At 42.8% G+C, this 57671-nt stretch carries 49 protein-coding genes (2 of these 49 only partly in view); 30 read left to right on the forward strand and 19 right to left on the reverse strand.

Annotation, left to right across the window (positions count from 1 at the left end):
* Positions 1-453, reverse strand: partial view of a SusC/RagA family TonB-linked outer membrane protein gene (locus GL182_RS00745; RefSeq protein WP_163377660.1) — the 5' portion only. Its footprint begins 2832 nt before the window's first position; 453 of the gene's 3285 nt are visible here — the first part of the coding sequence; it begins with the start codon at positions 451-453; the stop codon falls past the left edge of the window.
* Between the two features lie 566 nt (positions 454-1019).
* Positions 1020-2297: a peptidoglycan DD-metalloendopeptidase family protein gene (locus tag GL182_RS00750; RefSeq protein ID WP_163377661.1), complete on the reverse strand. Its 1278-nt coding sequence runs from the start codon at positions 2295-2297 to the stop codon at positions 1020-1022.
* A gap of 234 nt (positions 2298-2531) precedes the next feature.
* Between GL182_RS00750 and aspS the strand changes: the two genes are divergently transcribed.
* Entirely contained in the window at positions 2532-4292 is a 1761-nt protein-coding gene (aspS, locus tag GL182_RS00755; RefSeq protein WP_163377662.1) for an aspartate--tRNA ligase, read from the forward strand.
* 19 nt (positions 4293-4311) lie between these two features.
* Here aspS and GL182_RS00760 read toward each other — a convergent pair whose 3' ends face one another.
* Positions 4312-5001 carry a lysoplasmalogenase gene (locus tag GL182_RS00760; protein ID WP_163377663.1) on the reverse strand — a complete coding sequence of 230 codons (690 nt, stop codon included), beginning with the start codon at positions 4999-5001 and terminating at the stop codon, positions 4312-4314.
* A gap of 414 nt (positions 5002-5415) precedes the next feature.
* Here GL182_RS00760 and GL182_RS00765 point away from each other — a divergent pair, with 414 nt between their 5' ends.
* The 6 genes from GL182_RS00765 (at position 5416) to GL182_RS00790 (ending at position 17094) form a co-directional block, all read left to right on the forward strand.
* Complete coding sequence (locus GL182_RS00765; RefSeq protein WP_163377664.1) at positions 5416-8733, forward strand: TonB-dependent receptor; 3318 nt, start codon at positions 5416-5418, stop codon at positions 8731-8733.
* A gap of 28 nt (positions 8734-8761) precedes the next feature.
* On the forward strand, positions 8762-9742 hold the full coding sequence (locus GL182_RS00770; protein ID WP_163377665.1) for a fasciclin domain-containing protein: 981 nt from the start codon (positions 8762-8764) through the stop codon (positions 9740-9742).
* Between the two features lie 360 nt (positions 9743-10102).
* The gene (locus tag GL182_RS00775) at positions 10103-11179 is read left to right on the forward strand and encodes an efflux RND transporter periplasmic adaptor subunit (protein ID WP_163377666.1); all 1077 of its coding nucleotides are present in this window, start codon (positions 10103-10105) and stop codon (positions 11177-11179) included.
* 6 nt (positions 11180-11185) lie between these two features.
* Complete coding sequence (locus GL182_RS00780; protein WP_163377667.1) at positions 11186-14248, forward strand: efflux RND transporter permease subunit; 3063 nt, start codon at positions 11186-11188, stop codon at positions 14246-14248.
* Between the two features lies 1 nt (position 14249).
* The gene (locus GL182_RS00785) at positions 14250-15569 is read left to right on the forward strand and encodes a TolC family protein (protein ID WP_163377668.1); all 1320 of its coding nucleotides are present in this window, start codon (positions 14250-14252) and stop codon (positions 15567-15569) included.
* 124 nt (positions 15570-15693) lie between these two features.
* Positions 15694-17094 (forward strand): transglycosylase SLT domain-containing protein, encoded by a 1401-nt coding sequence (locus GL182_RS00790; protein WP_163377669.1) that lies wholly within the window; start codon positions 15694-15696, stop codon positions 17092-17094.
* Here GL182_RS00790 and crtD read toward each other — a convergent pair.
* Both crtD and GL182_RS00800 read right to left on the reverse strand, forming a co-directional pair.
* Entirely contained in the window at positions 17091-18560 is a 1470-nt protein-coding gene (crtD, locus tag GL182_RS00795; RefSeq protein WP_163377670.1) for a 1-hydroxycarotenoid 3,4-desaturase CrtD, read from the reverse strand. The genes GL182_RS00790 and crtD overlap by 4 nt on opposite strands.
* Before the next feature lie 35 nt (positions 18561-18595).
* Positions 18596-19243 carry a DsbA family oxidoreductase gene (locus GL182_RS00800; protein ID WP_240469495.1) on the reverse strand — a complete coding sequence of 216 codons (648 nt, stop codon included), beginning with the start codon at positions 19241-19243 and terminating at the stop codon, positions 18596-18598.
* 268 nt (positions 19244-19511) lie between these two features.
* On the opposite strand from GL182_RS00800, the gene GL182_RS00805 reads away from it, so the two are divergent.
* From GL182_RS00805 to GL182_RS00815, 3 genes are read left to right on the forward strand one after another with little or no spacing between them, the layout of a single operon-like run.
* The gene (locus tag GL182_RS00805) at positions 19512-19853 is read left to right on the forward strand and encodes a phage holin family protein (protein WP_163377672.1); all 342 of its coding nucleotides are present in this window, start codon (positions 19512-19514) and stop codon (positions 19851-19853) included.
* Between the two features lie 2 nt (positions 19854-19855).
* The gene (locus GL182_RS00810) at positions 19856-20188 is read left to right on the forward strand and encodes a hypothetical protein (protein ID WP_163377673.1); all 333 of its coding nucleotides are present in this window, start codon (positions 19856-19858) and stop codon (positions 20186-20188) included.
* Positions 20172-20951 carry a geranylgeranylglyceryl/heptaprenylglyceryl phosphate synthase gene (locus GL182_RS00815; RefSeq protein ID WP_163377674.1) on the forward strand — a complete coding sequence of 260 codons (780 nt, stop codon included), beginning with the start codon at positions 20172-20174 and terminating at the stop codon, positions 20949-20951. Before GL182_RS00810 ends, GL182_RS00815 begins: the two co-directional genes overlap by 17 nt.
* Here GL182_RS00815 and GL182_RS00820 read toward each other — a convergent pair.
* The 6 genes from GL182_RS00820 to panC all read right to left on the reverse strand — a co-directional run bounded on the left by GL182_RS00820 (position 20934) and on the right by panC (position 26177).
* Positions 20934-21863 carry a helix-turn-helix domain-containing protein gene (locus GL182_RS00820; protein WP_163377675.1) on the reverse strand — a complete coding sequence of 310 codons (930 nt, stop codon included), beginning with the start codon at positions 21861-21863 and terminating at the stop codon, positions 20934-20936. The genes GL182_RS00815 and GL182_RS00820 overlap by 18 nt on opposite strands.
* 140 nt (positions 21864-22003) lie before the next feature.
* Complete coding sequence (locus GL182_RS00825; RefSeq protein WP_163377676.1) at positions 22004-23143, reverse strand: acyl-CoA dehydrogenase; 1140 nt, start codon at positions 23141-23143, stop codon at positions 22004-22006.
* A gap of 97 nt (positions 23144-23240) precedes the next feature.
* On the reverse strand, positions 23241-23933 hold the full coding sequence (locus tag GL182_RS00830; protein ID WP_163377677.1) for a zinc metallopeptidase: 693 nt from the start codon (positions 23931-23933) through the stop codon (positions 23241-23243).
* A 39-nt stretch (positions 23934-23972) separates the two neighbouring features.
* Positions 23973-24968, reverse strand: a complete 996-nt coding sequence (locus GL182_RS00835) for a lysylphosphatidylglycerol synthase transmembrane domain-containing protein (protein WP_163377678.1) — start codon at positions 24966-24968, stop codon at positions 23973-23975.
* Positions 24965-25312 carry an aspartate 1-decarboxylase gene (panD, locus tag GL182_RS00840; RefSeq protein ID WP_163377679.1) on the reverse strand — a complete coding sequence of 116 codons (348 nt, stop codon included), beginning with the start codon at positions 25310-25312 and terminating at the stop codon, positions 24965-24967. Before panD ends, GL182_RS00835 begins: the two co-directional genes overlap by 4 nt.
* A 16-nt stretch (positions 25313-25328) precedes the next feature.
* On the reverse strand, positions 25329-26177 hold the full coding sequence (panC, locus tag GL182_RS00845) for a pantoate--beta-alanine ligase (RefSeq protein WP_163377680.1): 849 nt from the start codon (positions 26175-26177) through the stop codon (positions 25329-25331).
* A gap of 128 nt (positions 26178-26305) precedes the next feature.
* Between panC and GL182_RS00850 the strand changes: the two genes are divergently transcribed.
* A complete protein-coding gene (locus tag GL182_RS00850; protein WP_163377681.1) occupies positions 26306-27118 on the forward strand; it encodes a glycogen/starch synthase in 813 nt (270 codons plus the stop codon).
* A 13-nt stretch (positions 27119-27131) separates the two neighbouring features.
* Complete coding sequence (locus tag GL182_RS00855) at positions 27132-28460, forward strand: DUF4270 family protein (protein ID WP_240469497.1); 1329 nt, start codon at positions 27132-27134, stop codon at positions 28458-28460.
* Between the two features lie 17 nt (positions 28461-28477).
* Here GL182_RS00855 and prmA read toward each other — a convergent pair whose 3' ends face one another.
* Both prmA and tpiA read right to left on the reverse strand, forming a co-directional pair.
* Complete coding sequence (prmA, locus tag GL182_RS00860; RefSeq protein ID WP_163377683.1) at positions 28478-29314, reverse strand: 50S ribosomal protein L11 methyltransferase; 837 nt, start codon at positions 29312-29314, stop codon at positions 28478-28480.
* An 87-nt stretch (positions 29315-29401) separates the two neighbouring features.
* Entirely contained in the window at positions 29402-30163 is a 762-nt protein-coding gene (tpiA, locus tag GL182_RS00865; protein WP_163377684.1) for a triose-phosphate isomerase, read from the reverse strand.
* Between the two features lie 73 nt (positions 30164-30236).
* Here tpiA and GL182_RS00870 point away from each other — a divergent pair, with 73 nt between their 5' ends.
* A complete protein-coding gene (locus tag GL182_RS00870) occupies positions 30237-30743 on the forward strand; it encodes a regulatory protein RecX (protein ID WP_163377685.1) in 507 nt (168 codons plus the stop codon).
* Here GL182_RS00870 and GL182_RS00875 read toward each other — a convergent pair.
* The 4 genes from GL182_RS00875 to GL182_RS00890 are packed head-to-tail and all read right to left on the reverse strand — an operon-like array spanning position 30733 to position 35103.
* Positions 30733-31368 carry a helix-turn-helix domain-containing protein gene (locus GL182_RS00875; protein WP_163377686.1) on the reverse strand — a complete coding sequence of 212 codons (636 nt, stop codon included), beginning with the start codon at positions 31366-31368 and terminating at the stop codon, positions 30733-30735. The genes GL182_RS00870 and GL182_RS00875 overlap by 11 nt on opposite strands.
* 6 nt (positions 31369-31374) lie before the next feature.
* Entirely contained in the window at positions 31375-31815 is a 441-nt protein-coding gene (locus GL182_RS00880; RefSeq protein WP_163377687.1) for a hypothetical protein, read from the reverse strand.
* Positions 31812-33851, reverse strand: a complete 2040-nt coding sequence (gene uvrB, locus GL182_RS00885; RefSeq protein WP_163377688.1) for an excinuclease ABC subunit UvrB — start codon at positions 33849-33851, stop codon at positions 31812-31814. The genes GL182_RS00880 and uvrB overlap by 4 nt, the downstream gene beginning before the upstream one ends.
* A 55-nt stretch (positions 33852-33906) precedes the next feature.
* Positions 33907-35103 carry a DUF4105 domain-containing protein gene (locus GL182_RS00890; RefSeq protein ID WP_410266088.1) on the reverse strand — a complete coding sequence of 399 codons (1197 nt, stop codon included), beginning with the start codon at positions 35101-35103 and terminating at the stop codon, positions 33907-33909.
* A gap of 238 nt (positions 35104-35341) precedes the next feature.
* Here GL182_RS00890 and GL182_RS00895 point away from each other — a divergent pair, with 238 nt between their 5' ends.
* The 16 genes from GL182_RS00895 (at position 35342) to nagB (ending at position 52980) form a co-directional block, all read left to right on the forward strand.
* A complete protein-coding gene (locus GL182_RS00895; protein WP_163377689.1) occupies positions 35342-37687 on the forward strand; it encodes a T9SS type A sorting domain-containing protein in 2346 nt (781 codons plus the stop codon).
* A gap of 112 nt (positions 37688-37799) precedes the next feature.
* Positions 37800-39119, forward strand: a complete 1320-nt coding sequence (locus GL182_RS00900; RefSeq protein WP_163378478.1) for a gluconate:H+ symporter — start codon at positions 37800-37802, stop codon at positions 39117-39119.
* A gap of 26 nt (positions 39120-39145) precedes the next feature.
* Positions 39146-39610 carry a RidA family protein gene (locus GL182_RS00905; protein ID WP_205603577.1) on the forward strand — a complete coding sequence of 155 codons (465 nt, stop codon included), beginning with the start codon at positions 39146-39148 and terminating at the stop codon, positions 39608-39610.
* A gap of 5 nt (positions 39611-39615) precedes the next feature.
* Complete coding sequence (locus GL182_RS00910) at positions 39616-40728, forward strand: D-TA family PLP-dependent enzyme (RefSeq protein ID WP_163377691.1); 1113 nt, start codon at positions 39616-39618, stop codon at positions 40726-40728.
* Positions 40729-40756: 28 nt separating this feature from the next.
* On the forward strand, positions 40757-41830 hold the full coding sequence (locus tag GL182_RS00915; RefSeq protein WP_163377692.1) for a dipeptidase: 1074 nt from the start codon (positions 40757-40759) through the stop codon (positions 41828-41830).
* Between the two features lie 218 nt (positions 41831-42048).
* Entirely contained in the window at positions 42049-42561 is a 513-nt protein-coding gene (locus tag GL182_RS00920) for an RNA polymerase sigma factor (protein WP_163377693.1), read from the forward strand.
* 3 nt (positions 42562-42564) lie between these two features.
* A complete protein-coding gene (locus tag GL182_RS00925) occupies positions 42565-44049 on the forward strand; it encodes a phytoene desaturase family protein (RefSeq protein ID WP_163377694.1) in 1485 nt (494 codons plus the stop codon).
* 25 nt (positions 44050-44074) lie between these two features.
* Complete coding sequence (locus GL182_RS00930; RefSeq protein WP_163377695.1) at positions 44075-44920, forward strand: phytoene/squalene synthase family protein; 846 nt, start codon at positions 44075-44077, stop codon at positions 44918-44920.
* Positions 44921-45634 (forward strand): lycopene cyclase domain-containing protein, encoded by a 714-nt coding sequence (locus tag GL182_RS00935; protein WP_163377696.1) that lies wholly within the window; start codon positions 44921-44923, stop codon positions 45632-45634.
* A gap of 3 nt (positions 45635-45637) precedes the next feature.
* The gene (locus GL182_RS00940) at positions 45638-46483 is read left to right on the forward strand and encodes a 4-hydroxy-3-methylbut-2-enyl diphosphate reductase (RefSeq protein ID WP_163377697.1); all 846 of its coding nucleotides are present in this window, start codon (positions 45638-45640) and stop codon (positions 46481-46483) included.
* Between the two features lie 34 nt (positions 46484-46517).
* On the forward strand, positions 46518-47225 hold the full coding sequence (locus tag GL182_RS00945) for a fatty acid desaturase (protein ID WP_163378479.1): 708 nt from the start codon (positions 46518-46520) through the stop codon (positions 47223-47225).
* A 70-nt stretch (positions 47226-47295) separates the two neighbouring features.
* On the forward strand, positions 47296-49698 hold the full coding sequence (locus tag GL182_RS00950; protein ID WP_163377698.1) for a TonB-dependent receptor: 2403 nt from the start codon (positions 47296-47298) through the stop codon (positions 49696-49698).
* A 28-nt stretch (positions 49699-49726) separates the two neighbouring features.
* Positions 49727-50875: a BamA/TamA family outer membrane protein gene (locus GL182_RS00955; RefSeq protein WP_163377699.1), complete on the forward strand. Its 1149-nt coding sequence runs from the start codon at positions 49727-49729 to the stop codon at positions 50873-50875.
* A 31-nt stretch (positions 50876-50906) separates the two neighbouring features.
* Positions 50907-51533, forward strand: a complete 627-nt coding sequence (locus GL182_RS00960; protein ID WP_163377700.1) for a class I SAM-dependent methyltransferase — start codon at positions 50907-50909, stop codon at positions 51531-51533.
* Positions 51534-51560: 27 nt separating this feature from the next.
* Entirely contained in the window at positions 51561-52163 is a 603-nt protein-coding gene (locus tag GL182_RS00965) for a trimeric intracellular cation channel family protein (RefSeq protein WP_163378480.1), read from the forward strand.
* A gap of 91 nt (positions 52164-52254) precedes the next feature.
* Positions 52255-52980, forward strand: coding sequence for a glucosamine-6-phosphate deaminase (nagB, locus tag GL182_RS00970; RefSeq protein ID WP_163377701.1), 726 nt, complete (start codon positions 52255-52257; stop codon positions 52978-52980).
* Between the two features lie 4 nt (positions 52981-52984).
* Here the strand turns inward: nagB and GL182_RS00975 are convergent, their stop codons facing one another.
* Both GL182_RS00975 and GL182_RS00980 read right to left on the reverse strand, forming a co-directional pair.
* Positions 52985-56008 carry a PAS domain S-box protein gene (locus tag GL182_RS00975; protein ID WP_163377702.1) on the reverse strand — a complete coding sequence of 1008 codons (3024 nt, stop codon included), beginning with the start codon at positions 56006-56008 and terminating at the stop codon, positions 52985-52987.
* Between the two features lie 139 nt (positions 56009-56147).
* Positions 56148-57407 (reverse strand): aspartyl protease family protein, encoded by a 1260-nt coding sequence (locus GL182_RS00980; RefSeq protein ID WP_240469499.1) that lies wholly within the window; start codon positions 57405-57407, stop codon positions 56148-56150.
* A 205-nt stretch (positions 57408-57612) separates the two neighbouring features.
* On the opposite strand from GL182_RS00980, the gene GL182_RS00985 reads away from it, so the two are divergent.
* Positions 57613-57671, forward strand: partial view of a Fur family transcriptional regulator gene (locus GL182_RS00985; RefSeq protein ID WP_163377703.1) — the 5' end (the start) only. Its footprint extends 412 nt past the window's final position; the window shows 59 of its 471 coding nt (coding positions 1-59); the start codon lies at positions 57613-57615; its stop codon lies off the right edge, out of view.

The following is a 57671-nucleotide window of genomic DNA, read 5'->3' on the forward strand; positions in this document are numbered from 1 at the left end:
CAACACACCGGCTACTTTCCCATTCAGAGCACGGATGACATCCGGTTCGGACCTTTGGGTGATGTCGTCGGAATCCACTTCCGAAACCGCATAACCCAAGGCTTTCTTTTCCCGCTCTATTCCTATCGCGGTGACGACCACCTCATTCAGGGCGTTAACATTTGGGGACATGGATAAATCAATGACCGACCTGCCATTAATATTTATTTCACTGCTGGCCATGCCAATGAAGGAAAATACAAGGGTTTCATTTCCCTGAGGAACATCCAGTGAGTATTTCCCATCTAAATCCGAAACAGTACCGATGTTGGCACCCTTGACCAGTATGCTTACCCCGGGGATTGGGGCATCGTCTTCTGCGGAAACGACCGTTCCGCGTATCTCCTGGGTCTGTGCAAAAGAATATTGCACAAAAAGACCCAATAATAAAATTATTGGTAATTTCTTTCTCATGTTTTAGTTGTTAGTGGAAACTGAATTTTAATCAATGTTAAAAAATATCAGTCACTTTGAAACAAAATCTTAAACAAACACAGAAATAAAGGGTATAAAATACTGATAAACAGTATTTTGTAAAAAAAATCATCCATCCAAAGCCTTTGTATTTTTTATGGAATCAGTTTTGACACAAGAAAAGAGATAAAAAGTAAGTAAAATATATAAATACAGACATTAGTTTTCAATCATTGAAATATTAAAGAATAAAAAATAGGTATTCTGTGAATTTGATCACCTGTTATATAAAAAAATCATCCAATCTGGAATGAAAATTTACATCTACTTCCTTATTTCTGACAAAAAAATAAAATAGAACATAAAGTAAAATTTACAAAATAATTATAAAAAGAGGTTATTGATTTTAAAATTAGTAATAATTGAAGGTTTATTCATTAATAAAGCAATGAAACGGACGTTAGATCATCAAAATGCTAATATTGAAGCTGGTTTGAATTTAAACTGAAAAAAGCTAAGCATAGCTGAAATCGTAAGTTAAAGGCTATTTTAGGAGCCTATTGGGGTTAATTTTCGAGGCTAGTTAGTAATTCCGCCTTTTCTGAATAGGTCACACTATCTAACTTCGCTAATTTTTCCAATTTCACTGCTTCAAATGCCCTGAGGTTTTCTTCTGCTATAGGTTCAGCAGGAGGAATATCTTCCCTTAGCCAGTCTACTTGTTTGCCGTGCTTCCAAAATCTGAAACATAGGTGCGGACCTGTGGCGAGGCCTGTACTGCCTACATAGCCAATCACCTGCCCTTGTTTTACCCGGGTTCCTCTTTTGATACCTTTCCCGATTTTGGACATGTGGAGGTATTGGGTGGAGTAAGTTCCGTTATGCTTTATTTTGACATAATTGCCATTGCCTCCACTATATCCTGCTTCTAAGACAGTACCATCTCCTACAGAACGAATCTCTGTTCCTCGGGGAGCAGCATAATCTGTGCCCAGGTGCGCCTTATACCTTTTTTGTACCGGATGAAATCGGCTTAAGCTATATCTTGAACTGATCCTGGTAAATTTCAACGGATCTCTCAGAAAAGCCTTCTTCAAGCTATTGCCTTCCTGATCAAAATAGGAAATGATGCCATTCTGCTCGAAAGGGATGGCGTGGTATCCCTGCCCCATGTGTTCAAAATAAGCAGCCTCGATATCTTCAATGCCAACCGTTTCGTTTTCAACGAGTTGCTCTTTGAAAACTACCTTGAATTTGTCTCCTTTTTGTAGTCGTTGGAAATCAACCACCCAGCCGTACAAGTCGGCAAATTGGTCAATCAAATCAGGCGTCAGGCCCAGGCTGGTCATGTTGACATATAGGGAAGAAGTAATGGTGCCTCCAATTTCCCTGTTTTTGATTTCCATCGGTTTGCTTTCCTTGTATATCTCAGGTTGATCCAGTTTGAAGACCACAAACTCAGTTGGGTTGGGTTCATAAATGAAAAATTGGGCCTTTAAAGAATCCTTGGGTGTGAGCACCGTGTATTTTTTATTGAAAGCAATTTTTCTCACATCAAAAATCTCAGCTGACTTTTTGGCAATTTCGTCTATGATCTGATAGGGGACATTAAAAGGTGCCAGAATAGCAGACAGGGTCTGGTTTCTTTTCACGATGCCTTCAGTAATGTCCAGTTGATCTATGTTTATACCATAGAGTAAATTTTCTTCTATGGGAACTACCTCTTCAATGGCTACCTGCGCTACTTCTTGTTTTTCAATGGGTGAATTTTCCTCTTTGTCAATTATCCAAAAAACCATGCCGATAATCAAGGCAATTCCACCGTATGTCCAAAATTTTTTCATAAAATCAAGTTTAAATAATAATTGTTATGCAAAATAAGTCAATTATCCCGATAAATTACAATTGTGTTTCCACTTTCTTTTCAAAGATACGCTTTTTAGGTAAACAATTACGTAGTATGTGATTGTTCCAACGGATAAAAAGTACTTCCTATTGCTTTATCTTCCAGCTAAAATAGCAAACTCTCTTTTGAATGATTATCTTTGGCGATTAATTGCAAACAAACATTAAATTTTATGCATAGAACACATACTTGTGGTGAGTTGCGGTTGGAAGATTTGAATGAAAAAGTGACCCTGGCCGGCTGGGTTCAACGGGTGAGAAATAAGGGGGGCCTGGTCTGGGTTGATTTAAGGGACAGGTATGGTATCACCCAATTGATTTTTGAAGAAGGAGAAGTTGAGGCATCCATGCTAAAGGAAGCGGGTGCCCTGGGTAGGGAGTTTGTGGTACAGGCGGAAGGAACAGTTATCGAACGTACGGCGAAGAATGACAGAATTCCTACTGGTGATATCGAAATAAGAGTAAGTAGGTTGGAGGTTTTGAATAAAGCAAAGGTTCCTCCGTTTATCATTGAAGATGATACTGATGGTGGGGAGGATTTGCGTATGAAATACAGGTATTTGGATTTACGTAGAAATGTGATCCGGGAAAAATTGCATTTGAGGCATAAAATGATGCAGGAAACCCGGAAATACATGGATGCCAAGAACTTCATGGAGGTAGAAACACCTGTTTTGATCAAGTCTACTCCGGAAGGGGCCAGGGACTTTGTGGTGCCCAGCAGGATTCATTCAGGAGAGTTTTATGCCTTGCCTCAATCCCCGCAGACTTTCAAGCAGCTGTTGATGGTCAGTGGCTTCGACCGGTATTTTCAAATTGTTAAATGTTTCAGAGACGAAGATCTCCGTGCGGACCGGCAGCCAGAATTTACCCAGATTGATTGTGAAATGTCTTTTGTGGAGCAAGAAGATATTCTTGAAATTTTTGAAGGCATGATCCGGCATTTGTTTAAGGCGGTCAAAGGAGTGGACCTGGAGGAAGTGGCTCGGATGACCTATGCAGATGCCATGAGATTGTATGGCAACGATAAGCCTGATTTAAGATTTGGCATGCCTTTTATTGATTTGACGGCTGAGGCACAAGGCAAAGGGTTCAATGTTTTTGACAACGCAGAATTGGTGGTGGGTATTTGTGCCGGCGGTGCTGCTGAATACACCAGAAAACAACTCGATGAATTAACGAATTGGGTTAAAAGACCTCAAATAGGCGCCAAGGGATTGGTCTATGTGAAGTGCCATGTAGACGGAACTTTTAAATCTTCCGTGGATAAATTTTATTCTCAGGATGACCTGAAGGATTGGGCAGAGAAAGCCGGTGCCGTACCGGGAGATCTGCTTTTGGTATTGTCCGGAGAGTTGCATGCTACCAGGAAGCAACTTTCCGAACTCCGGCTCAAAATGGGGGAAGCCCTTGGATTGAGAGATAAATTCACCTACAAACCCTTGTGGGTACTGGATTTTCCCTTGCTGGAATGGGATGAAGAAACATCCAGGTTTCATGCCATGCACCATCCTTTTACCTCTCCCAAAAAGGAAGACATCCCCTTATTGGATTCGGATCCCGGAAAAGTCAGGGCAAATGCCTATGACCTGGTGATCAACGGGGTGGAAATTGGAGGTGGATCCATTCGTATCCATGATAAGGAAACCCAAAAGCTGATGTTCAAGCATTTAGGTTTCACCGAAGCCGAGGCGCAGTCTCAGTTTGGTTTTCTGATGGAAGCTTTTGAATATGGTGCACCCCCTCACGGAGGGATCGCCTTTGGATTTGACAGACTTTGCGCCATATTTGGTGGAAGTGATTCTATCCGGGATTACATTGCTTTTCCAAAAAATAATGCCGGAAGGGATGTGATGATCAATTCCCCAAGCATTATATCCGGGGAGCAACTGGAAGAATTATCTATAGCCATTCTGGAGAAAAAGGACAAGTGATTTCACGCTTGAAAGGGCACTATTTGATATGTAATAAATGGCTTCTGATCCCCATGATGATTAATAACTGGGCCAGAACATAGGTTCCCATGATCAATATTTTTCCATCAGGGATGGGATAAAAAAACTTGTCCATGGCCTGTAGTCCATTGGATACAAAAAAGAGGGAGGCACCAACAAACACCTGCCAAAAGCTGGCTGGATGGGTCCTCCCAAATCTTTCTCTGGCAAGGGTCACCATCATTACCATGGCCAATAAATAAATCACTACCGGAATTTTTAGCTCAAGGAGTTGTTTTTGGATCAGGAAATAGACAAATGCCGCCAATATGTAAATGGGTAAATTGTAAAAAAACATTTTGATAAAGTTTACCTTGAATGGGTTAAAGGTGTGATTTTGGGTAAGCTTAAAAGCCACTATATAGCAGATGTGAGTCATGAAAAAAGCTCCCAAACCATACAGGAACAGGTTTTGGTACAACAGCAAAATATCTCCCGCAATAGAGAAAAACAAGGCGGCAGAGACACTGATTCTCAATAAACTTCCTTTGATAAGTTGGGTAGAATGAAGAAAATAAGCCAGCAAGGCAGCGACTATCAATGGTTTGGTCAGGATTCGATAATAGGGTTCTGAATGAACAATCAAAGCGATATCTGCCAGGGCAACAATTAAAAATAAATACAACCAAACAATTCCTTTCTTATACATTTTATTGAATTTCGGTGGGGGATGCTATTTTAAGTCCAAAAGATAAAGACTTTAATGGTAAAAATTCAAACCCAGAGTCGCAGTCAGTACATTTTATGTTTATGTTTTTGAAATGATTTTCAGAAAGGGAAGTTTTCCTAAATCATCTGGTCCGTAAAATGTGGATTTAAACATTTATAAGGCATTTTCGAAAATTTCAGGTAAAAAACACTTAATAGTAGTAGAATAGTGGTCCTTCAAAAAATTTACTTCTTAATTCTAAAGTTAGGGAATTGTTAACTACTTTTACGGTATAAATCGAAAACATAACAATTCGCAAAAAAGATAGTCTTAATATAAGGTTACCTTTGTACCTGCCCAAATAACCAGATTTCTTAAAGAAAGTTTTCTAATTCCACCTAATCATTATTAAAAATGAGGCAACTATTACAAAAAAGTCTTTTTGCGTTATTTACCCTTGTATTGATCTCGGGTTTAGCCTATTCGCAGGGAGTTACCACCGCCAGCATGCAGGGAACTGTTTCTGACGACACTGGTGAAACCTTGCCCGGAGCGAATGTGGTCGCAATCCACGAACCTTCCGGGACACGGTATGGTGCTGTCACCAATATAGACGGCAGATTTAATCTTCCCAACATGAGGGTAGGAGGCCCGTACACGGTTACCGTCTCTTTCGTAGGTTTTGATGAAAAGGTTTTTGATGGTATTATCCTTTCCCTGGGCCAGAAATACACCATAGACGCTACCTTCACTGATGGGGTGGAGCTTGAAGCCGTAGAGATACTCGGAATAAGGGATGGGATCATGAACTCTGACAGAACAGGAGCTTCTACCTCCCTGAACAATGAAAGGATCAACTCCATGCCTACGATCAGCAGGGGCATCAATGATTTTACCAGACTCACTCCTCAAAGCAACGGTACCAGTTTCGGAGGAGCAGATCAAAGGTATAATAACTACACCATTGATGGGAATCTATACAACAACAACTTTGGCTTGGGTTCCAGCCAGTTTGCAGGTGGTAATCCCATCTCTCTGGATGCGATTGAAGAGGTTCAGGTAAACATTGCTCCTTATGATGTTACCCAAAGTGGGTTCACAGGAGCGAATGTGAATGCGATTACCAAAGCCGGTTCCAATGAATGGAGGGGCACCGCATATACCCTCTTTAGAAATGACCGGTTGCAGGGTGTCACCGTAAATGGCGGCCGGGATGTTCCTTTTTCCGAGTCGCAAACCAATATACATGGAATTGCTTTTGGTGGTCCCATTATCAAGGATAAATTATTTTTCTTCGTAAGTGCTGAAATGGAAGTCAATGACCTTCCGGGGGACAACAGATTAGCCGCCCGACCGGAACAAGGACTGCTTCCTGACAACCAGATTGTATCGAGAGTTCCTGCTGAAAGAGCGGAATTTGTCAGCCAGCAACTAGACCAGTTGTATGGATACCAGACAGGTGCTTACGAAAACATACCTTTCGCTGATGATGCGACCAGATTAAACCTTCGCCTGGATTACAATGTCAATGACAGAAATAAATTGACGGTAAGGTATAACCGTTTTCAGCAATTAAGGGATGTGACCGTAAACGGAAACAGTATCAGGGGGCTTCCCGGAAATTTACGTTATAGAAATACCAACAGGGGCGGTATTGAGGCATTGACTTTCAGAAATACACATTATACATCTGAGGACAATGTGTCATCCATAGTGGCTGAATTGAATTCAACCCTGGGCGACAACATGGCCAATTCACTGAATATTGGTTATACCAGTGCCGTTACTCAGAGAGGGGTACCGGGAGGTCAGCAATTTCCGATGATCGAAGTATTGGAGTTTGACGGGAATACGCCCCTTTACTACCTTTCTATGGGTACTGAATTGTTTACAAGGGGAAATCTCCTGGACAACAAGACCTTCAACCTGACCAATAATTTCAATTACTTTTTGGGTAACCATACGTTTACAGCAGGGGTTAATTTCGAATACATGACCTTTGATAATGCCTTTAACCCCACATGGGATTCCTGGTACAGGTACAATTCCTATGATAGTTTTGTAGAGGGTGTGATTAATCAGAATCCGGATGTCATTCCTGATGGGTTTGCCATCGGTTTTACTTATGATGCGGACAACCCATTTACTCTGCCTACCGACCAGGTCAGCTTTGGGCAAGTAGGTTTGTACATCCAGGATGAATATCAGGCCACCAGAGACTTGAAAATTACCGGAGGTTTGCGGGTAGACATGCCTTTCTATCCCATTGATGCCCCCAGAAATCCCCGTTTGGATGCATTAAACATTTCAGTGGAAAATCCCAGGGAGCCAGGTCAGATGATTAGCCCTGATGTGAGTCAGTTTCCTCCGGTAAATCCGGTTTTCTCTCCCAGGTTTGGATTCAATTGGGATGCCATGAGTGATGGCTCGCTGCAAGTAAGAGGGGGTTCGGGATTGTTTACAGCAAGGCCCATTTTCGTTCACCTTTCCAATCAGATCAATGCCAATGGTATCACCAGAGGATTTGTAGGAAGAACCGCAGATCAGTGGGCCGAAGGTGAATGGCAGGGCTTCCAGTCTGACATCAATTACTACCGACCAAATCCGGCAGAGCAGGAGCCTGATATTTCCAGCTCTGTAAACGTTACAGATGAAAATTTCAAACTGCCCCAAACCTGGAGATCCAATTTGGCCGCTGATTATCAATTTGGAGACGGATTTATTTTTACCCTGGAAGCCATGCATTCCAGCGATTACAACATGCCTTTCTCAGCCAATCTGGCCAGTACCCCAACCGGCGAATCAGTCAATATCGGAGGGAATGCTTACCCGACTTACAGCCAGGGAATCAATGGCACGGGAATCAACGAGCTGTTTTTGCTAACCAATATCGATGTAGGCACCTATAGTGCCCTGACCTTGTCTTTACAAAAGGATTGGGGATCAGGGATTTTTACCAGCCTGGCCTATACCAGAAGCCAAAAAAGAGATTTTGGCCTGATTGGTGGCTCACAGGCAGCTTCTCTGTGGCCTACAGGAGTACAGACAGATAGGAATAATCCGGAAGAAGGTTTCAACCGCTTTGACCAGCCGAATAGGGTAGTGGGTTTAATTTCCTTCAATACCAAGGGATTAAATGAATACAACAATACCCAGATTTCACTTTTTTATGAGGGTGGTGAGCAAGGCAGATACAGCTATACCTATTCTGGCAATTTTGGTGACGGTGGCGGTATACGCTTGATGTATGTTCCTGAAAGCCTTGAGGATGCCCAGTTAGTGGATCGTGTTTCAGGGGGAGTAATCACCCAAACGGCTGCAGAGCAATGGGAAATATTGGATCAATACATTGAAGGTGATCCTTATCTGAGAGCCAACAGGGGGCAGGTAACCGAAAGAAACGGTGCCCTATTGCCCTGGCTTCACCGATTTGATTTCAGGTTGATACAGGACCTTCACCTGACCAAGGATACCAATCAGCATAAACTTCAGATTTCCCTGGATATCTTAAATGTAGGGAACCTATTGAAGGATTCATGGGGAGTAGGTAGGCAGGTGATACAAAGTAACCTGCTGGATCTTAATGGAGTAGATGATAGTGGCAATGCCCAGTTTACCTTAAATAGCATACAAGGTCAGTCCGGTGTTTATCCTACGCAAATTTCCCAGTCCCTCTTTAACCTCAACCAGACCTGGAATGCCCAGGTTGGCTTAAGGTACATTTTCAAATAATCTGTGGTTTAAAGAAAACACTCCTATTATGAATCATACGTTTAATAATATCCTATTTCTTCTGGCAGCGGGCATACTGATGGCTGGCTGTATCGATGCAAATTACGAAGAGCCTGTAGCGGGTCGAACGGAAGATCAACTCCTCAGCAATGTGATTGCAGCACAATCAGAGTTGAGTATTTTCAATGAACTTCTGGATAGCGAAGGTTTGCTGCCCTTACTGGTGAGTCGCCAGACTCAGGACCAGCGGGCCGTTTTTGCGCCTACAGATGCTGCTATTGAAGCGTTTATGTCAGAAAATGGTTTTGAATCGGCGGATGATATTGAGGGCTTGGAGAACGTCCTGGCATATCATATCGCAGAGCCGAATATCATGCAATCTGATCTAAACCGTACCAATTATAATTTCATTCAAACCAATGCCGACCAGGATATCTTTGTCAACCGATCTGGAGGCCTGGTAAGGTTTAACAATCAAACCGTCAATATCCAGCGTTCTGAAAGCGGAAATGGAACGGTACACCTGATTGATGAGGTATTGCTCCCCAGGTCAAATACCATGGCAGCATACCTGGATGAAAATCCGGAGCTGAGTATATTTAAGCAAGTGGTTGAACTTTTAGGGCTGAACTCACAATTATCCGCTAATTTCAGGACCATATTTATCCCCGACAATCAGGCATTTGCGGATTTATTGGCTGCACTTGGAGCAGGGTCTCTAGAAGAGTTGGTGGAGATGGTTGGTGAAGATGCATTGGAAGAGATTGTCAGGTATCATATTGTAAACGACCTGGTCTACTCTGCCAATGTTTCCAATAGTCAGACCCTGACTCCTCAGTTTACTGGAGAGGTGATGCCCATGATTTCAGTTGATGGAGAGAATGTCCTGCTTACCTATGGTGAAGGCCATGCATCTGCTACCCTGGTCAGCGTGAATGATGATATTTTCCAAACAGGTTTTGTTCACACCATCGATAAGGTGATGCTGCCTGTTTTGGAAGACGAGTAAGTTTAGTTTCTTAATTTGAACTGAAAATACCTTTTAATCGGGCCACCTTGGTTGAAGCAGGGTGGCCTGATTTTATCGTTAAGTGGGAGAAACTCCGGAATCATCCCCTATACCGGGCATGAATTGCCTGCCATTGGTGTTCTCGATTTGCCTCTCGTGTCTATTTACTTCCTTATAATAAAAATATCAGTTAGTTTGGTATTTCCTTGGAATGTTTTCAAAAGTAAAATGTTTCTTTTGTATACAGCAAAAGACATATGAAAAATTTTAATTTCTAAAACTTAAACAAAAGCGAGAAAATTTGCTTCTTGTATAAGAAAATTTTAGCCACTAAAGAAAAATTTTATACCATCACCCGTAATGAAAAAACAGACCAAAATTATTTTGATAATTATCATCGCTTTGGTGATAAGCATCTTATTTTTTTACCCCAGATTGGATATCTTAAGTGGGGGAGAGGAAATAGCGGTCGCTCCCCAAAATGGTGACAATCAAACCAGTTTACCAGTGAACGTGGTAGAGCTTAAACAGGAAAAACTGGAAAACAATTTGAACATCACAGGCTCTTTAATTCCCAATGAAATTGTGACCTTGAGGCCCGAAGTAGCCGGACTGGTGGAGAAGATTGCCTTCAATGAGGGGCAGTTTGTAAGAAAAGGAACCCCCTTACTTTACCTCAATGATGAGGAGTTGGATGCCCAGCGGGAAAGGCTGAACTATACCAAGAAATTGTACGAAAGCCAGGAGAACAGGCAAAAAGAATTGTTGTCCAGGGAGGCAATCAGCCAGGAAGAATATGACATTGTCCTAAATCAGTATAATACCAATCTGGCTGATTTAAGGCTTATAGAAGCACAATTAAACAAAATGGTCATTCGTGCCCCTTTTGATGGTGAATTGGGATTCCGGCAGGTTTCCGAAGGTAGCGTTATCGGAACTACCGATATTATTTCCAATATTGTCAATGTAGACCCCATCAAAATTGAATTTTCTATTCCGGAGCGTTACGCCAACGAGATCAAAGCTGGCTCACTTGTTTACTTCAGGGCAAACAATAGCAGTGAGGAGGCCGAAGGAAAAGTATATGCCATTGAGCCCAATGTAGATGCGGCCACCAGAACCCTTAAAATCAGGGCGATGAGTCCCAATAAGGAGAAGAAATTTTTGCCCGGGATGTTTGTAAGGGTAAGGTTGGTGTTGAATGAAATAGACAATGCGATTATGATTCCTTCAGAATCCCTGATTCCCGAATTGGAAGGGTATAAGGTATATATAGCCAATGAGGGAAAAATTGAATCCAGAAAGGTGACAATTGGTCAACGGTCGGATACCAGGGTTCAAGTATTAGATGGTCTGGCTCCCGGAGAGCTGGTTTTAACTACGGGCGTGTTGCAAGCCCGGGAAGGTATGCCTGTCAACGTCAACCAAATTAATTGATCATTCATGTCCAGTTTATCCACTATCAGCATTCGAAGGCCTGTATTGTCCATTGTCATGTCCTTAACCATCATGATTTTTGGTATCATAGGGATATCCTTTCTGGGGATTAGGGAGTTTCCAAGTGTGGACCCTCCAGTGGTTAATGTGAGGACCACTTATGTGGGTGCCAACGCCGATGTGATAGAGGCTCAGATTACCGAACCCCTGGAAGAAGGGATCAATGGTATATCAGGCATCAAATCCCTCACTTCCATTTCCAACGACGGAGGAAGCAGCATCACGGTGGAATTTGAAGTTGGAGCCGATATGGAGGCAGCGGCGAATGATGTCAGGGACAGGGTTTCCAGGGCTCAGCGTAACCTCCCCATAGATGCAGATCCCCCCATCGTTACCAAACAGGATGCAGATACCCAGCCAATTGTTTTCCTGAATGTACAGAGCGAGCAGCGGAGCTTGCTGGAATTATCAGACATTGCAACCAACATTTTTAAAGAGCGGCTTCAGACCATTGAAGGGGTAAGTGAGATCAGGATATGGGGAGAAAAGGAGTATGCGATCAGGTTGAGGATGGATCCCCTGCGCATGGCATCCTATGGTATTACTCCCCTGGATGTGCTTACTAAGGTACAGAGCGAAAATGTGGAGCTACCGACAGGAAGCATTGAAGGCCAATCCATAGAACTTTCTGTCAGGACCAGGAGCCGGATGAGTACTCCTGACGAATTCAACAGGCTGATCATCAAAGAGGAGTCAAACAATGTGGTGAGATTTCAGGATATTGGCAATGCCGAATTGGCCCCACTCAATGAAAGAACTGTATTGAAAAGAGATGGTGTTCCCATGGTGGGTGTGGCCCTCGTTCCGCTTCCGGGCTCCAATAGCATCGAAATCATGGATGAATTTTACCGGAGATTGGATTTCATTCAAAAGGATTTGCCTGCGGACATAAAGTTGGGAATAGGTTTTGACACCACCAAATATATCAGAAGCTCTATCAGTGAAGTGCAGGAAACCATCTTTCTGGCTTTTGTGCTGGTGGTGCTGATCATTTTTATCTTTCTCCGGGATTGGAGGACCACTTTCATTCCGGTGCTGACCATTCCTATCAGTTTGATCGGCGTTTTCTTTATCATGTACTTTGCAGGTTTTTCCATCAACGTACTTACTTTGTTGGGCATAGTTCTATCCATTGGATTGGTGGTTGATGATGCCATCGTGGTATTGGAAAATATTTATACTAAAATTGAAGGTGGAGAAGATCCGGACAAAGCGGCTGAAAAGGGTGCGGAAGAGATATTTTTCGCAGTAATTGCTACCACAGTAGCATTGGCGGCAGTGTTCTTGCCGGTTATTTTCCTGACCGGTACTACCGGCAGGTTATTCAGGGAATTTGGTGTGGTGGTAGCCGGGGCGGTGATCATCTCTTCCTTTGTGGCCCTTACCATGACCCCCATGCTAAGCTCCAAATTGCTTAAAAAGAGGGAAAAGAAAAATTGGCTTTATACCAAAACAGAACCTTTCTTTTTGTGGTTAAATGACCTTTATGCAGGAGCCTTATCCGGTTTTATGAAAGTAAAATGGCTTTCCTTCGTGTTATTGGCCGTTATGGGCTTTGGAACCTACCTTCTTTTCAATGATATACCATCAGAATTAGCCCCCATAGAGGACAGGGGACAAATAAGAATCAATCTTTCCGGACCCGAAGGCGCCACTTTTGGCTACATGGACAGGGTCATTGATGAAATGACGGAGGATTTGATGAATTTGGTGCCGGATGAGGAAAGAGAGGGATTAATTTCAGTTACTTCGCCCGGATTTGGAACGGCCAGTACCAACTCAGGTTTTGTGAGGGTAATCCTTAAAGATGCTGAAGAAAGGGAAAGGTCACAACAGGTGATTTTTGATGAGGTATCCGAATACCTGAAGAGCAAAACAGCGGTGAGGGCTTTTGGGGCACAAGAACCGTCAATTGGTGACCGGAGAGCCGGGTTACCCATACAGTATGTCATTCAGGCACAGACGCTGGAAAAGTTAAAAGAGATTATTCCGGTCTTTATGGAAAGGGTAGGTCAAAATCCGACATTTAGTTTTTCTGATGTTAACCTGAAATTTACCAAGCCGGAAATTGAAGTGGAAATAGACCGGGAAAAGGCCAGGAATATTGGCGTGTCTGTTCAGGAGATAGCCAGAACGCTTCAGTTAAGTTATTCTGGTCAACGCTTTGATTATTTTATAATGAATGGAAAGCAGTACCAGGTGGTTGGAGAAATGCGATTGGAAGACAGAAATGAACCCATCAATCTTCGAATGCTTTATGTCAGGGGAGAGGATGGGCAGCTGGTGCAAATGGATAACCTGGTTACCATTTCAGAAAGAAGCACTCCACCGCAGCTTTACCGCTTCAATCGTTTTGTCAGTGCCACCGTGCAGGCGCAGTTGGCAGCAGGCGAAACAGTGGGAACAGGCCTGGAGGAAATGGATAAAATTGCTGCTGAAGTTTTAGACGAAACCTATTCTACTGATGTGGCAGGCTTGTCCAAGGAATACCGGGATAGTTCCAGTAGTCTGGTTTTCGCCTTTATTTTTGCATTGGTATTGATTTACCTGGTGCTTTCAGCCCAATTTGAAAGCTTTATGGATCCGCTGACCATAATGTTTACGGTTCCCCTGGCGATATTCGGAGCATTGTTTTCCTTGTGGTTATTTGACTTTACACTCAATGTTTTTAGCCAGATCGGAATCATTATGCTTATCGGATTGGTCACCAAAAACGGTATCCTGATCGTGGAGTTTGCCAATCAGCGGAAAGCTGCAGGAATGAGTATTCCCGAAGCCATAGAAGGGGCTGCCGCCGCCCGTTTCAGACCGATTTTGATGACCAGTTTATCCACCATTTTGGGTATTCTTCCCATCGCCCTGGCCCTGGGAGCCGGATCTGAAGGAAGGGTGCCTATGGGAGTAGCCGTCATTGGTGGATTGCTTTTGGCTACCATTCTGACACTGTTTGTAATTCCGGGCATTTATTCTTATTTAACATCTAAAAAGGGCAGATTAGCAAGAGTCTAATATGAAGAAATTTTTATTGCTAAGTGTATTGATCGTTTTTTCCTCCAGACTGCTGGCGCAGGAAGAAGAAATATTGACGTTTGAAAAAGCGGTTGAAATTGGATTGGAAAATAATTTTGATGTTAAAATAGCGACCAATCAGGTGCTGTTGACAGAAAATGATCGGAAGTTAGGTACCAGTTTGTTGATGCCAATCCTTGACGTGAACAATACCAGGGGGTACCGACGGGAGGATACAGAGCAGGCCTTTGTCAGTGATCCGGAAAATCCCAGGATCATTCCGGGAGCTCAGACAAGAACCAATAATTACAGCCTTGTAGCCATTTATGGGTTTAGTGCCGATGCCGTAGTAGCCTTGCAAAGGTTAGGAAAATTGGCAGAGGTGAGTGAGCTGGAGGCCAAAGTAGTAATTGAAAATACAGTAGCAGCAATAGCGACGGCCTATTACAGGTTGGTTCTGGAGCAACAAAGGTATGATGTGTTGAACAATACCCTGGAGCTTTCTGATGAAAGGCTGGAAATTGCCAAAGCCCAATATGAATTTGGCAGGGCATCCAAGCGGGATTTTCTTGCTGCTCAGGTAGATTATAATGCTGACCTTACTGCCCTGGTTACCCAGGAGCAGGTGATTCAAAATTCCAGAGTAAACCTCAATGAGTTACTGGCTTTGGGTTTGGACGATAACTTTGCAGTAAAGGATACAATCACCATCAAGGAAGACCTATCCATGGAGGAGTTGCGGGAAAATGCCTACAGCCAGAACAAGATGTTTTTGGTGACCCAGCGCATGGAAAATGTAGCCTACCTCCAGCTTAAGGAATTGAGGGCACAGCGTTTACCCACCATTACTTTAAATGGTTCTTACAATGATAATACCCTTAATTCAGATGCAGGGTTCCTGTTGAGCAACCAACAACAAGGATTTAACCTGGGAGCGACCATTAGTTTAAACCTTTTCAGTGGGCTTTCCCTAAACCGGCAAATTCAGGGAGCCAAAATTCAAATCAATAACCAGAGGCATTTGCTGGAGCAGTACGAGAATCAAATGCAGGCTGATTTACAGCGTACCTACAACACCTATCAAAACAGCAAGCGATTGCTGGAGATTGAACGCAAGAATTATGAAGTGGCTGTTGAGAATTCGGATATAGCTTTGGATAGGTTTCGCCTGGGTATTGCCAATTACCTGGAATTTAGGGATGCCCAGGTAAACAGGCTTCAGGCAGAAAGCAGGCTGATAGAATCCTTGTATACCATAAAGGAAAATGAAATTGAATTGATGAGAATTTCAGGGAAAATTTATTTCCCGGATGATATCTAATTGCCAATGATATTACCTAAGATATGAGTTACAAGCCGGGTGGATATTACCCGGCTTTTTTTGGTTTATTGAGGATAAAAGGCTATAATTGGACATACCAATGCCCCAAGCAGGAGCCATAACTATGCAAAAGACCTGGTTTTTTTTTCTTCTGATCCTTTTTTTTGTGCCCTTTCTGGATTCATGCAAGGCACCGGATGTAGAAGAGTCTAAACCTGATTTTTGGGAGTTTCCGGCAGAGCTGGATTTTGAGGACATTAAAAAAAGGGGATTTATCAGGGCCATAGTAGACAACTCATCTGCCAGCTATTACATCTACCGGGGCAGGACAATGGGATATGAGTTTGAACTGCTCAGAAACCTGGCCAATCACCTGGAGGTAGGTTTACGACTGATCGTGAGGCATGATATCGAGGATGCTTTCAGGCTGTTAAATAAGGGGAAGGCAGATATCGTGGCCATAAATTTTGAGGTGAATGAAAAAAGGATGAAATACGCTGCTTTTACGCAACCTGTTGGTATGATAAAGACAGTGGTCGTTCAAAGGAGGGACAGAACGCATATAGATAGCCTGCATCAATTGGACCGCAAGGAGGTTTTTATCAAGAAAGGAACCGTCTATAGGGACCGTTTGCTTTCACTTCAGGATTCCCTGCAATTGGATTTTAAGGTGGAAGAAGAAAACACAGGGCTGGAAAACCTAATCAATAAAGTGGTGCAGGAAGAGATTGACTACACCGTGGTAGACGATGATGTGGCACTGGTCAATGCCACCTATTATGACAACCTTGATGTAAGTCTCACGGTTAGTCAGGCCAATCCTGTTTCCTGGGCGGTGAGAAAAAATGCGCCCGATTTATTAAACCAGATCAATGAATGGGTTGCCCGAATAGACCGTACGGGCTATAAGGCCATACTTTACCATAAGTATTTTTTAAATAAAAAAAACAGTTATTACCGTACTTCATCTGCATTTTCCTCTGTCTCGGGAGGAAGGATCTCAAAATATGATGAAATCATAAAAGAGGGGGCAGACCTGCTTGGGTGGGATTGGCGCCTCCTTGCAGCCCTGGTGTACAAGGAAAGCCGGTTTAATAATGCAGCCATTTCCTATGCCGGTGCCGTAGGCTTGCTTCAATTGATGCCTGTGACTTTACAACGTTTTGGTGTAAATGATCCAAATAACCCCAATGAAAGTTTGAGAGGTGGGGTAAGTTATCTCAGGTACCTGGATGGATTTTGGATGGAAAGGGTACCGGACAACACCGAGCGGATAAAATTTATTCTTGCCTCCTACAATGTGGGTCACGGGCATGTACAGGATGCCTGGAGACTGGCTTATAAATACGGGAGGGATACGCGCCGATGGGAAAATGTAGCCTACTACCTGGAAAGGAAATCACAACCCGAAATATACAGGGATCCCTGGGTGAAGAGTGGCTATGCCAAGGGGCATGTTACCGTGAGGTATGTCAGGGAGGTTTATGGATTGTATGAATCTTATAAAGTATTGGTCCAGTCTTAGGCTTTAGGGATCATTTCGCTCATGATTTTGGCCGAAAGTAAACATAAGGGAATGCCTCCTCCCGGATGAACACTTCCCCCGCAAAAATAAAGTCCTTTTAAATTGGAAGAAAAATTAGCATGTCTTAAAAAAGCAGCATAGCGGTTATTTGAACTGTTACCATAAAGTGCACCATTTGCCGATGAAGTCTTGGATTCAATGCTGATGGGATCAAGGATCTCTTCTACCACAATATATGGTTCAATATCTGTTTTGAGTGTACGGTTGATCTTATTGATGATGGATGTCCTGGCACGGTTTTTTAGCAGCTCCCAATCTTGTCCCTGGTTATTGGGTACATTGATCATGGTAAACCAATTCATGGACTGCTCCGGTGCATCGTCTTTCTTGTAAACAGAGGTGATGTTGATGTACACCGTGGGATCTTCAAAAATGGTTTGTTTGTTGAAAATATGATCAAATTCCCGGGCATAGTCTCCACTGAAGAGGATATTGTGGAGGTCCAGTTCAGGGAATTCTTTGCTGATCCCCCAATAAAAAATGAGGGCAGAGCTGGATTTAGGCTGTTGCAGGAGTTTTTTTGGTTGAAGCTGGTCTTTGAGTATGGTTTTATAGGCATTCACCATGTCCATATTGTTGATTACCAGGTCGGAGGCCTGAAACCTGCCCTGCACCAACACCCCTTTGGCGACTTGTTTTTCAATGACAATTTTCTCTACAGGTTTCCCGAAAGAAAAATTTACCCCAAGTTCAGTGGCAAGCGCATACAGGCTTTGGGTAATGTCATGCATTCCTTTTTCCGGAAAATAAGCTCCCCGGTTAAACTCCAGATGGGGGATGATGTTTAAGGTTGCCGGTGTTTGAAAAGGATTGGATCCGTTGTAGGTGGCATACCGGTTAAAAAGCTGAACCAGCTTGGCATTGCCAAATAGTTTTTTGTTGGCCTGGTTCATGGTTTGGAATAAGCCCAATTTGCCCAGCCTCAGGTAAGCCTTTAGGGCTTTTTGATTGAGCCAGGTACTCCATCGGTGGAGTGACCGGTGCATGAAAAGTGGGGCAAGGTACTGGTAAATGTAGGCAGATTTATTTAATGCCTCCGTGATGTTATGCGGGTTTTCCCCCAGTTTTAGTTTAACCTCCTGAGCAAAAGCCTGCCTGTCAGCATAAGCCCGGACAGTGGTCCCGTCTTCCCAAAAATAATGGCAGTTTACCTTAAGCCTCTTGTATTGGAAATGATCTCTGGGGTTTTTACCCGAGAGCGTGAATAATTCATCCACCTGTTCGGGTAAGGTGAATAAAGAGGGACCGGTATCGAACCGGTAACCCTGAATGGAAATTTCAGAAAGTTTTCCTCCCGGATAAGCGTTGGATTCAAAGACCTGGACCTGATACCCTTTATTGGCCAGCCTTATACTCGCAGCTAACCCTGCTATTCCCGATCCTATTACAATTGCTTTTTTTCCCATACATGTCAAACCAAATGAAAATGGAAGAGTTCAAACTATTGAAAGGCCTCGCTTTTCCATTCTTCAAAAGCCTGGGAAATGGTGTCCTGAAACACACTGGGTTCCTGGGCACCACTAATGGCATATTTCCTGTCAAAAACAAAGAAAGGAACGCCTTTGATGCCAAGTTGGCGGGCCTCCAGCAGGTCCATTTTTACCTCCGCAGTAAACTGGTCACCGGCGAGCACCTTTTCAGTCTCTTTTAAGCCAATCTCTTCCGATAATTGAACCAGGGTATCCCTGTCATCAATATTTTTCCCCTCCGAAAAATAGGCTTGTAACAAGCGTTCCTTGATCTGTTGCTGAAGGTTTTGGCTGAGCGCATATTGCAACAGTCTGTGGGCCTGGAAAGTGTTGGCTACGACGGCTTTATCCAACTGATAATCCAATCCAAGGGTAGCGGCTTGCTGGCTGACCTGCCTGTTCAATTCCCGGGCTTGCTCCAGGGACATGCCTTTTTCTCTTGCCAGAAAATCGTCGATCGACAAGGATGGATCGGTTTGTATATCGGGCATCAGCTGGAAACTTTTGTATATAATGTCGAGCTCCTTGTCCGAACCAAAGTTCTGCAGGGCTTTTTCAAATTTACGCTTACCTATGTAACAAAACGGGCAAACAATATCACTCCAAATTTCAATTTTCATGTGCCATTTTTTTTTCATGAAAGCATCCTCCTGATACTTTAACCTGAATATTGAAACATCAGGGGGGCTGGCTTCAGTTCAGTTAGGCGCATTTAATTACTACAAGATTTTGAGTTCCGGAGTCCGAAATATTTTGATTTTTAAGCCTTTTTGCGCTTTCATTTAGAAGATTTAGAAGTACCGGTTACCTTCAGCAAGGTTTTTGATATAAATTATATTAACTTGATCAAACGAATAGCATTTTCTTTCCATGTATTATTAATCCAGTATGACAGAGATCATTACCACCCTAAAGAAATTGATAGAAGTAAGGTTTAAAATTTTAAAATCTGAAATATTAGATGAGATCAGCAGCATAGCAACCAGGGTAGGCATTATTCTACTGATGGTTTTGTCTGCGTCTTTTATCCTGCTTTTTGGAAGCATATCACTCGCTTTTTATTTCAGCGAGTTATATGGCAGTACTTCCCTGGGTTTTCTATTGTTGACAGGTATATACCTATTGTTATTTGTGCTTTTGTATCTGCTAAGGAATGCCAGGTTTTTTCAAAAAGGGCTCAAGAATTCTCTTTCCCGGTATGTGTTTTTATTTACGAATAAAAAGGACTGATCATGGATGATGCGTTAAGAAGGCAATCTGAAGAATTGGAGCAAACCCTCCAGAAGCAGCTGGAGTTGCTGAAACAGGATTCCAGGGTTTATATTAAAGTAGGCGGGGTAGCTTTACTGGGAGGCTTGTTGGCAGTAGGTACTGTCAGGTTATTTTCCGGGAAAGCTAAAAAGAAGGAGCAGGTAAAAAAGGTCAAAGGAAAAAAGAAAAGAAAATTCAGTATCCTACGAAACATCAGAAACCGCTTTTTTTGGATGGCATTTGATTATGGAAAATCGAGGCTGCTAGAACAATTGGTTGCTAAAGCAAGTGAGAAAGATGAACAGGGGAAGTGAGCTTAGGGATTTACTTCTTCAACGAAAAAAAGAGGGATCAAAAAGTCTGGCACTATTGATAGATCCGGAAAAGATGGATCAACAAGCTTCTTTTGATGAACTGATCCAAAGGTCTTCTGATTTTGCCATTGATTTTTTCTTTGTAGGGGGGAGTTTGGTTGATCCTGATAAATTGGCCGCTTGTCTTCGTCGGATAAAGCGCATTGCTGCAGGGAAGGTTCCCACAGTTTTATTTCCGGGGAGTGCCATGCAGGTTTCCGAAGAAGCAGATGCGATCCTGTTTCTATCCCTTATTTCCGGAAGAAATCCGGAATTGTTGATCGGTCAGCATGTACTGGCAGCACCAAGTTTATCCAGGAGTGCTCTGGAAATCATTCCTACCGGGTACATGTTGGTCAATGGCGGGAATTCGACCAGCGTGGAGTATATTAGCCAGACCATACCGCTTCCCCATGATAAGCCTGACCTGGCAGTGGCCACCGCTTTGGCCGGAAAATACCTGGGCTTGTCTGTATTTTATCTGGATGCAGGTAGTGGCGCCAGTTTGCCTGTTCCTGCAGAAATGATCCGAGCAGTAGGTCTGCACACAGGGAGTCCATTGTTTGTGGGAGGGGGTATCAATTCTTTGGAAAAAGCCAGGAAAGCCTGGCAGGCAGGTGCCGATGTGCTGGTCATCGGAAATGGGGCAGAAAAAAACCCCAGCCTGATAGCTGAGGTGCTTCAATATGCCCAATGGTACAATGCCTCACTGAACGTTAATTAAGGATTCTCTCCTTCTCATCTTACCAGCAGGAAGGCCGTACATCATTTTGAATCTTCGGCAGAAATAGGCAGTGTCTTTGTATCCTACTTCCTTGCCAATATCCCTGATACTTTTTTTAGTGGTCCTGAGTAATTCTACAGCAGCCTCCATTCTTTGGTATTCTATGTAATCCTGCGGGTTGATTCCTGTCAGCATTTTGAAATACTGTCCTACATAATCCTCGGAGACATTGGCCACTTTTGCCAGGACTTTATTGGAAAGGTCTCCACCAATGTTCTTTTTGATGTAATTAAACATGTCAATGAGCCTGGGGTCCTTAAAGTAGGTACTATTGGTAGACAACTCCTCTACAAATAGCCTGTTTTTTAAGATATGCCTGACAAGTTCTACCACCAGTAGTTCCGTATATAGTTTGATTACCCTTTCCTTGCCCGGGGTAGCTTGTTCGGATTCTTTCACCACATCTTCAATGATGGAGGCGATCCGGTCATTGAAGCGGATGACAAATGCAGGAATACCGAGTGAATTAAAAAAATTAACCACATCAAAAACCTTTGCTTCAAAGGAAAGTGACGTGATACAGTCATCTTCCTCGTTTTTTATATCTTTGAAACTGATGGTTTGAAGGTATTTCTTTTTATTTTCCAAAAAGTTTTCATTGTTGGTTTCGTTTCTTTTGGTGACCGTACCAAACGAAACCCTTGTAGATCTTCCTGCCGGAATAAAAAGTATTTCTCCCTCATTTACAGATTCCTGGTCCTCGCCAAAGTTTAAAGATCCCCTGTGAAGAAGTATGGCTGTGTTTTCAGAATCCGCATAATCGGTGATGGTAACAGGTCGTTCTATTTTAAAGTTGTTCCCTTTAACGTACCTCACTCCAACCGACTCAATCACCTTATTGTAATATTCCATGATCAGTGCCTTTAGGTTTATTTAAGTAAAAGTATATTCTTTTTTTGATTTGTTAGGACAATTATAGATAAAAAATTAGAATAAACTAAATTTCGATATGAAAATTAATATATTTTTTTAAAAATCCACAGCTTATGCAATTATCTTAAAAAGCTCCGGGATATAACTATTTTCTGAATTTCTGAAGTGCCTTCATAGATTTGTGTGATTTTGGCATCACGCATCATGCGTTCCACATGGTACTCCCTGACATATCCATACCCTCCGTGGATCTGTACAGCTTCTGTAGTTGTTTCCATGGCGACTTTGGAAGCATACAGTTTGGCCATGGCACTCCATTTGGAGTAATCCTTGCCGATATCTTTGGTTTTAGCTGCTTTCATGCAAAGCAATCTGGCCATTTCAATTTCCGTATCCATATCGGCCAGTTTGAATTGAATGGCCTGGTGTTCGGCAATGGGTTTTCCAAAGGTAAACCTTTCCTTGGCGTATTGTAAGGACCTTTCAAATGCCCCTGAGGCGATTCCCAAAGCTTGCGCTGCTATGCCAATTCTTCCTCCGTTAAGTGTTTCCATGGCAAATTTAAAACCAAACCCCACTTCCCCAATGAGGTTTTCTTTGGGTACCTTTACATTGGAAAACATGAGGGAATGGGTGTCTGAAGCCCTGATGCCCATCTTATCTTCTTTCTTGCCGACCTCAAAACCAGGCCAGCCTTTTTCTACGATGAAAACAGAAATCCCACGGTGGGCTTTTGACTTGTCGGTTTGGGCCATTACCAGGTAAATATCGGCAGCGTTTCCGTTGGTTATCCAATTTTTTGTTCCATTGAGCAAATAATGGTCGCCCATGTCTGTAGCGGTGGTTTTCTGAGAAGTGGCATCGGACCCTGCCTCAGGCTCAGAAAGTGCAAAGGCTCCCAAAGACTTTCCAGAAGCCAGCGGGATCAGGTACTGCTGCTTTTGCTGCTCATTGCCATATTTTTCTATACCCCAGCAAACCAGTGAATTGTTGACAGACATGATTACCCCGGCAGATGCATCTATTTTGGAAATTTCTTCCATCGCCAAAACGTAGGATATGGTATCCATCCCTCCTCCCCCGTATTCCGGGCTGCTCATCATGCCTAAAAACCCCATTTCCCCCATCTGCCGGATAAGGCTTTTCGGGAAAGCTGCTGCAATGTCTCTTTCTATGACACCGGGCAACAATTGGGTAGTGGCAAAATCTCTGGCTGCTTCCTGAACGGCCAGCTGCTCTTGGGTATATTCGAAATCCATGATAGGTCAGTTAAAAGTCAAAGCTTAAATAATATACGCTAAAAAATAAAAAAGGGGCATGTAATGCCCCTTTTATTCATAGGTTTTCAAAATGAATTTATTCTCTGCCACCAAAGAAAATAAAGAAATAATAGGCTAAAGTAGCCATGGAGGCGATTGCGGCCACCACATAAGTCATAGCTGCCCATTTCAACGCATCTTTGGACATGCCATATTCCTGCGGAGTGACAATGTTACGTTCCTGAACCCATGCCAATGCCCTTTTACTGGCATCAAATTCTACCGGTAGGGTCACCAGGCTAAACAGGGTCAGCATGCTGTAAGCGCCAACAATTACTACTCCTACTGCCTCATAGGGAAGTCCGAGCAGGGCAATGCCACCAAACAAAGAGGCGATCAATACAAAATTGAGGATTTTGCCGCTTATGTTTTGGATGGGTACCAGGGTAGACCTTAATTGCAGCCAGGTGTAAGACCTGGCATGCTGGACAGCGTGTCCACATTCGTGGGCTGACACTGCAGTAGCGGCAGCATTACGACCGTAGTAGACATCAGGGCTGAGGTTTACGGTTTTGTTCATGGGGTTGTAATGATCAGACAATTGACCTTCTACACAATTCACCCGCACGTTATGTATACCGTGGTCGGCCAGCATCAGTTCAGCAATTTCTTTTCCTGAAAGATTAGCCTTTAAACTGGTCTGTGAATACTTTCTGAATTTTTTCTTGAGTTTGTTACTCACCACATAACCAAGAATCCCAAATACAACTACAATTAATATGATTCCCATTTTCTTTTTACAATTATTTTTTGCTAGATAAACGATGCATCAAGGCTGAAGGTTGCTTTCTTTTTTTCCGGCCAAAAAAAGCAAACTCAGACCTCCCAAAACCATTATGGTCAGCATTTGAGAGGCATGAACTATCATCGCAAATATCTTGCCCTGCTCCTCAGATATGCCATAAAACAAGAGTATAAATGCTACCATAGCGTGAAAAGTTCCAATACCTCCCTGTACCGGAGCTACCATACCAATACTTCCCATGACCAGCACCATCAATACAGAAGAGGCTGATAATAAGCTTGTTGAAAGTATTGCCAGTGCGATCCAGTACATCATGAGAAAATATATAACCCAAATTAAAACGGAAACCGTCCAAAATCCGGCTTGCTTTTTCATTTGGAAAACTGTTTCCAGACCACTGACAAATTGTCGCAAAAACTGCCTGATTTTCCCTATCCATCCTGAATGCCTGTATTTTCTATAAGCTAAATAAAGTATTCCTATTCCTCCTGCCAGAATGACCATTCCTAAGGTGAAATAGCTATTCATAAACGCCGTCAATGCGGGGAAGGAAACCAGTAAACCGAATATTTCCAGAAATACACTGCCTTGAAGTAGAAATGCCAGGGCAATCAACAGCAGCATGAAGACCATGTCAATGGTTCGCTCCAAAACCACCGTCCCGAATATTTTCCCTGTCTTGATGGGATAGCTCCTATTCACTGCAGCACATCTGGCAAGTTCTCCTGCCCTGGGGATTACCAGGTTAATCAGGTACCCAAACATCAGGGCCCAGAAAACATTACCGGTTTTGATGCGGTAATTTTCTCCGGTTTCGATCAGGATTTTCCACCGCCAGGCGCGCAGCCAATATCCCAGGATTCCGACAGAAACAGAGGAAAGCAATAAAAACCAATCGGTTTCTCCCAGGGCTTCCAGAATGGTGTCTTTCTCAATGTCACGGTATAGATAGAAAAAGATGATTAAGGCAATAAGCAGGGATACCGTAACTTGAACCCCTTGTTTTATTTTTTTGCTCAAATCAGTTGATTTTGATCATCCGGAAATATCACAACGGGTTGATATGATTTGGCTTCTTCAAAATCCATGGAAGCATAGGAAATGATGATCACCACATCACCCACCTGGGCTTTTCTGGCAGCAGGGCCATTCAGGCAGACCTGTCCGCTCCCTCTTTCTCCTTTGATGACATAGGTTTCCAGCCTTTCGCCATTATTGATGTTTACTACCTGTACTTTTTCATTGGCAATGATATGGGCAGCATCCATGAGATCTTCGTCTATGGTAATGCTTCCCACATAGTGAAGTTCTGCCTGGGTAATTCTGACCCGGTGGATTTTTGATTTTAAAAGTTGGATGTACATGTCAATTTATATTGGGCTATTCGCCTATGACCAGGTTATCTATCAAACGGATATTATCAATGTAAGCGGCAATACATATGGCAAATGGCTTTCCTTCACTTGGTTTTTGTGTCAAAGAAAATCTCTCTAGTTCTACAATTTCCAGGTATTCCGGTTGAATGGAAGCCGGTAAAAGCTCCTCAGCAATTACTTGCTTCTTTAGGGTAAACCAATCTGCGCCCTTTAAAAGTTCAGCTTTACATCGTTGAAGGGATTGATGGAGTTTTGGGGCAATGGCCCGGCCATGTTCTGATAACCTCAGGTTTCTGGATGACAAGGCCAACCCATCCTCCTCCCTGACTGTAGGGATCATTTCTATGGCAGTTTCTATAGACAAATCCACTGCAAGCCTGCGAATAATGGAAACCTGTTGCAAGTCTTTTTGACCAAAAAAGGCAACATCCGGCTGCAGGATATGGAATAACTTGGCAACCACAATGGCCACTCCGTTAAAATGTCCCGGCCTGAATTGTCCCTCCATGATTTGTTCCATCGGACCAAAATCAAATTCAGTAATGACCGCTTCAGGATAAATTTCCTTTTCATTGGGAACAAATACCAGGTCTATGCCTTCCCTGGAAAGAATTTCCAGGTCGGCAGATAAGGTTCGTGGATATTTAAAAAGGTCCTCGGGATTGTTAAATTGTATGGGGTTGACGAAGATTGAAACCACCGTGAGGTCTGTCGCCTTTCTGGAACGACGTATCAACTCCATATGCCCCTTGTGAAGTGCTCCCATGGTGGGTACCAGACCAATGGACTTTCCCTGGCTTTTCAAATGCTTAATGCGTTGCCTTACAGCGGATATGGTTTCAAATTTTTCCAAAGGCTTCTTTAGGATGGTTTAGGAAAATAGGTGCAAAAGTATATTATTTTGATTAAAAACAATGGGAAATCCTTATTTTTTTTGTAAATTTGTAGTCCCGTTATATCCCTTAACAAAACACACTAGATATGTCTAAACTTCGTATCCTTTACGTAGCAAGCGAAATCAATCCATTTCTTCAAACCTCGGAAGTTGCCAATTTTGTAAGGGCATTGCCTCAGGCCATGCAGGAAAAAGGAATGGAAATCCGTATTCTGGTCCCCAGATTCGGTTTAATCAATGAAAGAAAGAACAGGTTGCATGAGGTAGTAAGGCTTTCCGGAATCAATATTTCTGTAGGAGAAGAAGAGAAACCCCTGATCATCAAGGTGGCTTCCATTCCCAATGCGAAGCTTCAGGTTTATTTTATAGATAATGAAGACTATTTTCAAAGAAAGAGCGTTTTCTTTGACAAGCAGGATAAGTTTTACGAAGACAATGACGAAAGAGCGATATTCTTTTGCAAAGGCGTATTGGAAACCGTAAAAAAATTGGGTTGGGCTCCGGATGTGGTGCATTGCAATGACTGGATGACCAGTCTGATTCCTTTGTACTTAAAAACGACCTACAAGAATGAACCTCTTTTTAAAGAAACAAAATCTGTGTTTGCCATTTATAATAACGGATTTAGTCATAAATTTGGGGACGATTTATTTGAAAAGATTAAAATGGTAGATATCGACGATAAACTACTCGCTCCCTTAAAATCCAAGGATTACGAGGGCTTCCTCAAACTTGGGATGGAGTATGCGGATGTCGTTGTCAAAGGTGAAGATATTTCTGAAAGCCTGACTACCATGATTAGGGAAACATCTAAAGACAAACAGTTTGAAATTAATATTGAAGAAGAAGGCCAACTTTTTGAAAGTTATTACAACATCTATACCGACCTGGCAGGCTAAAGCTTCCGGTTTTTTGTTAGCGGTCCTATTATTTACTGGTGCCTGTTCAGACCCATCAGAGATAGGATTGGTATTGGATCCAGACTCTAATCAGATAGGGGTTTTCTATGAAGAAATACCCCTTTCTTCTTATTTGGTGCTGGCAGATTCTTTTAATACGACCAGCCAGGGAAGATTGGTGGTAGGAGGAGATGTGAGCGATTTGTTTGGAACCACCCAGTCTATCGGTTACAGCAGACTTTCCTTCAATCCAAATGGTGTACCTCCCCGGGAGGATGCCATTTTTGACTCTGCCGTTTTTACGATGAATGTGGTAGACCTTATAGGAGAGGATTTCGATGAGGAAAAGTCTTTCAGCGTTCATCGCCTCACAGAACCCATTCTGGATACGGCTTATTATAATTTCAGCAGATTGGATTTTGAGGAAGATGCTACCATTGCATCCGGATCTTTCCTTTTGGAGCCAGATACGGTCAATGCGCTGAGAATGAATGTGAATCCGGATGTATCGGCTGATTTTTTCAATAAGCTCAAAGCAAATGATCCGGTATTTGACAATATTTTTGCTTTCCGGGATTACTTTCCTGGAATAGTGATCAGCGGAGAGCCGGAGCAAAACACCTCGGTTTCGTTGGCTGTCGGAAGTGGCACCGGAATGACCTTTTATTATCATTACGACGGAGATACTGTTTCCACAGGTTATCCGATCAATACCATACAGTCCCGGCATTTTACCGGAGTGATAAGTGATAGGCAGGGATCAGGTATTGCCAGCGTAGAAGAAAGAGGAGAAGCCTATGAAGTACCAGGGGAGCTGCTTGGAGGTAAAGCCGGTTTGGGTTTAATGGTAAAACTAGACATGAGCCCTCTTCATGACTTTCTGGATACCCTGGAAAACATCACCTTTAACCAGATCATGCTTGAGGTAGGGCCGGTTGAAACCTACCCTGAATTTAAAACTCCATATAGTGCCCTGGTAATGTATTTTGCCACAGCAGACAATGAAATCTATCGCCGTTTTGATGGTGCTGAAGTAGCCGTACAGGCTGAAAGCGGGGGACACACCGGAAGAGATCAGGAAGGAAATATCGTCCCCACTACTAATAACCAAACAGGTTTGGCTTTCAATACAGAAGACCGGATTTATAGTAATCAGATCACGTCATATGTGAACGCCATGTACCGATCTGGTTTGGTGAGGACAGACTTATTCCTTTATCCCAATACCCCAAGCACCGAAAGGGCTCCGGTCAATTCGGACGCTTTTAAACGATCACTGAGGGAGTTTGTAGTCGATAAGAACAACATCAAATTAAAGATTTACTATACCAAAGTTCGGTAATCCGCTGTTAATGACAATCAGTGGGTTTTACTGAAAAGTAATGCGGCCCATTGATTGTTGTTGTTTTTGTTTTGGTAGACCAGGCCGTATTTCTCAGCCACGCTTCTGATGTCAGCCATATCTTTTTCATAAAAGCCGCTTAATACCAGATTGCCTCCGTTTTTTAATGATTCGGCATAAATGGACATCTCGTCTATTAAAACATTTTTATTGATATTAGCCAGGATCAGGTCATAATCACTTTCCTTATTTACCGTCCGTACATCTCCCTTCTGCATGGTCATGTCCTGCAATCCATTGATTTCAAAATTTTCATTCCCATTGGCTACACTCCAATCGTCAATGTCAAATGCAGTAACCATTTTTGCCCCGAGCTTTTTGGCCATTATCGCCAGGATTCCTGTGCCTGAACCGGCGTCCATCACCATTTTATTTTCGTGGTCCAGCGATAGTTGCCAGGTTAGCATCAGGAAGGTAGTAGCATGGTGGCCTGTCCCAAAGGACATTTTGGGATTGATAATGATTTCATGGGCAAATGACCCCGCTTTTGATGGGTGAAAAGTAGCCCTGACATATACCTGGTCTCCTACGGCTATTGGGTCGTAATGCTTCTCCCAGGCTTCATTCCAGTTGACTTTTGGTAGGAGCCCTTCCTGGATATGAATGCCTGCCGGGTCTTTGTACTGTGCAAGTAATCTATTCCAGTCATTTTTATTAAGGTCCCCGGGGAGGATATAGGCATCAAAGCCTTCAGTTGTTTCCAAAAATGAATCAAAGCCTATACCGGCCATTTCGGCAATAAGGATCTCCCTATAGGCTTCCTTGCAGGTGATTTTGAATTCCAGGTATTCCATTTCGGTAGCGTTTTGATTGGTTTATAACGGAAAATGCCCGGGCCATAAGCTGCCCGGGCAAAGATAAGGTTTAATGTAGTCCCTGGTTTAGAAGGATTTGACGATAGCTACAAAATCTCTTGATTTCAGTGATGCTCCGCCGATCAATCCTCCGTCTACGTCGGGTTTGGAGAAGATCTCTTTGGCATTGTCTGGTTTGCAGCTACCTCCATACAAGATAGAAATTTCATCTGCCACAGTACTGCCATATTGGCTTGCCAGGTGCTGTCTAATGGCAGCATGCATTTCCTGCGCCTGCTCAGCTGAAGCTGTTTTGCCGGTTCCTATGGCCCAGATGGGTTCATAGGCAATGACAATATTTCTGATTTCATCTTCAGAGAAGCCAAATAAGCTTTCTGTTAGTTGGTTTTTTACATACGCCTCATGGGTATTGGCCTCCCTAATTTCCAAGGGTTCACCACAGCAGAAAATGGGTGTCAGCTCATTGGCCAGTGCCTGTTTGGTTTTTGCTGTCAGCAATTCGTTCGTTTCCTTAAAATACTCGCGCCTTTCACTATGTCCGATGATGACATATTCCGCTCCGAATGATGCCAGCATTTCCGCTGAAATCTCACCTGTATAAGCCCCTGAGGCCTTATCAGAACAATTCTGACCTCCTAAATGTATATTTTTAACCCCTGCAATCAATTTATTTACCCCATGTAGGTGAACATATGGCGGATTCAAAACAACGGTTACATCCATTGAGGACTCATCTCTGATCATGTTTACAATTTCAGAAGTTAGCTTTTGCCCCTCTTCCTGAACACCATTCATTTTCCAGTTTCCGGCAACAATTTTTTTTCGCATGATATATTAGTTAAGATTTATATATTTGGTCAGGATTATCCCGTTCATCTACCAAAGGTTAAAATTACGCAAAATGTCAGTTCCAGAAAAAGAAAATTCGGTTCCAGGTGCAAAAAAGAAGCTGAGTTATTCCTCGGCATTAAAAAAGATCGCTTCTTTTTGTGCTTATCAGGAACGTAGCCTTTTTGAAGTTAGGGCAAAATTAGAAGATTGGGGACTTCAAGCAGAAGATGTAGATAAGCTGATATCCCGGTTGGAGGAGCAGGATTTTCTAAATGAAAAAAGGTTTGTAGAAAGTTTTGTCAGGGGAAGATTCGGCTTGAAGAAATGGGGAAAAGTACGGATCCGGCAAGAACTGAAAATGAGGCAAATTCCAAATGATATGATCATGGAAGGACTGGATGCCCTGAATGAGGTTGAGTACGAAGAAACTTTAAATTTTCTGGCCGAAAGAAAATGGAAATTGACCAAGGAACCGGATTTATATAAAAAGAAAGCCAAGGTATCCCGTTTTTTGTTGTTCAGGGGATTTGAATCGGATCGCATCAAAGATGTGGTCGACAAGCTGGCTACTGTTTAGGCACGAAACGGTCTTCCGATTCCTGCGGAATGACATCTATTACATTGGCCAACACCAATTTTACCAAGGTCCTGGACGCAATATAAATGGGGATTTTGGCCATGACCATGTATTCTTTCAGGGTGATGTGAGATCTGACAGCGAGCTCTTTCATTAGGAGTTCTTCTTTTTTACCGTATTTGAAGATGATATCTTCCTGCCTTTGTTTGCGCTTCATGATTTCCCACATCTCCCTGCTCGCCTGAATGCTTTTATCGGCTACCCTTATATAGGCCTTTTTTCTATTTTCATCCCAAATGAAATGAGGACCTGATGTACTCTTCTGAATTTCATAGACCGCAACCCCTTTTTTAGGGTTGAGGTGTACCACATGTTTTTTTAGGTGAATGACCGGCAAGATCAATTCCTGAATGGCTTTATCCATGGCGTACACCTCCTCTTCAATATATCGTTGCCCGCTTACCGTGCCGTCATCATCTACTCCGATGAGTAGGTGCCCTCCCTCCGTATTGGCCATGGCCACAATTTCTTTAACGATTTTCTCAGGATGAGCTGCTTTTTTTTTGAACTCCACATGCAGTCCTTCTCCCTTCCTGGCTATCCTCCCAATTTCCTGAATTGTCATTGCCTTTCATTTTATTAAAACTGCCAGTGTTATCCTTGCCCCAAGGGTCCGGTTTTGCAGATAATAATCTGCCATACCTTCCAGCCGCATCCTATAGGTGAAATTATAGGTATAGCCAGCTCCCAGTCCCAGGTCAGCGTTGTTACCTATCAGGGCCCTGGCCCGGATGAAAGCCGACTCCAGGGGGTAAAACCTCAGGCCTCCGGTGATTTGGTTGGCCCATTGCGTGTTGTATTCGTAGCCTGCTGAAAAAGACAGGTGATGCAGGTGAAAGTAGTTGATTTCAGCACCAAGCTGCGCTTTTTGGAAAATCCCCTGAATATCTGACTTGATCATATCCAGCCCCCCACTGATCAGGAAACTGCCTGCTGCCTGCTGGGCATGGACTTTTGTAAATCCGGCAAGCGATATTGATAAGCAAATAAAGGGTACCAGTATTCTCCTCATGATGAGCCTCCGTTCAAGGTTTCCAATCTTTTCTTAATTCCCATCCATTCGTCCCTTAACCGTGCGGCTTCCATGAAATTCAATTCTTTTGCCGCTGCCTCCATTCTTTTCTGGGTTTGCCTGGAAAGCTTTTCCAGCTTATCCTTGCTCAGGTATTGGATGATGGGATCTGCTGCTACATCTACCTCCTCAGGATTGTTTTCCACATAAATTTTTGCGTTTCTTTTGCTGTCAGCGACCTTGGTTTGTCCCATGATCCTGTCATGAGATTTAATGACTGTTTTGGGAGTAATGCCATGGGCTTCATTGTAAGCCTTCTGCCGCTCCCTTCGCCGATTGGTTTCATCGATGGCTAGCTGCATGCTATCCGTGGTTTTATCAGCGTACATGACCACTTTTCCGTATTCATTTCTGGCCGCCCGTCCAATGGTCTGAACCAGACTCCTTTCATTTCTCAGGAACCCCTCCTTATCGGCATCCAGAATGGCCACCAAGGCTACCTCGGGCAGATCCAAGCCCTCCCGCAACAAATTAACCCCTACCAGCACATCGAATATACCCAACCTCAATTCTCTCAATATCTCTACCCGGTCAAGCGGCTTCACTTCTGAATGAATGTACCGGGATTTGACACCCACCTTGGCCAGGTATTTGTCCAGCTCCTCTGCCATCCGCTTGGTAAGGGTAGTAACCAATACCCGGAAGCCATTTTTTATGGTTTGGTCAATTTCTTCCAGCAGATCGTCAATTTGATTGCCACTGGGCCGGACTTCAATGACCGGGTCCAATAGTCCTGTGGGCCGGATGATTTGTTCCACTACTACCCCTTCGGATTTGGTAAGTTCATAGTCAGCAGGTGTGGCGCTGACATAAATGACCTGGTTGGTCAGGGACTCAAACTCATCGAATTTCAACGGCCGGTTATCCAATGCCGAAGGTAACCTGAAGCCATAATCTACCAGGTTTACCTTTCGGGACCGGTCTCCTCCCCACATGGCCCTTACCTGAGGCAGGGTGACATGGCTCTCGTCAATGACCAGGAGATAATCATCCGGGAAATAATCCAACAAACAGAAAGGTCTGGTTCCCGGTTGCCTGCGGTCAAAATACCTGGAATAGTTTTCTACACCGGAGCAATAGCCCAACTCACGGATCATTTCCAAATCAAACTCAGTTCGCTCTTTCAGTCTTTTGGCCTCCATTAGTTTCATGTCTTTCTCAAAAAAACTGAGTTGGGACACAAGGTCATCCTGGATTTCATGAATGGCAGTATCGATCACGTCCCTGCCGGTAACAAATAAATTGGCCGGGAAGATGGTGATGATTTTCTCGTCAGAAATTTTCTTTCCACTTTCCGGGTCTACCCGCTGTATGGCCTCTATTTCGTCCCCCCAGAAAAAAAGGCGGTAAGCAAAATCCCCATATGCTACGAATATATCCACCGTGTCCCCTTTTACCCGGAAGGTTCCACGGGTAAAATCTGCGGTAGCCCTGCTGTAAAGCACTTCTACCAGTTTGAACAATAACTGATTTCTGGGTATCTTGTCCCCTTCCTGAATCTTGATGACATTTTTGCCAAATTCTTCCGGGTTTCCAATACCATAAATGCAGGAAACGGAGGCGACCACAATCACATCCCTTCGGCCAGAGAGGAGTGCTGAAGTGGCAGATAGTCGCAGTTTCTCTATTTCTTCATTAATCGATAAATCCTTTTCTATGTATGTTCCGCTGGTAGGAATAAATGCTTCCGGCTGGTAATAGTCGTAGTAACTGATAAAATACTCCACCGCATTATCCGGGAAAAACTGTTTGAATTCGCCATAGAGCTGGGCAGCCAAGGTCTTGTTGTGACTCAGGACCAGGGTAGGCTTTTGCACCTCCTGGATTACATTGGCAATGGTAAAAGTTTTGCCCGATCCTGTTACCCCCAAAAGTACCTGCGCCGGCTCACCGGAATTGATCCCTGATACCAGGTTTTTGATGGCTGTAGGTTGGTCACCTGTAGGTTCGTAATCCGAAATGATATTAAAATCCATATAATTTTAATTTACTTAAATACAACGCCTGGAAGGCAGGTAATAGTTTTCGGGATCAGGTACTTTTACCGAACCGGTTGAATATGTTCAGGTTATAATACAAGAAATTGGTGCGCAGAATAATGATAAGCAGTAAAGGCAAGATACTGGGATGGAAGGACTGAAAATTCAGTATCCAAATGACCAGGGCCAAATCAGCAAGGATCATGGCCCCTAACAACAATTTCCTGACCATTCCCTGTAGGGGCTGTAGGCCCAGCTTTATAGCCAGGAAAAGGTGCAGCGGAAAAGCCCAGAAGATATTCCAGTTGTTCTTGGTTTGGGAATGCTCGGTGAAAAACCATAGGAAAAGCAACAGGAGACCCAGTAAGCCCAAGGCCGTGAAAAGTCCAATGTCAATGCCTATATAAAGCCTTTTCTTTTTAAAACCCAGAAAAGTGAGCAATCCTGCGGCAATGGCCAGGGACCAAAATACCACATAGGGATTGAAAAAGATCCAGCTTTGAGCCCTTGCGTCTGGAAAATCATAAATGGTATTGTTTTGACGGACCAATGGCCTTTCCGGTCCATCACCGATGATGCTGGCCCTTTGGAAAGCAGCTTCCAGGTAATCGGGCAAAAACATTTTTTCCTTTTCATTGGCTCTCCGGTCTATGACAGCTCCCAGGGCCAGGTCAATGCCCAGGTCGGACCAGGGAAGGGGATATACATATTCATCAATGAGGTTTCGAAAGCTTTTTTGGGATTCCCCCTCTTCTGGCAGGTTCCATTTGAGTGAGGAGCCCAGAACCTCCTCCATCATTTCCCTGATTCTGGTGGAGCAGTTGTCGAAGAAAAAGTCGTAGCGGTACTTCCGGTTTTCAGGGCGGTAGTTTTCCTTCAAAAAGGCCACCAGCGCCCTGGATTGTTGGTCAGAGAGATTCAACTCCTGCTCGCGTACATTCCTTTGAAAATAATTGTATTCGTAAAGGAAATTTTCGGTAGTGGTAAGTGACAATTGGTAATCCAGCGTCCTGCGGACAAACTTGACATAAAAGAAAGGCGTGTTGAAATCGAAGGTGCCGTAATTGAAAACCAGGTCCTGCCCTGAACCCTGATCCCGGACCCGGATGGCACTGTGCCCAAAGGTAGAATACAACTCATCTCCTGGATCACAGGTGAGCAGGCTAACCTGGTATTGCTGTGCCTGAGAAGGCAAAGCAGCTGTCATCAGCAGAAAAAGAATAATGCTGAATAGTATATTCTTTAGCAAGGCTAACGGATAAAAAGCAAGGTGCATAGGAATAGATCAGATAAAACCAATAAGACGAGACAAATTTACTGGATTAATTCAGTTTTCCGGTAAAGGGATGGGGAAAACCTGAACTGAGCTTTTGGTATGAAATTATTGGTTTAAAACAAAAAAAATGGATTTGGTATAAAAATATACGAATTACATCCTTTGAAAATTGTTGGAGTTTATTTATTTTTATTACCTATTCATTTTAAATATGGATATTTTTTATAAAATAGGATCCCTCATTAATCTTTACTGGCACTATTTGGTTGAGTGCGGTTGGATAGTTGCTTTGCTGGTGGTTTTGGTGTTTTCAGCAGAGGCGCAGATTCCGCTGACTACCCAGAGCTATACATCCAACCTGCCTGAGGGAGGCGTTGGCGACTGGGATGATCCGGCTACCTGGTTGGTCTATAATGGTACGGAATGGGTAGGGGCCAGCATTCCTCCCAACAGGGATCATGATGTGTTTATTCAAAAGAAAAATGAAGTGAGATTGGTAGGAAACGAGGAGGTAAATAATCTTCACTTGTTTGGTGCGACCGATGCAGGGAAAAAACTAAACCTTCAATCCTTTGACTTGCATGTTTACGGCGGTCTTCACAGTTTCGATGTAGCCGGGGATGAATTTATCCTTTTTGGAAGTGCCTGGTTGGGAGATGACTGGATTTATCCTGAAACAGGCAGAATTGTATTCAAGGGAGATTCAAGGATTGTAGTCGACAGGAACTCCTGGAGCGGACAAAACCTGGCGAGCAGATTTGCCGTGGTATTTGATCCAAACCCTGGAGAGGAACTGGTGGTAAATGCGGTGTTTAAAGCCAGCAGTTTTTTGATACAGAGTGGTACGGTAAGACAAACAGTTAATACCGATGGAGCTCCTGCCTCATCCACTTTTTCATTTACAACAGACGATGTATTTGGTACCGAGGATTTTGGTGAATTTCGAATAGCTTCCGGGGCAACACTTATTTCCGAAGCCACGAGTGAATTTAATCAATTGATCAGAAGGTCAGAAAATAAGCCTGCCAGTTCATTTATTCTGGAGGAAGGAGCAAACCTGGTGTTGCTGGGAGAGGAGCCAGAGATTGATGCGGTCAATGTGGTTTTGGATGGGACTGTATTTTACGCCGGCGAGGGGGCGTCGCAGCAATTTTTACATTCCACCATGGCTGCGTCCCAATCAGACTTTCTGTACCAGAATATTTATTTCCAAGGGATTGCTACCAAAAACCTCCCGGAAGCGCTTTCGGTGCGGGGCGATCTGGTGTACCAAAGTGGGGGGCATGTGAACGGAACCGTTACCGAACTGCAATTGACCGGAAGCTTTGATCAGGAGTTTAATTTACCAGGGCTGGAATTGTCCGGTCTGTTGTTGGATAAGGCATCGGGCACGGTGAATATAAGACATGGATTGACCATTTACCAATCTTTTCATCAGGTAAGTGGGGATGTGGATTTTCATGATCAGGCCCTAATCCTGGATTTCGGCCCCACCGGTACATACACTTACGCTGGGGGAAATTGGTACAACCTGGGCCAATTGCAATACGAAAACCTTCCTTTGACTTTGGGAGCCATCAATGCTACTTTCCCCATTTTTGATACCTGGCTGGATGCCCCCCGACATTTCTTACTCGAGGGAAATTTATCGGCTGCCGGGCATTCATTGGAATTGGGATTTACAGAAGCTCCGGGCGTAACTTATGACCCGGAATTTACCGATGAGGGAGAGGCGGTGGTATACCATTTAAATAGCTTTTTCGAGCTGAACCTTTCCGGAACGGATCCGGCGCAGCTTAATGCCTGGATATTGGCAGAGGACCTGGCTGTACAGGACATCAATCACCTGAGGATAGTTGGTCCCGGAGAGGAAGCCATAGGAGATCATGTACCTGCTTCTCTAAAAGGAGAAATGCTTTGGGCAGGCAGGCTTTTTGATTTTAATGAAGCTCAGGATCGGTTTCTGACCATTGGCAGTACAAGCGAACTAAGTGTATTGCCGCTGGAATGGCTGGGATTTGAAGCGGCATTGGTTGGGGACAGGGTGGTGCTTTCCTGGGAGAGTACATCTGATGAGCAGGTACTTTATACCGTAACACGGACAAATGGAGATGAGCTTGAATTTTTACCCATAGGTCATTTTCAGGAAAATCAGCCTGGAATTATCATCCGTTTTGAAGACCCTGAATTCCCTAAAGACCAGCCTTTTTGGTTCTATCAGGTAATGGCAGAAGAAGGCCAAATGGAAACCAGCTTCAGTCCCGTGGTCAGGATTTCAAATCCTTTTTATGACAGGCAGGTTCCCGGTATCCATCCCAATCCCTATCGATCAGGTTCCATTAATGTTAATTTAGGTAGTTGGACCTCACTGGACATAACCGCTATAAAGGTGTGGAACATGAAGGGAGTGGATTACAAAACTTTTATTTTTGAGCAAGACTTTCACCCCTTGATTTTAGAAAGTCAATTGAGATTGCTTCCAGTAGGAAATTACCTGATTCAGCTCCAGGGTCCGGGAAAAATTCACACACTAAAATGGCAAAAGCTAAACCCTTAAACCCGAAACAGCCATTACGGATCTACTGGGTTAAAAAAATGACAGGTTTTTTATGACCGAATAGGCATTTAGCGGAATATGCTGTAATTTTTGGATTCATTTTCAAATCATGATGACTTTTGTATTTGTCGCCCTTAGTATTCTGTTGCTGGTTTTGATGATCATTTGGATAAAGGTGGAGCCTTTTATCGCATTTTTGATTACTTCCATCGTTGCCGGATTGTTTTTGGGGATCCCTCTGGAGGCCATCGCCTCTTCCATACAGGATGGAATAGGGGATTTGATGGGAGCACTGGTAATTGTCATTACCCTGGGAGCCATGATGGGCAAAATCGTAGCCGATAGTGGAGCTGCGCAAAGGATTGCCCTGTTTCTGATGGGTCAATTCGGGGAGAAGCGGGTGCACTGGGCCATAGCTTTTACCGCATTTATTGTGGGCATACCCTTGTTTTTCAATGTGGGGTTTGTTTTGCTTGTCCCATTGGTGTTCTCCGTTTCCTATCAGTATAAGATACCAGCCATGGCCATAGGAATTCCCATGCTGGCAGCCCTTTCGGTAACCCATGGTTTGTTGCCACCCCACCCGGGGCCGGTGGCTTTGGTGGCTCAATTTGATGCAGATATGGGTACCACTTTGATTTATGGGTTTATCCTGGCCATACCCATGGTGATTTTAGCTGGTCCATTGTTAGGGAAATGGCCTTATTTTCAAACCATGCAGGTTAAGCCCTTGCAGGTATTTAGTGCCAAACCCAAGCCGGTAGAAGAACTGCCGGGCTTAGGAAATAGTCTTTTCACTGCTTTGCTTCCCGTGTTTTTACTGATTACCTTATCCCTGATTAAACTGAATGTCGGGGAAGCAAGCAGTGCTTATGGTTTTTTGATCTTTATTGCAGATCCCAATGTGGTGATGTTGGTGTCTTTGATTTGGGCTACCTTCAGTTTGGGGATTGCCAAGGGGGTAAAAATTAGCAGCATCATGGAGGGCTACTCGGGAGCTGTCAAAGACATTGCTTTGATTTTGTTGATCATTGCCGGAGCCGGAGCATACAAGGAGATTTTGGTAGATAGTGGGGTAAGTAGTCAGATTGGAGCCTCACTGGAAGAGTTGCCAGTAAATCCATTACTTTTGGGATGGCTGATTGCAGCTGTCATTCGGATATCCGTAGGATCGGCGACGGTAGCTGCTCTGACAGCAGCCGGCATCATAGCCCCTCTGGTGACCACAGGCGTGACCGACCCTAATTTAATGGTGTTGGCCATTGGAAGTGGCAGCCTGATTTTTTCCCATGTCAATGATGGTGGGTTTTGGCTGGTCAAGGAATATTTTAACCTGAGCATCAAACAGACCTTTCTATCCTGGACTTTGTTAGAGACAATAGTTTCGTTTCTGGGATTAGCAGGGGTTTTAATGATAGATTTATTTGTTTAATAGTTAACAATAAAAGAATGGAAATTATGTCAGCTGAAGGAAAATTAAAAGAAATGGGTCTGGTATTGCCTCCGGCACCCCCTCCGGGAGGGGTCTACCGTCCAATAGTCATTACAGGTAACCTCCTGTATCTGTCAGGCCATGGTCCGGTACTTGAAGACGGGACGCTGATCAAAGGAAAGGTAGGTATCGATTTGGATAAGGAGCAGGGCAAAGCAGCTGCCAGACAAGTGGCCCTTACCATGCTAGCTACCCTTCAGACCCAGTTGGGAAGTATAAATAAAGTCAAGCGGGTAATTAAGGTGCTGGGAATGGTTAACAGTAGTTTGGATTTTGAAGACCATCCCTACGTCATCAATGGCTGTTCAGAACTTTTCAGGGATATTTGGGGAGAAGAAAATGGTATCGGATCCAGGAGTGCAGTGGGTTTTGGGTCTTTGCCCGGAAATATTTCTGTAGAAATTGAAGCCACCTTTGAACTGAACCAATAATGTTTATGAATGAACAATGGTATGCCCTCAACCACCCGGAAAACATAGATAGCCCGGCACTATTGGTGTATCCCGACAGGGCAAAAGAAAACATACAGCGGGCCATTGATGTGGTAGGCTCCCCGGATCGCTTACGTCCACATGTAAAGACCAATAAGTCCATAGAGGCTTGTCAGATGATGATGGAAGCAGGAATAAAGGCATTCAAAGGGGCCACTATAGCAGAAATTGAAATGTTGACCCAGGCTGGAGCCAGAGATATATTGTTGGCTTATCAGCCGGTAGGTCCAAAAATTGATCGTTTTTTGCGCCTGGTAGAAAGCCATCCGGATATTCAATTTCATTGCCTGACAGACAATGAAATGGCGGCTAAATCCCTATCATTAAAGGCCCAGGAAAAAGGTATATTGGTTTCGGTATATATTGACCTGAATGCAGGAACCAATCGGACGGGGGTAAAGCCCGGAGAAAGTGCAGAGACACTTTTCCATGCTGTTTTAGCCCTAAAGGGCTTGCAAATCAAGGGTTTTCACCTGTATGACGGGCATTTGAGAAATCCTGTCTTTACTATCCGAAAAGAGGAATGTGATACGGGTTTTGCACCCATTGCGGCCATGCGTCAAAAATTGGAGAAGGAGCATGGGCTTACCTTGGAAGTCATTGCGGGTGGTACCACCACTTTTCCGATCCATGCCAAAAGGGAGCGGGTGACCTGTGGTCCCGGTACTTTTATCTATTGGGATGATGGCTATTCCGGCACCCTGCCCGAACAGGATTTTTTGTTTGCTGCGCTGCTGCTAACCAGGGTAGTTTCTTTTCCGGCTGAAAACCTGATCTGTGTAGATTTGGGGCATAAAGCCATCGCCTCGGAGAATCCACTGGAGAAAAGGATTCGCTTTCTGAATGCCAATGACCTCACGCCGGTAAGTCAAAGTGAAGAACATTTGGTGTTACAGACGCCTCCGGGTCATGATTACCAGATTGGAGATGTCTTGTACGGCGTTCCTTATCACATTTGTCCCACGGTTGCCTTGCATCAGGAAGTTGTCCTGATCCGGGATGCTGAGGCAGTGGGTAGCTGGAGGACTGTTTCCAGGGACCGAAGAATTTCAATATAATGTTTGCAATCAATTTAATTCAAGATCCATGTTTACTATAGATGCCCACCTTGACCTCAGTATGAATGCCCTTGAATGGAACAGGGATTTGACACTTTCGGTAAAGGCAATCAATGAAAGGGAAAAAGGATTATCAGATAAGCCAGACAGGGGAAATGCTACCGTATCCTTGCCTGCTTTGAGAGAAGCAGACATAGGGCTGGTAGTAGCTACTCAAATAGCCCGGTATGTGGCTCCCGGAAACCCTTTACCGGGCTGGCACAGTCCGGAACAGGCCTGGGCGCAGACGCAGGGGCAGTTGGCCTGGTATGAGGCCATGGAAGAAAAGGAGGAAATGGTACAGATCCGTGACCTGAAATCTTTAAATGCACAGGTCAATTTGTGGCAAAATGGAAGTGAAAATTCCAAAAAGCCTGTTGGCTACATACTTTCCCTGGAAGGGGCTGATTCCATTGTTAATTTAAGTTACCTGGAAAAATCCTATGAAAAGGGGTTGAGGGCATTGGGTCCTGCACACTATGGACCCGGCAGGTATGCTCAGGGAACTGATGCTACAGGACCTTTAGGTCCCGAAGGAAGGGACTTGCTCAAGGAAATGGAACGTTTGAATATTATTCTGGATGCCACTCATTTATGTGACACCTGTTTTTGGGAGGCTTTAGATCACTTTAATGGACCGGTTTGGGCCAGCCACAATAATTGCAGGTCATTGGTGAACCATAACAGGCAATTCAGCGACGAGCAAATCAAAGAACTGATCAACAGGGGAGCCGTCATCGGAGGTGCACTGGATGCCTGGATGATGGTTCCCAACTGGATAAAGGGGGTTTCAATGCCTAAAGAAATGGATTGCGACCTGGAAAAAGTAATCGACCACATGGATCATATTTGTCAAATCGCTGGCAATGCCAGACACATTGGAATAGGTACAGACCTGGATGGAGCCTATGGCAGGGAGCAAAGCCCTTACGACCTGGAGACCATTGCTGATATCGGGCGTATCCCAGGTATGCTGGCGAAAAGGGGGTATACCAAAGAAGATGTTCAGCTGGTCATGCATGGCAACTGGTTGAGGTTCCTTCAAAAAGCATGGTCGGATTAGAAATTTAATAAAAGATGAATAAAATTAAACAAAAATGAAAAATATTCTGATAGGTAAATATTGACAAAAACCCCTTTTAAAGTTTTTAAAAGGGGTTTTTTAGATCTATCTCCCGAATTAGTCTCATTCCTGTTTAAGAAAAAGGAAAAAATATTATACAAAAAGCTTGTTTTGTTGTTTAACAAATAGTAGTTTTGATTAAACAAAAAACAAAAACCATGACGACTCTTGAATTTAGCTACTCCCTCAATAAGTTAAGTAAAACACTAAAGCCTTTTGCCTTGAAATTAACCAGAGACATGGATGATGCCAACGATCTTTTGCAGGATACCATGGTCAAGGCTTTTACCAATAAGGATAAATTTGCAGACGGTACCAATCTAAAGGCTTGGTTATATACGATCATGAAAAATACCTTTATCACCAATTACCAGAGAATGGTGAGGCGGGGAACTTTCGTAGACACTTCTGATAACCTTCACTTTATCAATTCCGGATCAGTAGTCATTGAAAACGATGCTTTCGGAGAGTTTGCCATGAAGGACATCACCAAAGCCATAGAGAATCTGGATAGTGTTTACAAAACACCATTCATGATGCATTACAAAGGCTTTAAATACCATGAGATTGCAGAAAAGCTGGATATTCCGATAGGAACAGTAAAAAACAGGATTCATATTGCACGTAAACTATTAAAAGACGAACTTCAGGTGTATATTACCAAAAATTAAAAGATGACGAAAAGTAAAGTTGTAGTCATTGGTTCGGGATTTGCCGGATTATCTGCAGCAACCCATCTGGCAGCTGAAGGCCAGGAAGTTTTGTTACTGGAAAAAAACCATACCCTTGGCGGAAGGGCTAGAATCTTTAAAGCCGAGGGTTTTTCCTTTGATATGGGTCCTAGTTGGTACTGGATGCCAGATGTTTTTGACAGGTACTTCGAGAGATTCGGAAAGAAAACCCGTGATTATTATGACCTGTTGAGGTTAGATCCCTCCTATGCGGTGATTTTCGGTGAAGACGACTTCATGGAGATACCTGCCAACCTGCAAGAGCTAAAAAAGATATTTGAAGCTTTGGAGCCCGGTGCAGGAAAGCGGCTCGATGATTTTCTACAACAGGCAGCCTATAAGTACCAAAAGGGAATTCATGATCTGGTACATCGACCCAGTCTTTCCCTGATGGAGTTTGCGGATTTTTCTTTGCTAAAGGATCTGTTCAAAATGGATATTTTTCAATCCATGTCCAAACACATTAGAAAGTACTTTTCTCATGAGAAAATCATCAGGCTAATGGAGTTTCCGGTTTTGTTTCTGGGTGAAACGGCCCAACGCATTCCAGCATTATATAGTCTGATGAATTATGCTGACATTGCATTGGGAACCTGGTATCCCATGGGGGGCATGCATAAGATTATTGAAGGCATGGTTTCCCTTGCTGAGGAAAGGGGAGTTGAAATTCGCACCAATGCCGAAGTAAGTCAAATTGTAGGAAGTAATGGTAAAGCTCAACATCTTGTTTTGGCCGATGGAGAAATCATAAATTTTGATGTTTTGGTAGCAGGGGCAGATTACCATCATGTAGACAAAAATTTGCTGGACCCTGCAAATAGTAACTATTCCGATGACTATTGGGATAAACAGACCCTGGCCCCATCTTCGCTCCTTTTCTACCTGGGGATAAATAAAAAGTTGAAAAATCTCCGGCACCACAACCTTTTTTTTGATGAACCGCTGGAACCCCATGCCGAGGCGATTTACAGAAATCCGAAATGGCCGGAAAAGCCTTTGTTTTATGTATCAGCCCCCTCGCAGACAGATTCTTCAGTAGCCCCGGAAGGAATGGAAAACCTTTTTATACTGATCCCGCTGGCACCGGATTTAAAAGATGAGGAAACAATTAGAGAGGATTATTATAATAAAGTGATGGACAGGTTGGAAAAATTTACCCGGCAGTCCATCAGGCCCCATGTCATTTATAAAAGGTCTTATGCTCACAGCGATTTTAAAAAGGACTACCATGCCTTTAAAGGGAATGCTTATGGTCTGGCCAATACCCTCATGCAAACGGCCATATTAAAACCCTCACTGAAAAACAAGAAGCTAAAAAATTTGTACTATACGGGGCAATTGACTGTACCTGGTCCGGGTGTACCCCCTTCCCTGATATCCGGAGAAGTGGTGGCCAAAGAAGTCATGAAGACCATCAAAAAAACTTAAATAATTTCCATAAATTGAGCATGTTATGATCGATCAGCAAAAACTTTTTGATGAAACTGCGCTGGAATGTAGCAAGATAATTACCCAAAGGTACAGTACTTCGTTTACTTTGGGGATAAAGACCCTGCACCGGAAGTTTCACCTTCCTATCTATGCCATTTATGGTTTTGTGCGCTATGCGGATGAAATAGTCGATACATTTCATGATAAAGACAAACAAGCATTACTGGATGCATTTACTAAAGATACATACAGAGCCATAGAGGAGGGAATAAGTCTGAATCCGGTCCTTCATGCCTTTCAGCTTATCGTTAATCAGTATCAGATCGAACATTCACTGATAGCCGCTTTTTTAAAAAGCATGGAAATGGACCTTGATTTCACGACCTATAATGATTCCCGGTATAAAGAATATATTTACGGTAGTGCAGAAGTAGTTGGATTGATGTGCTTGCGGGTGTTTTGTGAAGGAGATGAAAAGGAATACAATAGGTTACAGCATGCTGCCTGTAAACTGGGTGCTGCATTTCAAAAAGTAAATTTCCTCCGGGACCTGAAAAGTGATTTTGAAGACAGGGGTAGGGTTTATTTTCCAGGGGTGGATTTCAAAACATTTGATCATACCATAAAATCTGAGATTGAAGCGGACATTGAACAGGATTTTGAAGCAGCTTTGGCAGGTATCCGCCAATTGCCAAAAGGAGCGATGTTTGGAGTGAAAATAGCCTATTTGTACTACCGGAAATTGTTTCAAAAAATCAAAAAGCTTTCTCCTGAGGTCATTACCCAAAAGCGAATAAGAATTCCGAATGCGCGAAAAATGATGCTTCTTGCCGGGACCTATTTGGGTTATAAAACAGGACTGGGATAAATGAAAGAGGAATATTACTACCTTGGTCTAATGGTCTTTACCATATTGTACCCGCTGGCACAATCCTTTGAACGCAGGATTCAATATTATAAAAAATGGCATGCCTTGTGGCCTGCTACGCTCGTTTCCGCATTGGTATATATTGTCTGGGACCATTGGTTTACGGTTCAGGGGGTCTGGTGGTTCAATGAGCGTTTTATCTTGGGTGTTTATCTATTCGAATTACCAGTAGAGGAAATATCTTTTTTCTTCATTGTACCTTTTGCCTGTATTTTCATTTACGAGGTTTTGATTTATTTCTTTCCCAGAGATTGGATGAAGCCGCTGGGTAGGCCGATGGTATATGTTTTGGTACCGGTACTGATTGTTCTGGGCCTGGTATTTAGAGAAAAGTTATATACCTCCTTCAACTTTATTTTCACATCACTGATTCTTTTGATTCATTTTCTTATCTTTAAAGATAAGGTATTGGGTAGGTTTCTTTTTGGATACCTGGTAACCCTGATTCCTTTCATGCTTGTCAATGGAGTACTTACAGGATCCTGGTTGGATGAACCCATTGTGGGATATAACAACGAGGAGAATTTAGGTATCAGATTGGGAACTGTACCTGTAGAAGACAGCGTATATTTATTTGGGTTGTTGCTGTTGAATATCAGTATTTATGAAAAGTTGCTAAATCGCAAAACATTTAATCAAAAGCCTGGTTTATAGTTTATGTTAAATTTGGATGTACATATTGACCAACATTCCGGTTTTTGTTTTGGTGTGGTTTATGCCATAGAAATGGCCGAAGAAATCTTAAATGATGAAGGTCATTTGTATTGCCTGGGGGATATTGTGCACAATGACGAAGAAGTCAAAAGATTGACCCAGAAAGGGTTGATCATCATCGATCACGAATCTCTGAGAACACTTAAGGATGAGAAGGTACTTATCAGGGCACATGGAGAGCCTCCTTCCACCTATGAATTGGCTATAAAAAATAACTTAACCTTGGTGGATGCCAGTTGTCCGGTGGTCTTAAAATTGCAAAACCGAATAAAAAATTCTTATGACAAAGAAGAAAATATCTATATCTACGGCAAGCATGGGCATGCTGAGGTCATTGGTTTAATGGGGCAAACCAGAAATAAAGCCATAGTTTTCCAGGATATTAGCGAGCTGGATATTCCCTCCCTTCCCAAAAACATTACCCTATATAGCCAAACAACCAAAAGCACTGACAAATTTTATGAGATCAATGAAATCCTGAAAGATAACGGCATTACTGTTAATTCTAACGACACCATCTGTCGGCAGGTATCAAACAGGGATAAGGAATTGAGGGAATTTGCCTCTAAGTTTGACCACATTATTTTTGTGAGTGGCACCAAATCTTCCAATGGGAAGGTGCTGTTTAATGTCTGCAAAGAAAAAAACCCACAAACTTATTTTGTATCCAGTCCGGAGGAAGTTCATTCTCATTGGTTTGCTGAAGGTCAAAGCGTGGGGATTTGCGGAGCTACCTCAACGCCCATGTGGTTGATGGAAAAAGTTCAGGACAGGTTAAGAGATTTTTGAATGTTTTAAATTTCTTATTTGTTTCTTTTTAATGATGGAGGTTTATCAGAATCAAAAGCTGGGTAAAAACATTGATCCTAAAGGAGTAATTATTGCCTTCACAATCATTCTTTTGTGGATGCTATCCCTTATTTTTTTACTTCATTTTCCCATTAATTACAACAATCCGGTTATTTATTTCGGAATAATATGGCAAACGCACCTTTATACCGGCTTATTCATCACTGCCCACGATGCCATGCATGGGGTGGTTGCCTCCAATAGAAAGTTGAATCATACTATTGGCTGGCTGGCGGCCATGTTGTTTTCCTATAATTTTTATTGGAGGCTATTTCCTAACCACCACAAACATCATCAACATGTGGCTACGGAGGAAGATCCTGATTATCATGCTTCAAACCGGTTTTTGCCCTGGTATTTCAGCTTTATATTGAACTATGTCAATATTTGGCAGATATTGCTGATGGCTGTAACGTATAACCTTCTAAAACTTATCTTTCCCGTGTCCAATTTGGTCTTATTCTGGATGCTGCCGGCGGTACTTTCCACTTTGCAGTTGTTTTATTTTGGGACTTATTTACCACATCGGGGAAGTCACGATAACAAACACCATTCCGGCACATTGCCCTCCAACCATATTTGGGCATTTTTGTCCTGCTATTTTTTTGGTTACCACTACGAACACCACGAGGCACCCAATACGCCCTGGTGGAGGTTATGGAAAACTAAAAATGGTTTGTAACACAAAAATCACCTTTTATTGACAAACATTTTTGTTTCATTTTGATTATACTTTCTAAAGCTATTGTCTCATGAAGAATCATTTATTGTTGCTGTTATTATTTTTTGGATTTCAATATATTCAGGCTCAGGATGGTGTAATCCAGGGAAAAATTATCAACCCCATCAATAATAACCCCATACCTTTTGCAAATGTAATCGTTCAGGGACTGGAGACTGGAGCAGTTTCTGATGAAGAGGGTAATTATGTCATTTCTGGTATCAAACCCGGCTTGTATAATGTCAAAGCATCTTTTGTAGGGTTTCAGTCCAAAACATTCTTTGAAGTGCAGGTCAGCAGAGCAAGACCGGTTCAATTGGATTTTGAGCTGGAGGAGGACGCTTCAAATCTGGATGAAGTGGTTGTTGATTCAGATTTTTCCAGATCGGAAGAAACCCCACTTTCAGCGAGGAAATTAAACGCAAATGAAATAGAGCGCTATCCGGGAGGTAACCGGGATATCAGCAGGGTAATTCAGTCGTTGCCAGGAGTAGCCAGTACTGCCAGTTTTAGAAATGACATCATCATCAGAGGAGGGGCTCCCAGTGAAAATAAATTCTTTATTGATGAAATAGAGGTGCCGGTCATCAACCATTTTGCTACCCAGGGTTCTTCTGGCGGACCTGTAGGTATATTGAATGTTAACTTAATCAAGAACGTAGAGGTGATCAGTGGAGGTTTTCCTGCCAACAGAATGAACTCCCTAAGCTCCTTTTTTGAGTTTCAATTAAAGGACGGTCGAAGGGATAAGATGTTTACCCAGGTAACGGTGGGAGCCAGCGAACTGACCCTCTCCAACGAGGGTCCGATTGGGGAAAATACGACCTATATCTTTTCAGCCAGAAGGTCCTATCTGCAGGGCTTGTTTCGGCTTCTTGGTTTACCCTTTTTGCCCACTTTTAATGACTTTACCTTTAAAACCAAAACCAAAATCAATGACAAGACGGAACTTACCGTTCTCGGTGTAGGGGCCATCGATCAGTTTTCGCTGAATTTTGATGTTCCGGGTGAAGAAAATACTGAAGAAAGAGAAAACAGATTATATCTTCTGGATAACCTCCCCATTTCTACCCAGTGGAATTATGCGACTGGCGTTAAATTAAAACGATTCCGGGATAATGGATACTGGACCTTTGTGTTGAGTAGGAACATGTTAAACAATAGGGCTTATAAGTATGCTCAAAATGATGATTCTTTAGAAGAAAACCTGTTGTTCGATTACCTTTCTCAGGAGAGTGAGAATAAATTCCGGGCAGAAAATAGCATTTTTAAGGACGGGCTTACCTTTCAATATGGGGTGAATTATGAGTTCAGCCGATATTTGATAGAAAATTTTGACCGGCAGGTTCTGGTTCAGGATGGACAGGAATTAAACATTTCATCCATTTCGCTTTTCAATAGTTACGGTGCTTTTGCGCTGGCAAGTAAAAAATATTTAGATGATCGATTGTTGGTGAATGTGGGCTTGCGGATGGATGGAAGTGATTTTGGAGAAACAGCCCTGAATCCCCTGAACCAGTTGAGTCCCAGGTTTTCTACCAGTTACCAGTTGAAGGAAAACTTATTCTGGAATGCCAATGCCGGTATTTACTATCAAAAGCCTCCTTACACGGTTCTGGGTTTTCAAAACAATGAAGGAGCTTTCGTCAACCAGGACAATGATGTTCGCTTTATCCGGGCTACACATTTTATTTCAGGTTTTGAATGGCAGTTTCCGGCGAAAAACAGAAAAGTATCTGCAGAGGTATTTTATAAAAAATATGGGAACTATCCCAGTTCTCTCAGGAATGGAATTGCACTTTCCAATTTGGGTGCAGATTTTGGGGTGATTGGGAATGAGCCCGTAAGCTCAGATGCAGAAGGAAGGGCTTATGGTTTGGAATTATTGGCGCAGCAGCGGCTTTTCAATGATTTCTATGGAATTGCTGCCTTGACCCTGGTCCGTAGTGAGTTTACCAATCCAAATACAGGATACCTGCCATCCTCCTGGGATAATCGGTTTATTGTAAGCCTTACGGCAGGCAAGCGCTTGCCCAAGGATTGGGAGATTGGAGGCAGGTGGAGGTTTTTGGGAGGAACCCCTTTTACCCCGTATGATTTTCAAGCCTCCTCCTTGCGCAGCAACTGGGATTTATTCAACCAGGGTCTATTTGATTTTTCCCGAATCAATGCTGAACGGCTCAATAGTTTTCATCAGTTAGACCTCAGGATAGACAAAAAGTACTTTTTTGATAAATGGAGCCTCAACTGGTATTTTGATGTGCAGAACGCCTATAATTTTCAGGCAGAACAGCAACCTGATTTGGTCCCTCAACGGAATGATCAGGACCAATTGGTAGTCGATCCGGAAGATCCTTCGCGTTACCTGCTGCGGGAGGTTCCTAATCCTGCAGGTACAGTTTTGCCAACTATTGGCCTGATTGTAGAATTTTAATCAGGCAATGTAGTATCTTCGGGCCTTGATGAAGAAAATATTCCTCTTTATTCTGGCCCTGTCTCCGTTCTTTTTTTCACCTGTTGCTGCACAGGACCTTCAGGGTGAAGACAGCATCAGTGGCAAGATCTCTACTGTTGACAAGCTTTTTGGTGTGGCTGATCGCATGGTTGACTTGTTAAGTACCGATTCCTGGACTTTTATTCCTGCATTTACCTATTCACCAGAAACCAGCCTTGGCATAGGGGGGCGGGCACTCAGGATATTTCGTTTAGGAGATCAAGCGGCTGTCCATACCCGCCCTTCTTCCTTGCCACTAACTTTGCTCTACACCTTAAATCACCAATTGATTCTTACCGGTGAGCTGGAACTATGGATGGATGAGAACAAGTCGTTTCTAAATAGCAGGGTAGCATTCTCAGATTATCCTTTTCAATTTTCAGGTATTGGGAATGATGTGGCAGCAGCGGAATATTATGCGACCAGGTATTTTTATTTTCATCTTTATTATGAACAAATGCTTGGAAAGGGTATTTACCTGGGACCAAGATATGAATTCAGGGTAGATGATATTTATGAAAAAACCCCCGGGGGATTGTTGGCAAGCAGAAATATACCTGGAAGCAATGGGCAGCGATTATCCGGATTGGGTTTGGCGCTGAATATGGATAAACGGGATAATATATTCCAGCCCACCAGGGGTGTATACCACCAGTTGACATGGATGAAGTTTCATTCTTTTTTTGGCAGTAATTTTGATTTTAGCCAGTGGGTTTTAGATTTCAGAAAATATTGGCCCATCAGGGAAAATCAGGTGTTCGTAGGGCAGGCTAGGTTTAGTTTTACCCAGGGAAGAGCTCCGTTTCAACATTTATCCCTGATAGGAGGTAGTGACCTGATGCGGGGTTATTTTGAAGGTAGGTACCGGGACAAGCACGCAATGGTGTATCAGGTAGAATGGAGATTTCCTGTCTACCGTAAACTTAGAATGGTTGGATTTGGAAGCGCAGGTCAGGTGGGAAGTTCTTTAGGGGCATTTGGATTCAACGCTAACCTGAGATTTGCAGCTGGGCTTGGCTTTAGGTACAGGCTGAATGATGACGGACTGAATTTGCGAATTGATTTTGCATTTGGCGATCAACCTGCCTTTTATTTTGGACTTAATGAAGTGATCTGAGTTGTTTTGCTTGTAATTTAAAGAGGTGACCATGGAAATAAATGCACTAAATAAACTGTTTGGAAACATGGACATTTATTTATTGGATCAATTGCTGAAGGGCAGGTTCAACAAAGAAATGATCATTTTGGATGCAGGCTGCGGTGAAGGAAGAAATACCCACTACTTTATTCAGCAAGGCTATAAGATCCTTGGTACAGATAGCAATCCTACAGCCATAAGTATGGCAAGGATCGCTGCAAAAACCCTGGATCCTACTTTTGATACACAGCGTTTTCAAGTAGCTAATGTGGAGGAGCTACCTTTTCACGATGGGGCTTTCAATGTCATTATTAGCAGTGCTGTCATGCATTTTGCGAATGATTTGACGCATTTTACGGCCATGATGCAGGAACAAATGCGTGTACTGGCGCAGGGTGGTTTGTTTTGGTTAAGAATGTGTACTGATGCAGGTGGCTGCTTTACGGGTATGGCTGCCACTTCAGATAAAAAACAAAAGCTTCCTGATGGTACCGAACGTTTCATCCTTACAGATGAATTGGCCCAAAAGATCATGCAGCAATATGGACTGATGCCATTGGAACCGGCTAAATCTGTTTTGGTACATGGCCAAAGGGCCATGGGGGTGTTTTTACTCCAAAAGGGTAGGTTTAAATAAAAAATGAGCGAATCATTCATGATACAGATGGACTTACAATACGCCCTGGAATTGATTGGGACCTATTTTTTTGCTATATCCGGTGCGTTGGCAGTTCAGGATAGAGAACACGATTTATTTGGAGCTGGATTTACCGGATTTATTACTGCTATTGGAGGGGGTAGTTTGAGGGATATTCTTTTAGGTGCCTATCCTTTGGTGTGGATTGGAAATGTGAATTTTTTGTATGCCATCTTTGCCGGATTGATCACCACTTTTCTTTTTTCTTCGGTAGTAAGCAAGCTCAGAAAAACATTTTTCCTATTCGACACCCTTGGTATCGCCTTTTTTACCATTTTGGGAGTGGAAAAATCTTTGCTCTTGGGTTTCAGGCCAGAAGTAGCTGCGATCATGGGCATGTTCAGTGCAGTAATGGGAGGGGTAATCAGGGACACCCTGACCAATGAGATGCCCATCTTATTCAGGAAAGAGGTGTATGCTTCTGCCTGTCTGGCAGGAGCAGTGGTATATTTAGGGCTGAATTATTTTGGATTGGAAAGAAACATCAATTTGCTTGCATCCATTGCCCTGATCATTTTAATCAGACTCATAGCTGTAAGATTTAAACTTAGTTTACCCACCCTGAAATGAAAAATGTGAGAATAAAATGACAACCAACAGGGGTGAATTTTCATTTATTAGGGTATATCTTTAATCGTACATTTAAAAATCAATTCATTTTATGCAGATCAATATTTTTCAAAGTAGCCAAACGCTACACCAGGCGGTAGCGGATGAAATAATCGAAACTGTAAAATCCAAGTCTGACAGCGTATTGGGTTTATCCACCGGAAGTTCTCCGGTGGAAACCTACAAGCTACTTGTAAAAGACCACAAGGAAAATGCGACAGATTATCGCAGGATAGTGACCTTTAATCTGGATGAATATGTAGGCTTGGAAGGAGATCACCCACAAAGCTACCGTTACTTCATGAATACCCATTTGTTTAACCAGCTCAATATCCCGTTGGCTCAAACCCATGTTCCCCTGGGTGTTGGAGATCTGGAACAGAATTGTAAAGCCTATGAAAGCCAAATCCTGGCTGCCGGAGGGATTGATCTTCAGTTGCTGGGCCTTGGAACGAATGGACATATTGGCTTCAATGAACCTGGGACTCCATTTAGCAGCAGCACCCATGTTACGCCACTTCTAAAAGAAACCATTGAAGCCAATTCCCGTTTTTTTGGGGCCAGGGAAGAAGTGCCTACTCAAGCATTAACTATGGGGATAAAAACCATCATGGAAGCCAGGAAAATTATTCTTCTGGCCTATGGAAGCCATAAGGCGGCAGCAATCAGGGATATGGTCAACGGCCCGGTTTCGGATGCTCTACCTGCCAGCATTCTACAAAATCATGGGGATGTCACCTTATTTTTGGATGAAGAGGCTGCATCCTTATTGCAATAATTGATTAAGTGGAGGAAGGGCTTGTAGGGGAACCAGAATTTTTGATCCGGTTTAATATTAAATTTCGGAGGTATATTTTGAAAACAGTGCCCTTTCCTACTTCACTTTCAATCTTAATTTTACCATCATTGGCACGGATTTGCTCCCTGACCAGGTACAGACCCAGCCCCTTACCCTCTACGTGGTTATGAAAGCGCTGGTACAGACCAAAAATACGGTCACCATACCTTTCCAGGTCCAGTCCGATACCATTGTCTTCAAATTGAATCACACAATAATTTTTTTCCCTATAGGTAGAAATCCAAACTTCGGGTGGACGGTCAGGATGCTTGTATTTGACTGCATTCGTCATGAAATTCATGAAAAAGTTTTCTAAATGGGCATAGACGTAATTCATTTCTTCCAAACCCGAAAAATCCTTGTGAATTTTGATTCCTGATTCTTTTAGTTGGTTAAAAAGGCTTTTTTCAACGTTGTTGAGCAGCATTTTGAAATCAATCAATTCTACTTTGGGAATTTTTTGTTTCTTTATGGATACCACTTCTATCAAATCCTGAAGGGTAGCATCCAGCAGGCTGGTAGATATTTTTAAATTTTCCAGCACCTCCTTGTTCTCCGGATCTGCCGGATCTTCCTCATTAAAAAGGTCGATTAATAGAGAAATATTGACTATAGGAGCCCTCAAATTATGGGATACAATGTAGGCGAAACGCAAAAGCTCTTCATTGTGTGATTTTAAATCTTTGATCAGCTTTTCCCTTTCAGCTTCCATTTTTTTTGCCTCGGTAATGTTTTGTTTTACCAGTAGAATCCGATCAGTTAGCCCGGAATCATTCTTCAAGGGAACACCAATTTTCAAAAATTTTTGCTGATTGGCTTCAATTTCGTATGAAACTGTTTTGCCACGCAATATTTTTTCGAGGTTTCTTTTTGTAAGGGTTAAATTTTCTCCCAAGAATTGATCCAGGTGATTGGTGCCGACTAGTGTTTTGGGGTCTGTTCCTGATAACCTGTATTCCTCTCCGTCTGTAAATATGTAGTTGAAGGATTTATCTAAAACATCGATGGTGCCCCTGGGAAAGTTTTCAGCAATACTTCTGTAAAGTTGTTCAGAAGCAATCAGTTTCTTTTCCGAATGTGTCCTGTCGGTGATATCATCCACGAAGACTACATAAGATACTTGATTCTTTCTTCCGTATTGGATGCGGGTAAAGGATATCTTTAGCTCCTTATAATCATCCTTTTCATGGTGAAGTAAATAGTATGCGGTGCTTTTTTTTGAACGGGAGAACTGAGTAATTACTTCTTGCAGACTTTCTTTTTTACCCTCTTTGATCAATACCGTTTCCATTAATTCCTCCTTTTTTTTCAGGTTGAAAATGGGAAGGGTTTTGTTATTGATCAATGTGATTTCAAACTGATGGTTAACCGCAAAAATGGCATAGGCCGTACCATTGAGTATGGCATCATGCATAAAGTTAGTCTCCTGCAAGGCAGATTCAAATCTGTATCGCAGTAGTTCCTTGCCTATCCAGTCTCCCAGGATGCGGAATAATTCCTCATAGAGGTATTTGTTTTTTACCGGCTTATCATCCAAAAAGCAGAGGGAGCCAATTTTAATGTTGGTTTTATCTAACAAATCTATCCGGATTATTGACGAAATCCCGTTGTTTTCAAAAAACTCAGTAGATGGGCAAAAGTCCGGATGATCAGTATCTGTGATCAATATGCTGGAATGTGGTTGTTCATTATAGAGTTCCTTGTTGATAAACTTGGTCCATTTTTCCGAGGTGTTTTTCAATTTTTTCCCTAATCTCCTTAAGGAAACCAATTCATAAGTATGACTGAAAGGGTTTAAATTGGTCACCATACAATAGGTAAAGCCAAGTTTCTTAAAGATCAATTGGGTGATTTCATCAAAAAGCGTGATGCCTTTGAAGAGCGATGAAATTTCAGAAACTTCCTGAAGGGTTTTTTGAATGAATTCCTTTTCTGAAAGGTCCTGCAAAATGCCTTCCTTTTCCTTGAGGTGTTTTTGGGCTTTGCTAATTTCTGAAACATCATTGAGGATACCGACCAATATGGTTTTATTCGAAGGAATATTGTAAAACACCTTCAAACTGTTTTTTAGGTGCAGGTAATCCCCGTTTTTAGTTTTGACCTGATAGGTGTATGTATAAGCATCTTTTTCATAGTGGTCAGCAAAGAGCAGGTCCTTTACCTTGTTCCTGTCATCAGGATGAATGATTTCGAGCCAATCCCAAACAGAAAATCTTTTGAACCTGGATTCCTGATAACCAAGTAATTCATTAATTGCCCCGGACCAAATCATTTCCCTGTCCTCCTTCAGGTATTCGAAGTAAATGATATCTAAAAAGCTGTTGTTCAGGTAATTTGATTCTTCCTCTATGAGGTTAGGAAATTTGGGCCGATGAGCATCTTTCTTCAGGCTGAGCAGGTGGTAGCCATTTTCCAGGTTATGGTTGTCGAGTTTTAAAATATCAAGATCCAATACCAGACCGTTCAGTTGACCTTTGCAGAGTTGTTCAAGTTTGCGGGTATCCGAAAACCTGTATTTTTCATTCAGGTAGCGGCAAAAAGCCTCCAGGTTTTCAGGAAAATACCCCGAGGGATTTTTGATGTCTGTAAAAATATGTTGTCTTTCGCTCTGGACTATCCAGGAGGACTGTATTTGCGGGGGCCTTTTGGGATTGATCATGGCGTTTACCAGATAGGTTCCATCTTGCTGAGCCATCGTAAAGCCTTCAATCCTCACCCAGGTAAAGCAGGAATGATTCACAAATAAAGGGACATCCAACACCTCAGCACGACCCAGAAAATCAAATATGGTTTCAAAAATTGGTTTTTTGACCGTAGGAAACACCCGACTAAAAAAATCCACCTGGTACATTTTAACGGGATCATTGAAAATTCCGAAGAATCCTTTCGATACATAAAGGGTCTCAAAATCCTCTTGACCTGTCTTCTTAAAAGTGAGTAACAAGTTGTTAAAAATCTTCTCAGGCATCTATGACTTTGAATGGATTACTACTATTTTGTAGGCAAATATCTTAATAATTTAAGAAAAAATATATAAAAACCGCAAATTAGATGTGATTATCAAAATTTTATATAGGAAGTTCATTAAATAACATGTATGTGTAAAATCACAATTGCTTTTCCAGTAAAAAGGTGATATTATGTAAGGTACGCTTTTCCGGGTCTGATGGGTCGGTACGTAATAGTTCCAGTGAAATTACCTTTCCTTCTTCAGACCTCAGCAGCTCCGTAATGTCTGACAGGTCCCAGAAGACGGCTGGGATTTTATTGATGGTAATGATTTCATCAAACATTTTAACCCCTTGCCGATCAGCGGGTGAATCTTCCCTGACCTGGCTGATATAAAACCGCTTGTCTTCAGCAGAGTAAACCCTTACCATCAGCCCACTCATATCGTACTTGAACTCATCGCTGAATTTTGCCCCTTTCTTGTAAAGCATCCTTTTTCGGGGATAATCCATGATGATTTTCATTCGATTGAGTATATCAGAGCCTAAACTCCCCTGCCTTCCTGTTTCGATAATCACATTAGAAAATTCATTTTCTTCCGGATAGGAAGTAATGACATTTCTGAATTTCAACCCATGAATATTTACCCTTTTTACCCGAGCCACATAACCAAACAAATCTCCTCCCAGAGATCTTCCCAGGTCACTTTCAAGGTTATTTTCCGGCAGTACGATGTCTTCATTGGTTTCCTGATTCAGGAGTAAACCATGATTGGCTCCGGTGTCAATGAGCAATTTAGCTGCCAAATCCGGTCCTTTTATCTGTCGGATGGTGGTTTCTATGTAGGGTTTGTTTCCCTGCATTTCAATATCTATCATCCTAAATCCAAAAGGGCGCCATTTCAAGGCAGACCTTCGATAAAAAACTATGGTGCTGTTATCATAATCAATTTTAACGGGATTGTTTTTGAAAAACTCATGGCCAATTACCCCGAATACCGGTACACCGATGACCTTTTCGAGTTCCAAAAAATCTTCATCCAAAACCAAAATTGCCTGAAATATCCCTTCTACCGGTCCCAGATCAAAATGGTTATTGGGTGACACAGAAGCACTCAGGACGGTTTTGCCGTCTGCTCCAACCAAATTGAGTTTCCGGGTATACTGCATCTCCATTTTATCCGCCAGGGTTTTGCTGAAGAAAATATTGGATTTCACACCGGTATCAAAAAGGAAATTGACCTGTTCCCCTCCATTGATGGAAACAGGCATAATGATAAGACTGTTGGAATCGATAAATGGCAGTTTAACTTTTCTTTTTTCCTCTTTCATATAGAAACCGGGAACCTGGCCTTGCAGGGAAAAAGCAAAGAAAAATAGAAACAAAAATACAAATGATCTTTTGCTGCTTGGGTGCATAGATGCTTGATTCGAATTGGCAGTATTAATATATAAAATAAATTTCAGTACAAAGACTTTAACACCTTTTCTTTGCTGAAGTTTGGGTTTTTAAGGTACTTATTTAGAAAGATTGGAAATAAGTCCTTGGGAGCCTCCTTGGAATGTCAATCGGTTTGATTAATCTAAAAAATACCTCATCTTTAATATTTAGAATGATACAACCATGGCCGATAAGTCAATTATTGAAAAAGCAAAAAAAATATTCGAAAACTATCTGATCCG

Source organism: Cyclobacterium sp. SYSU L10401, from assembly GCF_010993705.1.
Classification (GTDB): domain Bacteria; phylum Bacteroidota; class Bacteroidia; order Cytophagales; family Cyclobacteriaceae; genus Cyclobacterium.

Excerpts from the sequence above, each read along its gene's own strand:
- GL182_RS00750 (WP_163377661.1), bottom strand. The coding sequence starts at position 2,297 with ATGAAAAAATTTTGGACATACGGTGGAATTGCCTTGATTATCGGCATG.
- aspS (WP_163377662.1), top strand. The coding sequence starts at position 2,532 with ATGCATAGAACACATACTTGTGGTGAGTTGCGGTTGGAAGATTTGAAT.
- GL182_RS00760 (WP_163377663.1), bottom strand. The coding sequence starts at position 5,001 with ATGTATAAGAAAGGAATTGTTTGGTTGTATTTATTTTTAATTGTTGCC.
- GL182_RS00765 (WP_163377664.1), top strand. The coding sequence starts at position 5,416 with ATGAGGCAACTATTACAAAAAAGTCTTTTTGCGTTATTTACCCTTGTA.
- GL182_RS00770 (WP_163377665.1), top strand. The coding sequence starts at position 8,762 with ATGAATCATACGTTTAATAATATCCTATTTCTTCTGGCAGCGGGCATA.
- GL182_RS00775 (WP_163377666.1), top strand. The coding sequence starts at position 10,103 with ATGAAAAAACAGACCAAAATTATTTTGATAATTATCATCGCTTTGGTG.
- GL182_RS00780 (WP_163377667.1), top strand. The coding sequence starts at position 11,186 with ATGTCCAGTTTATCCACTATCAGCATTCGAAGGCCTGTATTGTCCATT.
- GL182_RS00785 (WP_163377668.1), top strand. The coding sequence starts at position 14,250 with ATGAAGAAATTTTTATTGCTAAGTGTATTGATCGTTTTTTCCTCCAGA.
- GL182_RS00790 (WP_163377669.1), top strand. The coding sequence starts at position 15,694 with ATGCAAAAGACCTGGTTTTTTTTTCTTCTGATCCTTTTTTTTGTGCCC.
- crtD (WP_163377670.1), bottom strand. The coding sequence starts at position 18,560 with ATGGGAAAAAAAGCAATTGTAATAGGATCGGGAATAGCAGGGTTAGCT.
- GL182_RS00800 (WP_240469495.1), bottom strand. The coding sequence starts at position 19,243 with ATGAAAATTGAAATTTGGAGTGATATTGTTTGCCCGTTTTGTTACATA.
- GL182_RS00805 (WP_163377672.1), top strand. The coding sequence starts at position 19,512 with ATGACAGAGATCATTACCACCCTAAAGAAATTGATAGAAGTAAGGTTT.
- GL182_RS00810 (WP_163377673.1), top strand. The coding sequence starts at position 19,856 with ATGGATGATGCGTTAAGAAGGCAATCTGAAGAATTGGAGCAAACCCTC.
- GL182_RS00815 (WP_163377674.1), top strand. The coding sequence starts at position 20,172 with ATGAACAGGGGAAGTGAGCTTAGGGATTTACTTCTTCAACGAAAAAAA.
- GL182_RS00820 (WP_163377675.1), bottom strand. The coding sequence starts at position 21,863 with ATGGAATATTACAATAAGGTGATTGAGTCGGTTGGAGTGAGGTACGTT.
- GL182_RS00825 (WP_163377676.1), bottom strand. The coding sequence starts at position 23,143 with ATGGATTTCGAATATACCCAAGAGCAGCTGGCCGTTCAGGAAGCAGCC.
- GL182_RS00830 (WP_163377677.1), bottom strand. The coding sequence starts at position 23,933 with ATGGGAATCATATTAATTGTAGTTGTATTTGGGATTCTTGGTTATGTG.
- panD (WP_163377679.1), bottom strand. The coding sequence starts at position 25,312 with ATGTACATCCAACTTTTAAAATCAAAAATCCACCGGGTCAGAATTACC.
- GL182_RS00850 (WP_163377681.1), top strand. The coding sequence starts at position 26,306 with ATGTCTAAACTTCGTATCCTTTACGTAGCAAGCGAAATCAATCCATTT.
- prmA (WP_163377683.1), bottom strand. The coding sequence starts at position 29,314 with ATGGAATACCTGGAATTCAAAATCACCTGCAAGGAAGCCTATAGGGAG.
- tpiA (WP_163377684.1), bottom strand. The coding sequence starts at position 30,163 with ATGCGAAAAAAAATTGTTGCCGGAAACTGGAAAATGAATGGTGTTCAG.
- GL182_RS00870 (WP_163377685.1), top strand. The coding sequence starts at position 30,237 with ATGTCAGTTCCAGAAAAAGAAAATTCGGTTCCAGGTGCAAAAAAGAAG.
- GL182_RS00875 (WP_163377686.1), bottom strand. The coding sequence starts at position 31,368 with ATGACAATTCAGGAAATTGGGAGGATAGCCAGGAAGGGAGAAGGACTG.
- GL182_RS00880 (WP_163377687.1), bottom strand. The coding sequence starts at position 31,815 with ATGAGGAGAATACTGGTACCCTTTATTTGCTTATCAATATCGCTTGCC.
- uvrB (WP_163377688.1), bottom strand. The coding sequence starts at position 33,851 with ATGGATTTTAATATCATTTCGGATTACGAACCTACAGGTGACCAACCT.
- GL182_RS00895 (WP_163377689.1), top strand. The coding sequence starts at position 35,342 with ATGGATATTTTTTATAAAATAGGATCCCTCATTAATCTTTACTGGCAC.
- GL182_RS00900 (WP_163378478.1), top strand. The coding sequence starts at position 37,800 with ATGACTTTTGTATTTGTCGCCCTTAGTATTCTGTTGCTGGTTTTGATG.
- GL182_RS00905 (WP_205603577.1), top strand. The coding sequence starts at position 39,146 with ATGTCAGCTGAAGGAAAATTAAAAGAAATGGGTCTGGTATTGCCTCCG.
- GL182_RS00910 (WP_163377691.1), top strand. The coding sequence starts at position 39,616 with ATGAATGAACAATGGTATGCCCTCAACCACCCGGAAAACATAGATAGC.
- GL182_RS00915 (WP_163377692.1), top strand. The coding sequence starts at position 40,757 with ATGTTTACTATAGATGCCCACCTTGACCTCAGTATGAATGCCCTTGAA.
- GL182_RS00920 (WP_163377693.1), top strand. The coding sequence starts at position 42,049 with ATGACGACTCTTGAATTTAGCTACTCCCTCAATAAGTTAAGTAAAACA.
- GL182_RS00925 (WP_163377694.1), top strand. The coding sequence starts at position 42,565 with ATGACGAAAAGTAAAGTTGTAGTCATTGGTTCGGGATTTGCCGGATTA.
- GL182_RS00930 (WP_163377695.1), top strand. The coding sequence starts at position 44,075 with ATGATCGATCAGCAAAAACTTTTTGATGAAACTGCGCTGGAATGTAGC.
- GL182_RS00935 (WP_163377696.1), top strand. The coding sequence starts at position 44,921 with ATGAAAGAGGAATATTACTACCTTGGTCTAATGGTCTTTACCATATTG.
- GL182_RS00940 (WP_163377697.1), top strand. The coding sequence starts at position 45,638 with ATGTTAAATTTGGATGTACATATTGACCAACATTCCGGTTTTTGTTTT.
- GL182_RS00945 (WP_163378479.1), top strand. The coding sequence starts at position 46,518 with ATGGAGGTTTATCAGAATCAAAAGCTGGGTAAAAACATTGATCCTAAA.
- GL182_RS00950 (WP_163377698.1), top strand. The coding sequence starts at position 47,296 with ATGAAGAATCATTTATTGTTGCTGTTATTATTTTTTGGATTTCAATAT.
- GL182_RS00955 (WP_163377699.1), top strand. The coding sequence starts at position 49,727 with ATGAAGAAAATATTCCTCTTTATTCTGGCCCTGTCTCCGTTCTTTTTT.
- GL182_RS00960 (WP_163377700.1), top strand. The coding sequence starts at position 50,907 with ATGGAAATAAATGCACTAAATAAACTGTTTGGAAACATGGACATTTAT.
- GL182_RS00965 (WP_163378480.1), top strand. The coding sequence starts at position 51,561 with ATGGACTTACAATACGCCCTGGAATTGATTGGGACCTATTTTTTTGCT.
- nagB (WP_163377701.1), top strand. The coding sequence starts at position 52,255 with ATGCAGATCAATATTTTTCAAAGTAGCCAAACGCTACACCAGGCGGTA.
- GL182_RS00975 (WP_163377702.1), bottom strand. The coding sequence starts at position 56,008 with ATGCCTGAGAAGATTTTTAACAACTTGTTACTCACTTTTAAGAAGACA.
- GL182_RS00980 (WP_240469499.1), bottom strand. The coding sequence starts at position 57,407 with ATGCACCCAAGCAGCAAAAGATCATTTGTATTTTTGTTTCTATTTTTC.